Origin of the sequence: Ruegeria sp. HKCCD7296 (assembly GCF_013110775.1) — a bacterium.
GTDB lineage: Bacteria > Pseudomonadota > Alphaproteobacteria > Rhodobacterales > Rhodobacteraceae > Ruegeria.
In genome coordinates this window covers 1-57,671 of sequence record NZ_WVRF01000018.1, presented here as the reverse complement: position 1 = coordinate 57,671, position 57,671 = coordinate 1, and the positions used below count along the sequence as shown (strand labels likewise).

Sequence of the window (57,671 nt, the reverse complement as noted above, 5' to 3'; positions counted from 1 at the left end):
CTGCCAATCCGCCGGCTTGTGGATGGTATTTCCGGCAGAGACATGAGCGCGCGAAAGTGCTTGGCACAAGAAGTGCAGCGCTATCGGCATGAACTGAGAAATTCAGGATTTCGGGAAGTCTCAGCTGGAGATGTCGAGCACCAAGAATTGCTCGATCAACTTACAAGTTTTTTAGAAATAGAGTTTCAAACGAAACCTTCACCGTCGGAGAAGACTTTCTGGGTTGAAAAGACCATCACACGAGACGCAGTTATGCGGGCTTTTCAGGAATACGATGATCACGGGATCCCTGCGGGATTCAGAGAGGCCCAAAAGTGGTTCGTTTCAAATCCTAAGACCCAAGCTCCTTATCCCGCAAAGATAATCTGGGGGATCGCAACCAACGCTAAAGGTTCAGACTTCAAATCGTTTGAAGCCCGCGTGGGTCTCAAGAAAGCTGGCTTTGAATGTGCTGATCTCAGCAAATCCCCACCAAACCACAATGGGCGACGGTATCTGGAAGAGGGAGCCGTGCGCTCATCTATCCGGTCAAGCCGAGAACGCAATCCTGTGGCTCGGGCTCTTTGCATTGAGCACTATCGAAAGATGAACAACGGCAATTTAGTTTGCACCATCTGCCACTTCGATTTCGCCGTTGCGTACGGACCTCTTGGAGAAGGGTTCATGCACGTTCATCATTTAAACCCCATTTCTGAGGCCAAAGACACTCGGCGAGTCTCGCCAGAAATCGATTTAGTTCCGGTCTGCCCCAACTGTCATGCCATGATCCACCGCGGGGGTGAAACAAGATCAATAGTAGAAATACTAAGGATACTGACACAGAGCTGACAATTCTCAACTCACTTCAGTTTTCTCCATACTTTTCAGCAAGACGCTTCATTGAGGGAGGAACCGATCCAAAACTCACAAAAATGACCTCTAACCCGCTTTTTCGAAACGGTTTTAGGCTTTTGTCAATCGCTTCATCGATCCAGTGATCACGGTTTCCAAAAGCACCCCCACCAAGTCGAGTAAGCAGCACGATGTTTGATACACCACGCGCACTGTTGACCAAACCAGCCCAAAGTGTTGCTTCATATGCAGCCTCAAGAACCAACCGTGCAAATGGTTCCCACACTTGGGCACCGATGCCCGAGTAAGCAACTGGAAGAGCTGAACAAAATGCCTGAGAAACCAGAAATGGTTTCGGAGGCTGTATGTCCGTGACTTCAACGTCTTTGTGAACGCCTATTCTCAGTCTCCCTTTCAGTTCGTCTAGCTCACCTTGTGTCATTGTGCTGAGCAGAGAATTGATACGCTCCAGGCTAGCGGTGCTTGGTAGCACGTATCCATTCCTCACAGGTAACAGGTCATCAGGATCGACCTGAATCAAGCTTCCAAGAGCACCTGCCACATCGTTCAAACCGTTGATTTGCTTAGTTCCTGTTTGCCCTATCCCGCTGCCAACCGGGAGAAGATAGTTGCGGTAGATGGTTGCTGCACCAGCAGCGATTGCACATGCGGGGCCTTGAGTATGGTCGAACTGGTATATTGAAACGCCGTCTTCGGGCGACACATTTGGGCTCACCATTTCGAGGAGATTGAATTGCGAAGCCACTTGAAACAATGCCCCTTCGAAACGCGGTTCTGATGTATCTGCCTGACATCTCCCACGATGTTTTCTACTGACATTCTCTTGTTTGCAATCTGCGGCGGGCCCGACGCTCTAAGCTCAGCAAGAGACGGTAGTTTCAGATCCCCCACGGCCGGTCTGCGCTCGGAAAACTCTGAGCAGAGCAAACCATCTTGAACCGACAAACGCGATTGCGTGCTATGATAATCAGTTTCCTGAAAGCCAGTGATCGCTTCAAACCAGTCCATGGACGACGATCATCCTTTAGTTGTTATGCTGCGTAAGCAGCCAAGCCTTAAATACACTACAAAGTAGCTGCGCAGAGGAATATCTTTTGAGATTGTCGCGTCGCACCCCTGCAAGAAAGACTAGCGATCCTTTTGAAAAGAAAGCGAGTGAGCCCGCCCTATGCTCTACACTACAAGATATTGGACAATCTTGGCTTTTTGCAATGCGGACTCCGCACCATTTCTTAAGCGAACCAGGTGTATCACGAGACAAGGACAGTCGCGTATTCGAAGCCTAAAATGAACATAGTTTCTTCTCTCCTGCGCCCATTTCTTCCACAATTCATTTTGTATTGCTAAGGTGACAAAACCTGTCACAGAGGTGAAAAATGTCGTATTTTAAGGCGATTGACCTGCTGAGATTGGCGGAACTCGCCACCGCGCGCCGTCTAGGAGTGGGCCTTGCCGAAATCGAAGAAGTCTTCGGGGTAGACCGACGCACGGCACAGCGCATGACAAAGGCGCTGGAGGCGGTTTACCCACATGTCGAAACACGGACAGACGAAGAGCGCCGCAAATTCTGGAGGCTTGCAGGCGACGATTTACGACTAGTTGCATCCCAAGGAATTCGCGACGCAGAACTTACAGCTCTGGAAATGTCGATAAGACGTGCGCAGCGTGATGGGGCGGCGAACGAGGTAGAAAGCCTTCGCCGATTGCGCGATCGTCTTTTGGCTCTCATGCCAGGTCCAAATAAGCGACGCGCAGAAACCGATGCTGAAGCCTTGCTGGAGGCGCAGGGCTTTGCGTCGCGACCAGGGCCACGCGTGGTTTCGGACATGAAGCTCTTGGGAGCATTGACCGAAGCGTTGCGGGCACCTTGGGAACTGAAGATCACCTACCGCGGTGCACAGGACAATGGTTCAAGAGAACGGTTGATTGAGCCACACGGCCTTCTTCTCGGCACACGCAGATATCTCGTCGGTCGCCCATCTCATGGCGATGGTCTCATGCGCCGCTTTCGACTTGATAGAATTGAGCAGGCATCGATCACCTCGCGCAGTTTCGCACGGGATCCGGACTTCAACCTGAACACATTCGCCGCTCAGGCTTTCGGGTCATTTCACTCAGATGCGGAATTTGGACCCGTAGAATGGCGCTTCACTGCTGAGGCTGCACAAACTGCACAGCAGTTCATTTTTCACCCGCAACAGGAAATGGTCGAGCACGCAGATGGGTCTTTGACGGTACGTTTCGCTGCCTCAGGTCTCATGGAAATGGCCTGGCATTTGTATCAATGGGGAGACCAAGTTGAGGTCATGGCTCCGGAAAGGCTGCGCGAAATGGTTGCCGGCCACAGAAGAAACGATTTTCCAGCGCTTCCGTAGATTAAGAGGGAAAGGTCGAACTGGAGTCGGAAAGTCAGTTTAAAGTGGATGAAGCTTTAGAAATCCCAAATGGTTCATTCAAGAGATGCAAAAAGTCGCAAACTGATAGTCCAATTGCCTAGTCGCATGCCGAACGCACACGCTTGGCAGACAGCAACAACCGTTAACCATGACACCTTCTGACACCCCCAAGGCCCATACTTGAAGCAAGCCACGCAACGCTATCAAAACATGATCTTCTAGGAGCCGCGATGACATTTCGCTTCATACATTCCTCCGACCTGCATATCGGTCGAAAGTTTTCGAATATCCCGCAACCAGCCGACGGCAATATTCGCGGACGTCTTATGGAAGCTCGGCACAGTGCGATTGGTCGATTGGCAACGGCCGCGCGGAACAACGGAGCTGCGCATGTTCTGCTAGCGGGAGACACGTTCGACACAGCCACTCCATCCCCGCCCGTCATCAGACAGGCGCTTGCAGCAATGGTGGAAGCTTCCGATGTGACTTGGTGGCTTTTACCAGGCAACCACGACAATCTCAGAGATGCAGAACCCCTTTGGGAGACAATTTGCCGCGAGATACCAAAGAACGTCGTGGCATTAACGGATGCGGTGCCGCACGATTTTGGGGACGTCGCCACGCTGCTGCCCTGCCCCATCGCCTTCCGCTCCAGTGCGACCGATCCCTCCGAGCCGTTGGTCACCATGGCAAGCGACGAAGGACGGATACGGATTGGTTTGGCGCATGGCGGCGTCACCGACTTTACGGATGCTGGAGATACGATCGCCCCCGACCGTGATCAAAGCGCTCGGTTGGATTACCTCGCCCTTGGTGACTGGCACGGGCGATTAGTCGTGTCCGACAGGGTACACTACTCTGGTTCACCCGAGCAGGATCGCTTCAAGCATGGCCGCCGAGGCGTTTGCCTTTCCATCGAGCTCGAGGGATCAGGCGCGTTACCAAGGGTGAAGGAAATTGAGACGGGGGAGTTTCTTTGGACTGAGGTGCCCCTTTCATTGCATCCCCGGCAAGATGCGGATGCCGCGTTGATAGATGTTCTGCCGAAATCGGGCCGACGTGATATCATGATGAAGGTTCAAGCCACCGGTTGGGCCCGGCTTCCCGATCGAACCGATCTGGAACTTGCCGCCGAAAGCGTCGCTCCGGAGTTCGCTCATTTCGAACTGATGACAGATGCACTCGGCACGCAATACGACGCTGCCGATCTGGACGAAATCGACAGAGCCGGTGCCCTACGACTAGCGGCAAACATGCTCAAGGATGATGCCGAGGCAGACAATCTAACGCATGAGGACCGAGAGGTCGCAGCTGACGCCCTCGCCCGTCTCTACGCCTATGTCCGGGAGGGATCAAAATGAAGATCCGCTCCATCACGCTTGATAATGTTCGTCGCTTCACTGAGGCGGTTCGCGTCGGAGAGATCGGAGACGGGTTGAATGTGTTGAGCGAACCCAATGAGCAAGGTAAATCCACGCTTTTCGACGCAATCCAAGCGCTATTTTTCAAATCGCACACGTCCCGCGACAAGGACGTTACAGCTCTTCGTCCCTATGCTGGCGGAGGGCCAGAGGTGTCTGTCGAACTCGACGTGGACGAAGATCGATTTGTCGTTAAGAAACGATGGCTACAGAAACCTGTTGCCACAGTGCACAGCAACGGAAGTCTAATTGCACAGGCCGACGAGGCGGAAGCGTGGATTGCTAATTTACTAGGCGATGATACCGGCGGCCCTTCGGGATTAATTTGGGTTCGGCAAGGCATGACCGACCTGACAGGTGGCTCGACCAAGGAACAGAAAGCCGCACTCGAGGCGCGACGGGACTTGATGTCATCGGTCGGCGAAGAAGTTGAAGCAATGACGGGCGGTCGGCGTATGGACGCGGCGCTCGCGCGGTGTCGAGAGGAACTCGCCGAATATGCTACAAAAACCGGGCGACCTTACGCAAATGGCCCTTGGAAAGCTGCACAGGACCTCGTAGTAAAGCTAGCTGCTCGGCGAGAAGACTTGGCGGCGACGGCGCATGACCTGCAGAAGGCATTGGCTGAACGTAAGCGGGCGCGACAAGACCTGCGCGAGTTAGAAGACCCTGTGGCCGCCGTTGAGCGGCGACAGAAGCTTGAGGCGGCCCAAGCCGCCTATACCACGGCCGAACGTCATGCACAGGAGCTAGAAGCTGAGGCGCGCAAAGTGGACATGGCCCGCCTGACCGCCGACAACGCGCGAAACCAGCTAGAGAGCTTCCAAGTGGCCACTTCCGAAAGGACTGTGACAGCGCAAAATAGCGCCCGGGCAGAGGCAGAAGCGCGAGAGACGAAGGTCACTTTGGAGAAAGAGCGCGCAGCACGCGATGAAGCTGAACGTAGTCTCGAAATTACTCAAGAGGCGCATAAAAAGGCCCAAGTCTCTTACAACCTCGCCATTCGGGCCAAAGCCGCTCGCGACGGTGCTGAACGTCGAGACGAACTGACAGCACGCATAGTAGAGGCCGAGAAGGCACGTAGTAAAATGGAAGCCGCTGCGGCAGAAGCAAAGTCTGGCCCCGATGCAAAAACTATTAGCGAGATCGAAGGCCTAGCAGCGGCTCATGCTACAGCTGTTGCAGCCAGGGATGCCACAGCAACCCAAGTGATAGCCCATTATGCGGAAGGGTGTCATGGGGCCATACGGTCCGAAAAGAGCGACCTTCTCGACGGCCAAGTAGTGCCCATCATGCGGACCACAAGGCTTACTATCGATGGTGTTGGAGAGTTGGAAATTCATCCCAGCGAGTTCAGCCACGATGACAGTTCGGTGGACACAGCGGCGGCGCTGCGTAAGGCACTCGAGGGGATCGGCGCCAATGACATTGACGGAGCGCGTGCAAGCGCCGCCGCTAGAGCCGACGCAGAGCGCCGGCAAGGCGAAGCAAAAGCCGTACTGAAAAGTCTTGCGCCTGATGGACTTGATCCACTACGTGAAGCGATGGCGAAGATCCCGGAGTTGGATGCAGACTTACATGCACCCACGCCGGAGGAGGCTGAGATCGCGCTGGAAAAGACGCGGACCGCCACGGTAGAAGCCAGCGCAGCCCGCGATGCAGCGTCAGACCGAGTATCAGACGCCCGAGACGAGGCAACGCGTGCTGAAACCAAGCTTAATGCGCTGGTAGAACGCCTGAAGCGGGCCGATGATGCTCTGACCAAATACGGAGATAGCACGGAAGCTGACCTATTAGCGGAGGCTAGTCGGACCGCTGAAGCGCTTCAGGCCGCCGAAGATGTTCACAAAACAAAGGTACAAAACGCACCTGATCTTGCTACTACAGAAGCCGCGCTGAACCGTGCCGTTTCGGTTGATCAAAGCGCGCGCGACGAGATAATCCGCCTGAAACCACTGCTCGCTACGCTTGACGAACGCGTTAGCCGATCTTCTGGCGACGCAGTTGAAGAGCGACTGGCGGAAACCGAACAACAGCTCGAGGCCGCGCAAATCACTCTTGCTCGGATCGAGCGTGAGGTGGCTGTTCTGCTCCGCTTAGAAAAAGCACTGGAGACCGCTCGCAGTGAAGCGCGGGAACGGTACTTTGCTCCAATAGCCAAGGAACTCAAACCTCTCCTACATCTGCTTTGGCCCGAGGCAAAACTTACTTGGGGCGAGGAATCTCTTTTGCCCGACACTCTGATCCGCAACGGGCAACAGGAACCAATTGACATCTTGTCCGGCGGGACACAGGAGCAAGTGGCACTTTTAGTGCGCCTAGCCTTCGCCCGAATGCTCGCTGCCGCCGGGCGTGTTGCTCCCATTATTCTAGATGATGCGCTCGTCTTCACTGACGACGATCGGATCGAGCGGATGTTTGACGCATTGCACCGTCAAGCAGGAGACTTACAGATCATCGTGTTGACTTGCAGGCAGCGTGCCTTTCGCGCTCTTGGGGGCAAGGCACTGCACTTGGCACACCTAACCGATACGGAGACCACTCCATGATGCGGGTTGACGGTCAGATCCGCCTCTCAGCCTCCGATCTTATGCGGTTCATGTCCTGTTCTCATGCCAGTTTTCTAGATCTCGAGCGGCTGCACGGTCGGGGGCCAGAGCCTGCCGAGGACAGTGAAGATGCAGCGCTTCTGCAGAGCTACGGCGACGCACACGAAGCTGCGCATCTTGCTAGTCTTCGCGCACAAGCCGACGTGGCGGAGATCGATAACGGCCAACCATTCGAAATCGCTGTCGAGGCTACAATCGCAGCGCTTCACCGAGGACCTGCGACTATATTTCAAGGAGCGCTCGAAGGCGGAGCGTGGGGTGGTTGGTCAGACTTTCTGGAGCGGGTAGAAGTGCCGTCTGAGCTTGGCTCATTCTCCTACGAGGTAGCCGATACCAAGCTGAAGAGAAAACCCGACCCAAAACACCTGCTGCAGTTGGTTCTCTATTCCGATCTACTAACGCCGCTCCAAGGTCGAGCCCCAGAGAACGCGCACGTCCTCCTCGGTGACGGCACGCGAGCAAGTTTTCGGCTGTCCGAATATGCCGACTATGCCCGGCAAGCGCGGGACAGGTTGGAAGCATTTGTCACAGAGCCGTGGCCCACCCGCCCGATCCCCTGTTCAACCTGCGAACTCTGTAGGTGGCGTGTGCATTGCGCAAGTGAGTGGGAAAGCGAGGACAGTTTGTTCCGCATTGCTGGGATCAGCCGGACTCAGGTGGCGAAGCTGGAAGCTGCCGGCGTCTCGACAATGGCTGGGCTTTCCACTTGGCAAGACCGAGTTCCTCGACTTGCCGGTCCAACTCTTGAACGTCTACGCCTCCAGGCCCGGCTTCAAACGGCGCGTTCGGAAAAAGGCCCACATCACGAGCTCCGCCCTGCTGTTGAAGGCAAAGGCTTCGATCTGCTGCCCAAACCAGCGAATGGCGACCTGTTTTATGACATCGAAGGCGACCCATACTATAGGGAAGACAACAGTGACGGTTTAGAGTATCTCCACGGCGTCTGGGACGGCAAAGAATTCACGGCTCTCTGGGCGCACAACCGCGCAGCCGAGCGACAATCACTCCTCGACCTCTTTGATCTTTTTGACGCTCGCCTGTCCGCCAACCCCAACGCGCACATTTACCACTACGCCGCTTACGAGATCACTGCTCTACGCCGCCTGTGCACCCAATATGGCGTTGGGGAAGCACAACTCGACAAATGGCTCCGCGAACGGCGTTTTTGCGACCTTTATGCAGTGGTGCGCGGCGGTGTGGCGGCTTCAGAGAAATCCTATTCCATCAAAGATATGGAGTATCTCTATGGCTTTGAACGTACTGGTGAAGTGAAGACCGCCGGCGGATCAGTAGTTGCCTACGAGAAATGGCGGGAAAACGCAGACCCGGAAATCTTGCAGGAAATCGAGGATTATAATCGCCTGGATTGTGTCTCTACGGAAGAATTACGGGACTGGCTTGTTTCGGTACGCCCTGAAGGACCTTGGCCAGAGCAAGCCCCGCCGCAGGAAGAGCGTCACGATGAAGCGGATCAAGAGGCCGAAGAGCTACGTACTCGACTCGACGATGCCGACTTACCTGAAGGGCGAGCTGAGCTGCTGTTTGATCTTGCACAATTCCACAGACGCGAGGCGAAACCAGCCGCGTGGGCTGTATTCGATGCAGCAGCAAAAACATCCGAGGAGTTGTGTGAGGATATGGACTGTCTTGGCGGATTGACTTCTATCAGCGCAGTTGAGCCGGACAAATCCGCTCAGATCCGTCGCTACCGTTATCCCGCTCAGGAAACTAAAATACGCGCTGGAAAGTCAGCGCAGATATTGCTTGGCGATGATCACGCAACCGTCACAATTCTCGAAATGAACCGGAGATCGCGCACTCTCACGATCAGGATCACGGCCGGAGCACTCGGTGTGAACAGCCTGCCCGACCGTCTAGATCTCTTGCCGACCTTCGCCATTCGCGCCGATCCGATCCCGGCCGCAATAATGGCAGTGGTGGAAGACCAGATCGGTCCTCAGGCCAATCACGTTGCGGACGAGATACTCTCCCGCGCCGCGCCACGCATGTCGGTTCCCTCCTTATTACCCGTTCCAGATGGCGAAGATCCTGTTGTCGCGCTGCAGACCACAACACAGGCGATGCACAACACAGTCCTGCCCGTTCAGGGACCGCCCGGCACGGGAAAGACCTATGTAACCGCACGAGCCATTTTGGCTTTGGTCAGCAAAGGCAATCGCGTCGGGGTATCTTCGAACTCACATGAAGCCATCCGCAACGTACTGAAGGGCTGCATCGACGCGCTGTATAAAGACGACTGGCCTCCGACGATTGAGAATGTGAGCATTGCGAGAAAAGGGAGTCGAGGCGAAGACCCACTCGCTTCGCCTTATGACCGCATCGGCTTGGTTACCAAAAACGACGATCCGCTCCTTTCCACAGCGGACGTTATTGGTGGGACCGCGTGGCTGTTTGCACGATCAGAGCTGGCTAACACGTTTGATTATTTGTTTATCGATGAGGCGGGACAGGTGTCTCTGGCGAACCTCATCGCAATGACTAATGCTGCTCGCAACATCGTGCTCGTCGGTGACCCAAACCAGCTGCCACAGGTCATCCAGGGCGCCCATCCGCACCCCGCAGATCTATCCTGCCTCGACTGGATGTTGGGCGATGCGACCACGGTCCAAGGGGATCGCGGACTGTTCTTGGCAGAGACACGACGGATGCACCCCGATCTCTGCCGATATATCTCCGACCAATATTACGAAGGCCGCCTGACCGCACATGACAGCACGATACAACAGGCGGTCAAGGCCGACGGCCTGCCCAAAGCCGGCGCCTTTCTTGTTCCGGTCAAGCACGACGGACGTGCGCAGGAATGTCCCGAGGAGATCGAAGCGATCCGACGCTCCGTCGAAACGCTGATCTCGGGGACATGGACCGACCGCAATGGCCTGACGCGACCTCTCGTTCCTTCCGACATTATCGTCGTCGCACCTTACAATGTGCAGGTAAACGAACTCTCAGACGCCCTGCCCGGCATTCGTGTGGGAACCGTAGATAAGTTCCAGGGACAGGAGGCTCCTGTCGCTCTGATCTCCATGACAGCCTCAACCGCCGAGGAAACCTCTCGCGGCCTCGATTTTCTTCTGTCGCGCCAACGGCTCAACGTTGCAATCAGTCGCGGAAAAGCCCTGAGTCTCGTCTTTGCCTCGCCGCGTCTGTGCGAGACGCCTTGTGCAACTGTAGAACAAATGCGCCTCGTAAACGCTCTCTGCGCATTGCCTAAATGGACTATGGAGACTGGCCAATGACCCCACAGCCCCCCGATTTCTCAACTCTAAAGTCCCGCCAACGCGCCCAGCGCGAAGACTGGCTGCAAGACTTCTCCTTGCGGATCCATAGAGCCATTAGCTGGATCGGCCGAGCTGAAAAGGAAACTGAAGACCCAGGCGCCGCTTTCCTTTTCTATTGGATCGCATTTAACGCCGCTTATGGCGGAGAACCGTCGGTCTTTGGCGCCCGTGACGAATTCGAAACCTTCTTCCGGCGGCTTCAGCAGCTCGACAACGATGGGAGACTATACGGTATTGTATGGTCGAGCTTCCCGGGTCCAATTCGACTCTTTCTCGAGAACCAGTACGTTTTTGCACCATTCTGGAGACACCATCATGGCGAACGTGATGCGGAGGATTGGGAACAGCGCTTCGATGTGGCCCGTAAACGGTTTCATGACGCCCTAACAGATCGGGATACAGTTAAGATTCTCTCCATGCTTTTTGATAGATTGTATGTCCTGCGCAACCAACTCATGCACGGTGGGTCAACATGGAACTCGGCAACCAACCGAGATCAACTTCGCGACGGCGCTGCCATTCTTAGAGACGTGGTTCCAGTTATGGCCGACCTCATGATGGACGCGCCGGATGGTGAATGGGGCGTGCCGATGTACCCGGTGGTGGAAGGATAGCAGCCAAGATTTATCAACTATTCAATAAATACGCTCTCATTGAGGCAGTTCGACCCGGGCAGCGGCTGGCAACCGGGATTAAATGCTATTTCGGTGAGCCGCTGCTTGTGCAGCGCATTCATGCCCGTGGTCTTGCGAACATCTTCTGACCCTGCTGGGTCAAAACGAAGACGAGTTCCTCACTTACCATCAGACCTGAGACCAGATTCTGATCTATTAAAGATTTGATGAGGCCTTTGTCGGGGTAGCGTCGTTGCCCGTCAGCGAGATCAAAGACAGCGGGGAAGCTCATTGATGGCAATTGCTCCGGGCTGTACCTCGCAAGCTCGAGATAAAACGGGACCGCAGCGAACTTGCGTGCTGTGTCTGCTCGCCGTTCCTCTCTTGGATTGCTTTGCCATGACTGGACGTCATGCGGATTGCGAACGCTCGTCGTTTTCGTGAGCGGTTTGCTGGCGCCAGCATAGCTTTCGGTGATGATACGTTCTGCGTGCTCGGTGCGAACGGCAAATCTCATCGGTTTAATCCCTTCATTGAAATGTTCATCATGATCACAAAATTGTATTCCTTCAGTAACTTCATCGATCTCATCTCTGTATTGTCTTTGATACTTATCGTTGAGGGCGCTCCGAATTCGCAGGGTCTACTAGATGCAACCCTTGCTTGCTAGATGACGAAGGGCACGCTCACGAAAGGTCCTTGCTAAGAGTATTCTTGATAGGGGTGTCAAAAGCTGTCACCGATAGAAAGCCAAGGCGACATTTTTAAGGCATAAACCTTTTCGGCAACTAGCAATCAACAGGATGAATGAAGGTGTGATTTCTTTTGCTTACACAGATCTATGACTAATTCTGTCACCCTCCTTTGATAGTTTGACGCCCTTAGTCATCATCAAGGAGCGCCCTTAAGCAATGCCAAGACGAAGCGTGAAGTCGGATGCAAACCGATTGGAGAAGCTGAAAGCCATAGAGGCGCTGCAATCGGCACAGATTACAAATGACTATCAGAAGCTTGTGGCGAAACTTGCCGGCCCACTACATGACAATGTCGCATTGGTTTTTCCCGGACATATGCAGATGCTGTACTTGCTTACAAATGCTCGCCGTCGGCAAGTCTGGAACGCCGTTCTCGCTGCGGAACGCACAATAAGTAAACTTGCTGAAAGCCAGAACAACGTAACGGCCATGCGCCATGCACTATTGTCCCAAAAATCGGCAGACCTGCTCGCCGAGGCATATGGTGACATGCCCCCTAGTTTCGAAGCGCTTCTCTTTCGCTTTGGCTTTGTTGCGCAAGAACAAGAAACCTATTCTAAACTGTATGCTTTAGCCCACGATGGTCCAAGACTGCGTAAGCAAATCCTGAATGAGAAGCGGCTCTCGTCCGGAACAATCGATCGTTTGTCCTATCTTCCTCAAGAATTGCGGTGCCTTCACTTCGCCAAAAGCTTTCAAAAGGACAGACACGTGCAAACATTTGTAGATATCTACGACGAGCTAAGAGCGGAAAACTTCCCGGATTGGAAGGAACTCAAAGACAAGTTGCATTTAATAGTTCGCCAACGGCGTGACGTTTCTTCGTTCATGCGGTCCATGTATGTCCGCCTACCATTCCCGGCGCAACACGTCCCCGATTGTCATCGCGTTCGCTTTCTCTCAAATGGCTTGGCCATGGAAGCGGCTTCCAAACGGTACAGGAACTGTCTTTCGGAGAAAGTGCCGCAAGCCTTGCGAGGAGACCGGCAGTACTACGAATGGACCGGGAAAAAACAGGCGATTGTTGAAATCTTTTGGCATCGAGCGCGGTGGGAAGTCGATGAAATTAGATTGAAAAGGAACCACTGGCCGTGTGAAGAGCTCTTTAAGACCATTCTTGCACATTTTGCTCGTCATGGTGTCAACGTTAAGCCTGATCTTCCCCAAAAGTTGGAACAGTTTATTATGGAAGACACGTTCGACTTCGGGGACCGTCGCACGACGTTTGAGGATAGAAATTTTGACCTCACCTACGTAGTAGATGCGGAACAAAGATTGGGCCAGGCCATATAACGTCAACGACGGTTTCGCTTTCTATGGAGAAGCGTTGTTGGGCATAGCAGCCACTATGTCGCCCTGGTTTCCGAGGCCAGAAATTCATGCGACGCGCTATCTACTCAAGCTTGTCCCGATAGCGCTTCCTGCAGCAGCCATTTCCGTACGGCGCGGACCGCTCTGCGTCTTCCCGCGCGTTGGTTCGTTGCCAGATAATAGCCCCCAAATCCAAGCTCTATGTCGTTGAGGCGGACCAACGCTCCTGTTTCTACCTCAGTTTGACATAGGTGCCGATCCATCAATACAGCACCCAATCCTGCGACCGCGGATTGAATTGACAGGAGAGCCCCCAAAGGCTTTGGCAGATCAAGAGCCGGAACTTCTTTCAAACCAGATTGGCGAAACCATTCCGGCCACAGGCGGAACGTTGCCTCTTCTATCAGTGGCCCTAACGCAAGAGCTGCAAGATCCAAGTCAGCGCCAGTGTCCGGGGCAAAACCCGGCGCAGCAAAGGCGCTGACGAGAGAAGGGAACAACAGATCGTATCCTTCCGGTGGATCGACGCGCAGATATCTCAAGCCCAGGTCAAAATCATGCGCTTCAATGTCCATAACATCGGTTGTTATCGAGAGGTCCAACTCTATGTCGGGATGCTCCGCTTTTAATCTGGGCAGCCTTGGCACCAGCCATTTTTGCGCCACGGAACTCTCCGTTGTCATTGTGACAACCCCTTTGGGTTCGGCGGTCAATGCGTCCGTCGCCTCAGCAATCCGATCAAGCGCAGGCGTGATCTGAGCCAGATAGATTTGCCCCTGCTCCGTGAGTGCGACACCAGATTTTTGTGTACGGAACAGATGTACATTCAGTCGTTTTTCCAACCCACGTATGTGGCGGGAAATCGCCGAGTGCGACACGTTTAGTTCGTCGGCTGCGCGGGTAAAGCTACCCAACCTTCCTGCTGCTTCAAAGGCACGAAGTGGATTTAAAGGCGGCAGGTTTCTTGGCATGGCGCATTGTGACTTTTTGGAACAATCCATGTCAAGAAACGGCGTTTGTTTGATAAGCAGTCTCCTGAGATTTTGCGGGAGTGTCTAACAACGGAGCACGCCATGAAATACGCAGATACACATGAGTTCACATCACAATTTGAACCCGTGATCTCCAGCTCAAAGAAGCCGAATTCGGTCCGCGAGAAGATCAAATCAAGTTTCAGATCATTGTTTGTTTCGCGTATCGATCCCACGCGTTTGACCCGCGTTGAAAGGCGCGAGATGGGCGTGACGGAGCGCGATATCGACTGGCACAACGCCTCACATGGTCCTTTGATCAAATGAACACGTCGGCTTTGGTCAACCTCGCCAGGACGATTCGCTTATGAGACCTTAAGCCTGCCGCAACACCCAAATCAGCAAAGAGATTGATAAAATCAAAATTACAAAAATCGATAGGTCCAGAGCGACTTCGATCAATTTTCGAACCGGTTCCCACATGAAGAAAACCAGAAAAACAGAGACGAAAATCAAAACCAGTGAGAACTTAAGCATTTCACAAAGATTCCCACACAGCAGCGGCAAAACCTAACAATCTGTAGATAAAAGTAACGACCTGCACGGGATCTCACTTGGCTGTCGCCGAGGTTCTGATGAGTGCTCACCTATTGTTACTCTCGCGAATCCCTCGGTGGCTCTTGTTTCACTAGCGACAGTAGCCGGCGCGCTTAATCCTCGATCGAGCCGCAGGTGTTTCGAGATCAGCGTACTTGCCTCCCGAGTAACGACCACAATCGAGCGCATGACCCGCGGAAATCGCTGAAGCCCCGATATCCACCCAGCGCTCTGTGATGCCGTCTTGGACATAGCATGTGCCTACATGACGGTCGTAGGATTTGGCCCCAGTCAAAAAACACGCGACGGATCTGCCTCGCAAATGGTTGACCATCCACCGCCGGGCGTCGCGCCCCGAAGAGGTACCCAATTCTGGTCCATCAACGCCGTTCAAGCGGATCGGCACACCAGATACAACAATAGTATCGACGTCGCGAATTTGCGCCGAACCCACTACATCGGGTTGCTCGACGGAAAAAGCAGATGTTGCGCTCCCCGCCAGCAGAACTATTGATGTCAGAACGGTCTTCACAGTGGTCCTCCTCATAGGTACGGGCACAGACTGCGCATATGGCGCAGCTCGGCTTCACCCACCCCCATCTTTGCAGCCCCCAGATCAACTTCATCGGTAACAATACCTACGTTCGACTTGGTCGACAGATTTACACGGATAGATACACCATCTGCAAAAGAGGTCGCGTAGCAGTAAGCATTATCGTAGTTCCGCTGCTGACTGGTTTCGTAGTTGTGTCCGGCGGTGACAAACCAGTCGTCGTTATGCTTGCCAGCGACGACTGGCACTTCGACATTCTGAAAAATGGTGTAGTTACGCACGATCTTCGCATTCGATTGAGGAGGGACCTGCGGTAGAGACGGCGCCGGCATAGGCACTTCAACGATTTTTTCGATCTCGACAATTTTCTCAACCGGGACTTCGACAGTCTTTTCGACCTCCACGATCTTTTCTTCTTTTGCCCAAAAGATGCCCTTGCCAATACCAAGCGACGACAGTGTTACGGCCATGCCGGTCGCAAGAATGACCAGCCCCGCCATGCCACCTTTGCCGATCCGCTCACGCATGCGCATTGGTGCTTCGTTTTGGGCAAGCGCTTGCTCGATGGCGCTGAAATCATGCTCTACCTTATCCATCATTAACACTCCTTAGTTTCAGTTCCTCCCGGATCGATCGATCCTTAAGGTTGGTCAGACCCTCCGTGATCGGCAAGTATTTGTGGACGATCCGGTCTTTGTAGACGACCTTCTCCACCGTCTGTTTCCGCCGCCAGCGGCGACGCAACACGTACCGCCGTAAGGCCTGTCCAAAGGGCAGAGCGGGAGGAGACGATGCGATATGCGCCGCGACGAAAGCGGCCATACCGGTGGACAGTGCAGCGGCAGCAGCGACACCGCCGACAATCCATTTTGTTACCTCGTTGGCTTGTTGCTCGGTGACATCACCAATTGGCGTGGTGTACCATTTTGCGGCAATGTCATAGATGATCGAAGCACTTGCTTTTTCAGCCACGTGCAAACGGGCTTTCTCGATTTCAATCCCCAGACTAATCTTGTCAATTACCGCCTGAGCGGCCGCTTTTTGAGCAGTCAGCAATGCCGTGTTGGCTTCCATTAGTTGCTGCTGAACTAAAGCGATTTCCGGACCAAAGCTTTCCGATTTGACGAGAACAGCCCGTTCCGCTTCGGCATCTGCAATCATCGCAGTGATCCGCTGTAATTCTGTCTCGATCAGACCGCCTTCCCGCGCTTGCCAACGAGACATTTCCGCAGCAATATAGTTCACGCGCGTTGGCAAAGACCTCTGAGAGGCTTCTCCCTGGCTGCGTATGACCGGGTTGTCACTGTCGGCCCGGCGCTCGTTGTCAGCCGTTTGAGCATCCCATTCTGCACCAAATTTGTCGCGCATTTCTGATGCTCTGTTCAGAAGCGCGACACGATCTGATTTGGCTTGCGTCAGTTTGGCGCTCAAATCCTTGCTTTCGGCGGATGTGTTTAGGTTATCGAGCTGCGCTTGCAGGGCCGCGATGACAGATTTTTGCGCCTCAAAGGACACATCTGTTTCAAGCCCATCTCTACGTTGCCGCAAGGCCTCTAGCTCGGTTTGTGCGAGTTGCACATCATATTGAACTGAACGGAACCAAGTTGATCCCGCCATCGTTACCGTCTCAAATGTGGCTACTATTCCGCCGGCGAGCAAAAGAAGTGCAAAGGGTTTCATAATCCAGCGCGCTCTGTAGAGTGCATACCCTGCTGGTATCTTAAAGAGTTCCAGGCAAGCCAGGATCAGTGGGAAAGCGGCCGCTGATGTCGCAAGCGCGATATCATGATGCTCGCTGAAGGACTGCCAGCCGATGGCACCGGCCAGAGACAGACCAGCGCCGATGATCAGGACTTCTGCGCCGATCGCCACTCCAATGATTTTTCTACTTTCACTATTCAACTTACCCGTTCCTACTGACAGTTTGCGCACTCAGAGACACCGTCGGTTTGATTGCTAAAACTGCCGGCGTTGTCTGCTAACGAATCCTTAATATGCGCAGTGGGCGACAAATCCTGTCACCCTTCGCCTGCGCGGAAACGACAACAGGCGTAGTCTTAATCATGGCGTTATGGATTTAGATACTGGGGTAGCGGCTGCTTATGATTGGTTCTGACGGTGATCAGAAGACAATACGGAAACCATTGAATGCAAGCATACCTGCACCAGTGATCCTATGACCTCGCTTTAACCCAGAACGCTGCGTTTGCCGCACGACATCTTTGAGCTATTCTATCGTCCGGTTGGCGATTTTAGTGTTAACCAGTCAACGGTGATCGAGTTATTTACCTCTTCACGTCGCCGTTGACGCAACTCAACTTCACCTGCTCGCAACATAGCATGCCCCACAGCGCTCTCGGCTGTCGGCCACCGGCTCCTAAAACCATCGTTCAGATGGACTCGAGGCCAGTCATGCATTAACAATCAAGCCGGACCAGTCAGATCTTGTACCGGCTGATTTTGCGCAACTGCCAGGGCTTCTTGTCGAGCGTCCGCAGCATCTGCGAAACACTATCCAGCTGGTCGTCGTAACGGCCGTCCGGCGCTTCCGCAATTTCCGTCAGGAACTGTTCGAGCCATGGCGCAGATTCGGGGAGGCGCACTTGCCCCGCTTCTATCTTGGCGGCTTGTAGCGACAAGCGTTGCATCTTATCGCCTTTCGGATCGAGTCCTTGCACATCCCTCAAACCGTCGTTTAACAAGTCATTACCGAGCGCAAAACCAACGCCCGCTTTCTCGACCACGATCAGCTTGGGCTGCCACTTCGCCCTCAGAGTACGTGCGGCCCTGAGCAGATCCGCGTAGTGGTACTGGGCCCTATGTACATCCAAAAGGTCGATCGTGTCGTTGATGAGACCCCATGTGGTGCATACTGAGTAGTCGTTGTCCACACCGGGAACGGATGCTGTGTCCCAGCTCTGGACGATGGCTTCGTATTGGTTAGGCTTTGGGGCTCCTTTATAGGTGCCAAACCACTCTAGCCTGATAAGGTTGCCCCCGGGTAGCGCAGGCGACTGCTGGTATTGCGCTTCAAAGGCTCTTGAGCCCAGCTCACGTCGTCGTTCCTCAAGCAAGTCGTGTGTCATGCGTTCCGGGTGCAAAAAATCGCCGGGATAAAGGGTCCACGTCGCTCTATTGCACAGTGACAGCTCCTGCGTTTCGGTTGCGATGGCCGGCAGGTTCAGATGCGTCCAGTCTCCACTCGGCAGCAGCCGCCCGACCAGATCATCAACGTGCAATCGCTGTGCAACGATGACAATGGCACCTGTCTTTGGATTGTTAAGGCGGCTGGCAGCCGTATTACGGAACCAGTCGTGGCAGTTGTCCCGCTTCACAAGCGACTCCGCGTCTTCGGCTTTCATCAGATCGTCGAAAAAGAGATAACCCCCACCAACACCTGTGAGGGTGCCTCCAACCGACGTTGCAAACCGTCGACCTTTCGCCAGCGTGTAGAACTCATCGGCGGCGCTCTTATTGGGATCAATCACCGTTTTGGGAAATGTGGTTCGATAAAACTGTGATTGCATCAGGACTCGTGTCTGCCGTCCAAAATCATTTGCAAGGCTGCTGTTGTAGCTGGCACATACTATCTTTTCCGTAGGGTTTCTGCCGAGGAGCCAAGCTGGCAGGGCCACGCTGACAATCTGAGACTTCAAGTGCCTCGGAGGCAAGGTGATGATGAGCCGTTTGATTTTACCTTCTGCGACTTGTGTGAGGATCTGACAGAGCACGCGGAGGTAGTAGCCGTCCACAAACTCATCGCCTGGATTCAGAACACCGAAGGCACGGACGACAAAAAGGTACAGGCTTTTGACGTAAGACGCGCGAACAAGATCATGATGAGGTGTCATATTATTCGTTCGCTTTCGCCATTTCCACAAGCTGGGCCTGCCAGTCAGCCTCCCCAAGGATCACGGCCAGATCCTCGTCAGTATAGCCCACGTCATACTCTTCACCCTGCAACTGCGACGAGGCCAAAACTAGGTTGGTCAAGAGACGCGCCGCACTCACATCACCCTTTGAAGCCTTGTTGAACATCGCCGAGATCACGACATCCATCCGTTCCATCTTTTTCTCGACGCCACCTTCAATGACCGCCACTTTTTTCGCCGCATGTTTCGAGATCAGCTTCAGCAGATTACGCGATCCTTTAGGCCGACCTTTCGGATTACCGGATTGACCAGGTTTAAACTGATGCGCTTTGGGCGGCTTGCCGTATCCAACCTCATCATCTTTGTCCTTCGACATCAGAAATCCTCGTCGATGCTCGAGCCTGGCAAGCTGGCGACGCTTTCTATCGACTTGGCGCTCTCGCCGCCCTTTACCCGGCTCTGCCACAGCTCATGGAAGGGGAGACCCGTTTCTTCATGCATGGCATGAAGCCCGGTCAACTTCTCCCAACGGCTAATTGCGACATCCACGTAGGCCGGAGAGATCTCAATGCCTGCGCAGACCCGTTTCGACATTTCCGCCGCCAGCAGAGTGGTACCAGAGCCCAGGAAAGGATCCAGAACGACATCCCCCATTGCTGTGACGTCAAGGATCGCGTCCCGCACCATGAGAACGGGCTTCACTGTAGGATGCACAGAGAAGTCGTCTTGCTCAGACTTACGACCACCCGTCGCTCCGGCGTAACGCCAGACGTTTGACCGGTTGCGACCGTGGATGCCGAGCTTGACGTTGTTCAGATGCGGTGCGCCGGGACGCTTTGCCACGAGCACAAGCTCGTGCTGGCTGCGATAAAGCGACCCCATCCCGGGCTTGTCCTTGGCCCAGACACAGGTGTTGATCAGCTCCAGCCCCAATGCCCTGACCACCCGCATGAGCACCTCGGCTTGCCGCCAGTCGATGCAGAGAAAAGCGACGCCCCCTTTCTTAAGGGCCTCGGCCATATTGCTGGTCACGACAGTCAGAAATTCTTCGTAGTCGGTCTCAGACATCTCACCCGAGCCTTCGGCAAACTCCGCAAATTTGCCTCCACCCACCGAAAGGTCTTTCGAAATTGACAGGTTATAGGGTGGATCCGTGAAGACAGCCGTAAGGTCACGCCCTGCCAGAGCCCGGTCGACGTCCATCATGTCACGTGCGTTGCCGCAAAGGACACGATGCTCGCCAAGATGATAAGCGTCACCGGGCCGGGTCACCGCTTGTGCGTCCAGTTTAGGAAGTGGCGCGATTTTGTCGAGCGGATCTGGCTCGCCGGCTTCAACGTCATCGAGAATGACGAGACGATCGATCTCAGGAGCTTCGAAACCGGTAACCGTCAGATCCGGCTCAAATTCCAAGAGATAGACCATTTCCAGTTTGAGCGCGGCCTCATTCCATTCACCGCGCTCTTGGATGCGGTTCAGCGCAATCCGAAGAAGCCGGATTTTCTGCTCAGACAAGTCACCCACAACAATGCACGGGATCTCCTTGAGCCCCACTGCCCTCGCCGCCTCAACACGAGTTTCACCGTCGATGATTTCACCATCAACGCCGACCAATGGCGGATCGCGAAACCCCAAAGATCGGATCGATCGTGCGACCTGCGCAACCTGGCTTTTGCTGGGCTTTCGAACTTGGTGGTTCGGTGCGGCTAGCTTCGCCAGATCTGTTATTTCCACAATGAAATTCGGCAACAAGTCATTGCGCGGCTTCTTAGGCGCAGCCGTTTCAGCTTGGTTGCCGTCGACTTCGCCAGTTGCCAGTTTATCGGTGCCTGAGCATAATTCCTCTTCTGCCGATTTATAGGTGAATGTGATACCCATACCCAAACCTCCTTGTCGTCCTCGATGGCGCGGGAGGTGGGGTAATCAAGAGCCACAACACCCGCCGGTTTCGTCTTTTGCAAAGCCCCAGATCTCCATGGGCTTTGCGCGGTGGTTGTGGTGTACCCTTTGAGAAACACAAGATGTCGCGTCCGTCAACAAAAAAATTCCACAGGCTGACGAGTGTGGTAGGAAACGATTAAATCTCGCTCGAACCAGAACCAGCGAAGAATTCAGGTTTTCGCAGAACGATAGAAGGTGGATCGAGGGAGCGCCTAGGGCTGATAGATGGAGAAGCCATGCCTGAGGTCGTTTGGATGGGCCTTTTGCCTGCGATATGGGGTATACTGTCTTCTGAAACCCGCGCTTAGAAGCCCTGAACGCAGAAGAAATCGTGTCGACCAATTTCCTCGAACTCAACCCTGAAGCAGCACGCGCAACCATCATGGCCGCTCATGGTGCCGGTGCTCCGATGGACTCCCCCGCAATGACGGCAATAGCAGAAGCGCTGGCCGAGGAGGGTCTGAGAGTTGTTCGGTTTGAGTTCTCTTACATAGCTGCCCGCCGAAATGAGGGCACCAGGAAGCCTCCGCCACGCGCTGAGAAACTGAATTCAGAGTACCTGGCTGCGATCGAAGAGCTGCAAGCCGATGGCCCGCTGATCATAGGCGGCAAGTCTATGGGCGGGCGTGTGGCCAGTATGATTGCCGATGAGCAGTTTGAAGCGGATCGCATCGCTGGACTGCTCTGCGTAGGCTATCCATTCCACCCGATTGGTAAACCAGAAAAGCTTCGAACTGAGCACCTAAAGCACCTGCGGACCCCGACACTGATCTGCCAGGGAACGCGCGACCAGTTCGGCTCGATGGATGAAGTCAGCCAGTATGAGCTTTCCTCGGCAATCCAGATGAGTTGGTTTGAAGACGGAGATCATGACCTCAAACCACGCAAACGCGTTTCAGGTTTCACGCTTGCTGATCACATCAAGTCCATGGGCGCAGCTGTTTCAGCATGGGTCGACGATCTTGCTATCTAGAAAACAGCGCGCGCATCGGCTCTGCAGGGCCTGATTGGACCTACTGCAGCACACACAACCAGAATTTAACATAACGGCCCTTACCGGTTTTCTGGAGGCGGCCCCACGGTAAGGATTCTTCCATTGCTCCAAACAAGGGCTTCATAGCAGACCTCAGCGCCGGCACCGCCACACCAGCCACCATCCCGACCGATAAGCAACATGCGGTCAGGACCCCATTCGATCAGCCGCCACCCGGTCGCTTGCCATGCGTGAACGGTACCTTCCACGATCAGATAAAGCATGCAGCCACCGGTGCCGCAGTAGAGTGAAGCTGCCGACGAACACGCGTAATCAGATTCGTCGACAAGCTCGGCCTGGACGGTGTCGAACTGCGAACGGAGCTCTATTTTAGTTACAGCATCGCCCGCGTCAAATTCTCCATTTTCGAGTGACTGGCAGTCGGCAGCCGCCCGATCGATAAGTCTCTGAGCGTCTGGAGACACTGCGTATGCTGGGAATACACCCAGAAGGATCGGGAATAGAGTGACAACCAGTGCCCGCATAAATCCGCCTTTCCGAAGAACTGATAAACTCGGTCCTACTATGGCGGTAAGCGACAACTAGTCCAAGCGCGTCGTAGGAGTCGAATAAGATGCACTGTGCCCAAGCCTTGTTGCACCTCGCTGCCAAGCGAATAATCAGGCTAGTAAAACCTTGGGGTCCGTCAATCCATTTGCCTTAGCCGGGCTGCCATTTCCGAGAAGCCCCGCCTCTCCGCGTGTTGCAGCGGTGTCACGCCATCGCGATCGGCAAGTGTCCGATCGGCCCCGGCCTGGAGTAGTGCATCGAGCACATCTTGATGGTTTGCTTCTCCATCGCCCAGAACCACGCTTTCCATTACAGCCGTCCAGTGCAGATTATTTATGTGATCGAGCGGTGCCCCTGCCGCTATCAGTCGGCGAACAATTTCCACATGACCGAGGTGCGCTGCCGCAATAAGCGCTGTACCGTCATAAGGGCTGGTTACCAGTCCTGGATCATTTCCCAATTTAATCGCGAGCAACAAAAGCTCAGGATCATTAGCGACTGCCGCGATGGTAACCACGTCATAGGCGCGTCCCTCCAGTGCATTCATGTCTGCGCCTGCTTCAGCCAAGGCGATCAGAGCTTCATCTTCAGACGCAAAAGCTGCCACGTGCACCGGTGTTCGCCCCTTTGGATCGCGAGCGTTGACGTCAGCCCCGCTCGACGCCAGCCGCCGGATCTCAGCGACATCGCCGTCATGCGCTGCTCTGAAGAGCCCATCGTATCCGGAGACTTCACGAGCGTCCGGGGGCGTTTGTGCTATTGCCGACTGGACGAGTCCAATCAGACAAGCGATGGCGACGAGGTGGTGCATACTTTGGATCTTCATCTCGCCTCCTCCTGGATCAAAGCAACGTCTGGTCTTGGCTCGAGCGACCGATAAAACGGCCAGCCGAATGTTGCTCGGTACGTCAGGAAGATACCGAAAAAGCGATGCGGAGGCGATTCAGCTTCACCTTTGCAGATCAGAAGTGCCGGCTTAAGCGCTGCGCAACAACTCCACAAACCAAACTACGAACAGCAATGCGGAGACGTCTGCTTTTTGTTTTCGATAGTAAAGATAACCAAAGAATATGAGCGGACACTCTTTAGCCAGAGGTCAGATCTTTGGATTGCTCCAGCTCCACACTACGGATCCCGATTTTCCCCATATGACGCGCAATTTTCTGAGCCAGTATCTGTTTGCTCAGTTCCGCAACGGCCGCTGGCAGGCCCCGCAACTCCTCTTTCCTAGCAACAACCGTCAATGTTCGTGACAACCCTGAAACTGGCAGTTCTTGCAGTTGCAGGCTCATGTTTTCCACGAGACCATCGATCAATAGTGTCGGTGTCAAAAGGCTAAATCCCTGTCCTGTCGAAACACAGGAGGTCACCATACTGGAGCGATCTGCTTGTATGACTGTGTCGGGCTCAAACCGCAGTCGACGCAGATGCTGGGCAATCTGCCGTCCCGCATTTGTCGTATCCCCAAAACGGACCAACGGAAGCCTTGTCTGGATAGCTTCCAGGCTTTCGGTCGGGCCGTCGTATTTTTCAGGGAGGACCAAAAGGTAACTCTCAGTCAGAAGATGATGACGCTCCAATCCGTCCATGTCTAAAAATGGGTTCGACGTAATCGCCAAATCCGCCTGTTTGGTGCGCAGCAGATGCTCATGATTACCGCTTTGCCCGGCATGCAGAGTGATGTCTTCGACGTTGAACACCCGTTGTGCAAGATCGATCAATGATGGCGTCAGGGTTGTCGCAATGGAGGCTTGGATACCCACCCTCAGCAGCGTCAGTGATTGTTCGCCAACATGCCGCAATTCGGTTTCCATATCGGACAGTGCATCCAGTATCTTCTGCGCTTTGCCATGCAGTCGCGCACCAGCATACGTTAGCTGAGCAGGTCGCGTACTGCGATCGAGCAGAGACGTGCCAAACGCTTGCTCCAACGCGGTGATGTGTTGGGACGCTGCGGGCTGTGAGAGACCGAGCAGTTTCGCACCGGCTCGCATTTGACCTGTTTCTGCCACGGCAACGAAAACCTCTAACGAGCGCATGAGGCTCGGCGAAATCTTGTGGCGATCGAGCATGACTCATCCTTAGTATAAGAATTTCTGATACTATTTGGTTTTTCTTGGGTTCCGTCAATCGCTGCGGCACCATGGATATATGTCACGCCCTCGTACATCTCGTCGCCGCAAAGCTGCTGCCAAACGCACGCAAGATGAGGTTCGTGCGCCTTTCATTCTTCGCAAGCTTTCGACTTTCAATGTACTCAGCGACGCCGGGCTGGAACAGATCGAGTCAAATGCGGATACCATCCTTGCCGAAACCGGGATGGAGTTTCAGGACGACCCCGAAATCCTCCAGATATTCGCGGAAGCAGGTTGCGATGTAGACGGCACACGAGTTCGATTTCCTTTGAGTTTCTGCCGCAGGACGATTACCGCCACCGCGCCAGGCCAGTTCACGCAGCACGCCCGCAACCCCAAGAACAATGTGCAGCTTGGCGGGGATGCAACGGTTCTGTGCCCGTCCTGGGGTCCGCCTTTCGTACATGATCTGGATCGCGGTCGGCGCTATGCGAATTACAAAGACTTCACCGATTTGGTGAAGTTGCACCACACTCTACCGTGGCTGCATCATTCGGGCGGCGTAGTTTGTGAACCCGTCGATCTGCCCGCGAACAAGCGTCATCTGGATATGCTCTACGCCCACATCAGGAACTCTGACCGCGCGTTCATGGGCGCCTTTATCGGGGCCGAGCGTGCGGGCCACGCCATCGACATGGCGCGGATCGTTTTTGGCGACGAATTCGTGGCCGAGAACCCGGTGCTCTATTGCGTTTCTAACACAAACGCGCCTTTGGTGATGGACAGCCATATGTCCGGCGCCCTGAAAACCTATGCGCGCGCAGGCCAGCCCGTTGCCTGCACACCCTGGGTGCTGACAGGGGCGATGTCGCCCGCGACGGTCGCCGGGACACTCGCGCAAGTGCTGGCCGAAACCATGGCGACGATGACGCTGACCCAATTAGTGAACCCTGGGGCGCCCTGTCTGATGGGCAGCTTTGCATCGACCATGTCGATGAAGTCCGGCGCGCCGACCTTTGGAACGCCAGAGGCAGGGTTGATGGTTTTGGCCGCCGGACAACTTGCACGCAGGTTGGGGGTGCCCCTGCACACGGTGGGCACTCTCAGCTCGTCCAAACTTCCCGACGCACAAAGCCAGCAAGAGGCTGCCTGGGGCCTGATGATGTCGATGTTTGCCGGTGCCAATCTGATCAACCATGCAACTGGCTGGCTCGAAGGGGGATTGGTAACTTCGTTTGAGAAAACCGTGATTGATCATGATCTTTGCGGCAAGATCGGGCGCTTTTTTGATGGGATCGACATGAGCGAGAATGCTCAGGCGATGGAGGCGATAGCAAGCACTGGACCAGGGCAGCACTTCCTTGGGTCGAAACATACGCAAGCCAATTTCATGACCGCGCTTTTTCGGCCGTGGACACCTGATGACAATTCGTTCGAACAATGGCACGCAGCTGGTGAACAGGATGCCGCCGCGCGGGCCAACGTTATCTGGAAAGAACGATTAGCGGGGTATGAAGACCCCGGTCTTGAACCCGATATAGACGCGGCCCTGAAAGACTACATCGCAGCCCGTAAGGCCGAGAAACTAGACCAGGACTATTTCTGATGTGCCTGACTTTCTGCAATATCGCGCATCCGCTCATAGAACGGCACGTGATGCGCAGCTGCGTCGGTATAAGGCTCACCCAGCCGGTCAAGTTCCCCTTGGAAGTCGATGGCTTCAGGCGCTTTGATCGCACCGCTTTGGAGCACTTCGGTGTGCCAGCTTTGAACCGAGCCCCATCCATCAGGCACAACGTCGTTCCAGGTGAACGCGTGGTCCAGGAACGCAAGCCCGGCATACGCCCAGTAGCGGCGCAACGTTGTCTGCGGTTTCGTCCGCAACTGATCTGCAGTGATCACCAACGGGTTTTGTCCCAACTCGGTCAATGCGTTGTAAAGTCGGTATTGCGCCTCATGCCCCAACTCCAATCGCGTAAATTTCGGGTCGCGTTTGGCATAAGACAGCGCTGCTTCGATAGGGTCACGTACCAGAAAAGCATGGGTCATTTCGCCCGCAAACCCTGCGTCGCGCGGCAACCGGTCCGCTACGTAATAAGCCATATCCTTAAAAAAAACCGGGGCGCTCTCTGCCGCCTCGCGGATCATCGCCCGGATATCATCATAGGTAACAGGATGTCCCGGCTCCGGCGAAAAGCCCGGAAAAAGCCTATCTGTTGTGGTCAGGTAATGGTGATACATGAACGGTTCGTGCAGGACCGACAGATCGCCACGCTCGCGCATGATCCGTTCAAACGCCGTCGAAACCGAGCGCGGGTGGCACCGCAAAGCATGTATCATCACCCGTTTAGCCTAATGACGACTGTAAGCTTGCGTCAACGGAGGCTTGTATGAGCCGCATTCTGATCATCGGCGGCGGAGCGATCGGTCTCAGCGTGGCTTATCATCTTGCAAAACGCGGCGCTCAGGACGTGACTCTGCTGGAACGCAACCAGCTTACGTCGGGCACCTCTTGGCATGCGGCCGGGATTGTAGGGCCCCTCCGCGCAACGCCCAATATGACCACGCTCGCCTCGGCGGCGCTGGAGGTCTTTCCCGCGCTGGAAGCTGAAACCGGCATGTCCACCGGATATCGACGCACCGGGGGATATTGGCTGGCGCGCGAAGCGGCGCGCATGGACGAACTTCACCGGATTGCTGACCTCGGCGCGACGCAAGGGCTGACGCCAGCGGTAATTGCTGCAGGCGACATACCCATGCCCCTGCTCGATCTTTCAGAGCATGTCGGAGCTTTGCACGTGCCCGAAGACGCCAATGTGAACCCCGTGGACCTCTGTATGGCCTATGCCCGTGCCGCAAAGGCCTTCGGCGTGACCATCCGCGAAGGCGCAGAGGTGAAAAGTCTGATGACAAAAAACGGGACAGCAAAGGGCGTGGCGCTTGCAGACGGCACCACCCTGAATGCCGAAAAGGTGGTAATCGCCACTGGAGCCTGGTCGCGAGAGCTGGCTGCAACAGCCGGGGTTGCCCTGCCGCTTCAAGCGGTTGAGCACATGTATGTCGTGACAGAACCCATCCCCGATCTACCAGACCCATTCCCCGTAATCCGCGATCTGGATCGTGGCATCTACATCAAGGGCGATGCGGGAAAACTCGTGATTGGCGGTTTCGAACCGCACGCCAAATGCTGGAACCCTTACGGTCCGGAAGGCAACCGGCCTTTCCTTGAAATGGCTGAAGACTGGGATCAGTTTGCCCCTTTCATGGAGGCCGCGTTGGATCTGTGTCCGGCGCTGGAGCACGTGGGCATTCAGCATTTCATGAACGGCCCTGAGAGCTTTACCGCCGATACGAAACCGCTTGTCGGGAAAACAGTTGTCGATGGGCTGTTCGTCGCCGCTGGAATGAACTCAGTGGGGGTCATGTCGTCCGCTGGGATTGGCCGTGCCTTGGCCGATTGGATGGTCGATGGCCACCCACCGATGAACATGTGGGAGGTCGATGTCGCTCGGGTTGATCCACTTACGGCTGCGCCCGACCACATGGAGTTAAGGATGGAGGAGGCGGTTGCGGACCTTTTCGCACTGCACTGGCCCTACAAACAACCAAAGGCGGGGCGCGGGATGCGCCAGTCGGCGCTACACAACCGATGGGCCGCACTTGGAGCTCAGTTTGGGCAAACCGCTGGTTGGGAGCGTGGGTTTTGGTATGGTGAGGCGCAACCCTACTCGGTTGGAACGCAGGGGTGGTGGCCAATTGCCCAGGACGAAGCCGCGGTTATGGCCAATGGCACGGCCCTGATCGACCTCAGCCCCTTTACCGAGATCGACATCAACGGGACCGGTGCTCTTGAGGCTTTGAACCAGCTTTGTACGGCGGATATGGACGTCGAGGCTGGCCGGGCTGTTTACACCCAAATCTTGAACGACCGTGGCGGGATCGAGATGGACGTGACGGTCTCGCGTCTCAGAGACACCCATTTTCACATCACCTCTGGTGCCGCGACCCGCGCGCGCGACCTCGCCTTCCTGCGCCGCAGTTTACCCGATGAGGTGATATTAACGGATGTGACCGAGGATTTTTGCACACTTGGTGTCATGGGCGCGGGCAGTGTCGCGGTGCTTCAGCAGCTGGACGCCGGTTTCCCATGGGCAAACGCGCCGATTGGACAGGTGCGCGAATTGATGATCGAAGGCCAGCGCGCGCGCGCCACACGCGTCAGCTTTGTCGGCGAATATGGCTGGGAATTAACGCTTCCCAACGGCGTGACTTCACCGGTTTTCGACGCGCTCATCGCCGCAGGCGCAGCGCCTCTGGGTCATTATGCGCTCGATGGGTGCCGGATCGAAAAGGGCTTCAAACACTGGGGCCATGACATTGGTCCGACGGTCACACCCTTGGAAGCAGGACTCGGCTTTACCATTGACTGGAGCAAGGACTTCGTGGGCAAAGACGCTTTGCTCGAGCAGAAAGAACAGGGCGTCCGCAAACGTCTGATCCTGATGCAGGTCGAAGGCGACGCGTTGATGCTGCATGACGAGCCCGTCTTTGAAGGTGGTCAGCATGTCGGGTTCACAACCTCCGGCGCGCGTGGACCGCGCACCGGGCTGAACCTGTGCTTTGCATTGGTGTCCACAGACCCGGGTGAGACGAAAGCTCAGAGCTGCGCACGATGCTTTGCGGTGAAGGTCGCAGGCAAAGACTACGCTGCCACGCCGTTGCAGCGTCCGCCCTTTGACCCAAAAAACGAAAGGATGCGTGGAAAATGAGCGCTGTGACCAAGGCCCAGGTTGTCATTATCGGCGGCGGCGCGATGGGCGTCTCGCTGATGTATCATCTGGTCAAGGAGGGTTGGTCAGATGTGCTGCTCTTAGAGAAAAACGACCTGACCCATGGCTCGACTTGGCACGCGGCGGGGCTTTGCACCCATTTCGCCCACAATCCGACAATTCAGGAACTGCGCGCCACGTCCGTGCGGCTCTATCGCGAAATTCTGCCACAAGAAACGGGCCGAGATTGTGGGTTTCATACCTCCGGCGCAATGCGGATCACTCGGAACCCAGATCGGATGGACGAGTTCCGTCACGTCGCGGGCCTGTCGGATTTCACTGGCTACCCTCTTGAGGTTCTGACGCCGGAGCGCATCGCCGAGCTTCACCCGCTTGCGCGGCTCGATGGTTTGATCGGCGGGATCTACGAGCCAGATGATGGCCACGTGGACCCGTCGCTGGCGACCCAGGCCATGGCCGAGGTCGCCCGCAGAGGTGGCGCGCAGATATGGCGCAACTGCCCTGTCCTGTCGATCCGGCACGAAGGCGTATGGTTGATCGACACGCCCAAAGGCACGGTTGAGGCGGTGCATGTCGTTAATGCGGCTGGCACATGGGGCTGGGAGATCGGGGCGATGATGGGGCTTAACATTCCGTCGGTTCCCGTTTTGCATCAATACCTGGTCACCGACACCGTGGGCGCCGTGGCGGAGCGCATGGCAGCAGGCCTTCCCGAATTGCCAATTATCCGCGACCCAGAGGAAAGCTGGTATGTCCGGCAAGAACGCGATGGGCTGATCCTTGGCCCCTACGAGAAAGAGGCGCAGGTCTGGTCCGTGGACGGCGTCCCGCCCGAGTTTGGCGCGGACCTGATGCCGCCTGATATTGACCGGGTAGAGCATATCATCGAGGCCGCTATGGCGCGTATCCCGGCGTTGGAAACGGGCGGCGTCAAATCCGTGATCAACGGACCGATCACTTTTACGCCGGATGCCAATCCTCTGATTGGCCCTGCTCATGGGCTGCAGAATGCCTGGTTGCTGACCGGCTCGTCCATGGGCGTGATGGAGGGCGGTGGCGCAGGCTGGTTCCTGGCCCATTGGATGACACATGGTGCCCCACCCATGGATGCGCTGGCGGTAGACAGCCGTCGCTTCGGGTCCTGGGCAGATCGCGATTACCGCGTTGCCAAAGCCATCGAATGCTTCGGCCTGCAATTTGGGGTGCATTACCCGCACGAGGAGCGCCCTGCGGGGCGCGGCCTGCGCCTGTCGCCTTTGCATAACCTGATGGTAGATCGCGGCGCTGTGATGGGCGCAGCACATGGCTGGGAGCGTCCGAACTGGTTTGCTGATACGCCCGGCGCTGAAGCCGGCGAGACGTTCCGTCGTGCCAATTGGTTCGAACCCGTTGCGCGCGAGGTCGATGCAGCCTCAACGCGGATCGCCTTGGCTGATTTATCGGTCTTTTCGAAGTTCGACGTAACTGGCCAAAACGTAACGGAATTTCTGGAGAAACTCGGTGGCAATCGTACCCCCAAAACTGGTCGCATTGGACTGACTCATGCGCTGACCCCGTCGGGTGGGGTACTTTCGGAATTCACAGTCTCGCGGCTAAGCGAAACCCATGCCTATCTCACTTCCGCCGCCGCTGCAGAAGAGATTGATTTCGACCTGCTCAGGCAGGTGGCGTCCGGCTTTGACGTCACCATTCAGAATTGCACCGAAGAAATTGCCGTTATTGGCCTCATGGGGCCAAGATCGCCGGACGCTTTGCCAGAGCTTGCGGATTTGCCTTGGCTGTCTGTGGCTCAGACCGAGATCCAAGGCACCCCGCTGCGCGCTCTTCGCGTGTCCTATATCGGTGAATGCGGGTGGGAATTGCACGTCCCGCGCGATCAAGCGGTCCGTTTGTTTGCGACCATGGAGGAACGCGCCAAACCTTATGGGCTCGGGTTCTATGGCGCCTATGCCGCAAACGCAATGCGACTGGAAAAGGGCTATCGCAGCTGGGGCAGCGACCTGACGACGGAACGCAGCCCGCTGGAGGTAGGTCTTGCGCCCTTCGTCCGCAAAGATCTGCGCGACGCCCTGCCTGAGGAATGGGACATGGTTCTGCTGGAGATTGAGGCGGGCGAAGTCGATCCGTTCTATGCCCACACTCTTTGGCAGGAAGCGACCCCGGTCGGGATTGTCACATCCGGCGCCCACGGCCACCGCACCGGTAAGGTGCTCGCTCTGGCGTATTTGCGTGACTCAAATGCGCGCGAGAACTTGACCGTTTCTATCCTTGGCCAACGCAGGCAGGCCACCATTCTACCTCGCCCACCGTATGACCCTGACAACACCCGTATGAAAGCCGGAGTCGCCAAATGACCGAACATCCCCTTCACACTGATTGGAACTTTGACAGCACCGCCGCGCGGCGCGACCAGTACTACGCCGCATCGTTGACCCGTTTCACACCTTTCCGCGAACCCATCGTTTTCCAAAAGGGACGTGGTCAATACCTATGGGACACAGAAGGACGGAAATACACCGACCTTCTGGGCATGAACGTCTGCATCTCAGTCGGACATTCGCATCCCCGGGTTGTCGCCGCAGCGATGGAACAGGCGCAGGAGCTCACACATTGTACGACCATGTTCTATCACCCGACACCTGCGCATTTGGCCGAGGAACTAGCCGCGACGATGCCCAAGGGTCACGACTGGGTAGTGCATCTGACCAATTCGGGCTCCGAGGCCATTGATCTTGCCATGACAATGGCGCGAACCTTCACCGGTAATCTTGATCTGCTTGCTTTGCGCACAGCTTATCATGGGCCAACCGCCGCCGCGCAGTCGGTCACGGGCATCTCTGGATGGCGGCACCCCGGCATGCCCGGCAACGTCGCCTTTGTTGCCGATCCGAACCAGTATCGCGGCATCTTTGGCCCAGGCACTGCACCTTATCTGGATGAGATCACCCACACGATCAACGCCGCCACCTCGGGTCAGGTGGCCGGGATCCTTGTCGAAAGCGTTCAAGGATATGGAGGTATACATCAGATGCCGCCGGGCTATATGTCGGGCGCGGCGGAGCGGGTTCGCGCGGCTGGCGGGCTCTACATCGCAGACGAGGTTCAGTCCGGTTTTGGTCGTACTGGTGATCACTTCTGGGGTTTTGAGGCGGACGACGTCGTACCCGACATCATTGTTATGGCTAAAGGTCTGGGGAATGGCTTCCCCATTGGCGCGGTAGTCGCCAAGAAACATGTAGCCGAGCCAATGGCTGAGAAGTTCATGTTCCACACCTATGGTGCAAACCCAACATCAGCCGCGGCCGCGCGCGCTGTTCTAGCTGTCATGCGCGACGAGGGCCTGCAGGAAAACGCCAAGACAGTTGGCGCAAAGCTGTTGGAACGTTTGAGTGATCTAAAAGACAAGTATAAGACCATCGGCGATGTGCGGGGTCACGGTTTGATGCTGGCCTTGGAATTTGTAAGAGACCGCGATAGCAAATCGCCTGACAAGGCCATGACGACAGAGGTATTTGAGGCCTGCCGTGCGCAGGGAATTATCCTGTCGAAATCCGGACCATTCCAGCAATGCCTCCGCATGGTGCCGCCACTTTGCCTGTCGATGGAGGATGTGAACCGAGTCACAACGAGTCTTGATCAAGCGTTAAGTGATACGGCGACGTAGGAAACAGGAATAACCGATGTCATCTACCGGCTCTCGTGCATTCGGCTCAGATATACTCGTCGCCCACGTCTTGGCGGACGGGATGCTATCGTAGAACTGATTGGATATACTCGCCGGCTTCCCTGCAGACGGGTCACTATTCACAATAAAGCCGGATGACGCTACCACTTTTGAAGATTTGGGTTTCGCCAAACTTAAAATTTAACATAATGGCGCTTTTTATATAGGACAGGCCGCCGCCCTGGTTCTCGAACAGGCGTGCTGAGCCCTGCTACCTCTCAGCACGCCTGCAGATTTCGCAACCACATGATCGGTTGCGCAGTCGGCGAAAACTCGGCCGACCTGGTGGGCTCCGAACGGGTTCGCCGCCATCCCCACCCCCGCGCTCGATCCGACCCGCCGTCCGGCGTCTCCTGCGGTCCCCGCGCTTATCGGGTCCGGGTCCCCTTCAGTTCTGATTACTTCGCCTATTGCGCCTCGGGTGGCGGGGTGGAAGCCATCTCGGTGATAGCTTGGAATTCCGCGAGAAATTCCGGTCGGTGCTGCATGAGGTACCGGACGATACGGGCGTTCTGGAGCAGCTTTCCCAAATACCCTTTTACGACAGTCAGCTGCAGATGATCCTTCCCATAAGAGTCCTGAATCGAGGTGATACCTTCCTGCAGTCGGGCCAGTTCCTCTTCCATGCGCTCCATAGCCTCGGGAGTAATTCCCTTCTTCTTAGGCTTTTTCGTGTCCACCAACTGAGCCTGAGGCGTTCCCACAAGGATTGCCGAGATGTATGCCGGAGTGTAGTTGTTCACGTTGATCATCAGCTCGGCCGCCTCGATCTGGCGCACTGCCTTCATCTTGCGCAGTGTCTCGAACACAGCCGTCGCGCAGTGTTTGTCCTTCAGAAGGCCCACTGCCTCTTCGCAGATACCGTCCAGCAACCTTGCCTTGCGCACAATGCTGCGAGGATTGAGATCCAGCGCAAGGGCGATCTTTTCCTCGGAGACCCCGCGCTCGATAGCCTTGCGGATCATCTTATGCTCCTGGATCGGTGCAAGTCGGCTGATCCGCTTATTGTAGGTGAAAGCCTCGTCGTCCGTGGAAATTAGGCATTCGACCCGCTTTATGCCGAGTTCTTTCAGCACCTCGATCCGGATGTGTCCATCGAGCAGCATGTAGGTATCATGCTCACCCATAGATCGCGTGACCACCGGCGGTTCGACCAAGCCAACCTCTTTGATCGACGCGGTGATCTGGCGGTACTTGCGGCTGGATTTGACCGATGCGCTTAACGCCTTAACGGGCAAGACAGCCTCTACCGGTAAAGTAACGCAATCACTCTCAAAACCGAGAGCAACCGCGCCCGGGGTTTTGCGCTTGCCTCGGCTCATTCGGCCGCTCCTGCGTCCAGCGATTGACTGAGATATGTGGGCAGGGTGTCCAACCCTTCCGCGCGCAGAAGCGTCACGAAGTGATCATCATCGCGCAACGCACGAAACGCCTCCACGACGAACATCAGGCGGCCCTGCGTCAGCTCGGCCTTTTTAATAAGTATCTTCTGGCGCTCCGCTTCCTGTTGATAAGCACGAACGAGCGCGTCGCTTGTCAGACGCCGTTTGGCGCCGTCGCTTCGGCCATAGCGGTTTCTATGAAGGTGCGGGCCCCGTACATCACGTTGCTGGATGAGACGGCGCACAGCGGCCAGCTTCTTTCCGCGCAGTTTCTTCTGGGTGTAGGCGTCCATTAGAGCCCGTTGACCGCCCTCGGCATCTGTCTTCGAAATGTCGATGGCGAGATTCAGCGGCAGAAGTCCAGTTTCCACAGCTGAGACCAGTCGTTCTTCTCCACGTTCCAGAAGCCCCGCGATCATGCCGACGTAATCCGAGGTGACACCTATCTTGTTTGCGATCTGGCGGTCGTTGTATCCGCGCTTCCGAAGATTGCCGATCTCGCGCATCAGGTCGATCGGGTTGTGCTGGCGGCGCGCACAGTTCTCCACGAGACTCATGACAAGACAGTCGCTCTCATCGGCTTCGATAATGATAGCAGGGATAACATCCTGTTTAAGCTCCATGAACGCCTCGAGCCGACCCTGTCCACAGACGAGATCATATTCCGCAGGTTCTGCTCCGGCGCGTAGCGCCACGGTAATCGGTCGTTTCAGACCAATCTTTGCTATGTTTTCCACCATTTCTTCAAAGGTGCGTCGGTTGCGTACACGGGGATTGAGAATGCGAATTCGGTCAATGGGGATAAGCGTGACGTGCTTTTGGGCAATAACGTGAGCGTTGTCGGTCATCAGGCGGCCTCCGTGATCTGGACCCGGTCAGCGAGCGCGTAGAAATAATCCAACGTGTCAAAGCGATAGGCATCGAGCGATAGTCCGTTTTGTTCGGCCAACCGAAGTCTGGCCATGGTCATGTCGATGCTCGGCAACAGGTAGTAATCCCGCGGTAATTCGTTCAATTCATCCATCCTCACGGCAATCGTAATGTCGGGAACGAGGCCAGTATCAAGACGAATTCGCCATCGCAGGGACCCGCCCTGAGTTTCAAAGCAGCGGGAAAGCACCACCGATGCAGTGAATTCATCGTTGATGCGGATCAAGCCTGTGTTCGGATCCTGCACGGCCATTCCGCCACCCATTGCGACACCTTCAACGATCTGCGCTACAATCCCCGGATGAGCCTGCCGCAAGGCCCTGTTGACCTCGATGTAGCGATAATCGCGCTCCGGCTCGTAACCGATCATCTGGTAGGCGCGCAGCAGACTGCCAAACCGGCTACGGAATGTGCTGGACGACGGCAGGTTGTCCTGTTCATCGATGATCAGTCCGGACAAAACGCCTTTCTTTTGCAGAACACTGCGCAGAGCTTCGAGCAATTCTTCGTCCGTGAAATGCTGACTGCGCGCGTCAACGATTTCGCGTGCACGCAGGAACAGCACTTCATCCACAATAGCCGGATAGACACCCTCAGCGCGAATCCACATCTCCCGGGGATTCACAACGCGGCGCTGCTTCAACTTGAAGGACACCTTATTGTAAACGTTGTTGCCGATGTATTTTTCGTTGGTCAGGATCTGGTGCACCGATGCCCGGGACCATGGTCGCTCAAGATCTGTCCGATGCCCTTCGGCATTCAGGGTTTCCGCAATCTCACGCTCCGATTGGCCATCCTCGACAAACATCCGGTACATGCGTCGCACGAGGTCCTGTTCGTGACGAGGGCCCAGCACAAGAGTAACACGGTCGGTCTGAAGGCTCTTCTGTTCGCCGCGGGATAATTCACCCTTCGGATTGCCCTGTTCGTCGATGAGCAACCGACGCAGGCCGTATCCGGCCGCACCGCCCTGGCGATAGCCAAGCTCGACCAGCCTGCACTGCCCGGCGAACACTTTCACAGAAAGCTCACGGCTGTACTCGCCCGCCATCACCCGCTTGACAGTTTTCAGCAGGTTTGAACCGATACTGCCGTCGTTTTCAAACTGCTCGCCGCAATAGTGAACACGGATCCCCGCGCGGGAGCAAACATGCTCGTGATAAGCCCCTTCATCAGCATCCTGAAACCGACCCCAGCGACTAACGTCATAGACCAGAATGGCCTTGAAATCCGCGTGACCGGTTCGGACCTCTGCCATCAGGTTCTGCAAAGCCTCGCGACCGTCCAACCGCAACCCGGATCGACCGGAGTCCTCAAAAACGCGCAAGATCTGCAGGCCCCGTGCTGTGGCGTAGTTCCGTATGATGTCCAGCTGGTTTTCGGTAGAATATTTCTGGTGGTCGGTCGACATCCGTATATAGGCGACAGCCGGCACGTCGGATTCGGGCAGCTCGTTACTATTGTTAGAATGCGGCGCCCATCGACCTTTCACAAACCATCTCCTTACTATTCGGTCAAATCTATCGCTACCGTCAGAATCAACGGCTGAATTCTTCGCATTCATTTAAAGCGAAGGAGTGTGGAATGTCGTTTCCGAAAAAGGGCAAGTTCTTTCCAAAGGAAAATAAATATAATGAAGTTGGGAGGCAACAGACGAGTGGCTGCTTTGCCGATGAAGTCGCCTCGGCACTGAAGCGGTCGCTTGGCGACAGCCGGGCTGGTGTGAAGACCGTGGCGGTTTGGACGGGAGCCAATGAGAAGACTGTAAAGAACTGGTTCTCGGGAAACTATGGCCCGAGCGGAACCCATTTAATCTCATTGGCGCGGCACTCTGATGAAGTACTGGGGACTTTTCTGGCGATGGCAGGCCGCGATGATCTGATGGTGGCAGTCAAGCTCGCTGTGGCAGAGGAGGCTATATTGGATCTGCTTGATGCAGTGCGCCAACTTGGCGTCGACGATAAATTTGACCAGGATAACTGATGTGAGGGGCTAATCGGGGCGCAGCTGCCGACAACAGCGTGAAACATTCTCCCTTCTTCAAATCAGACGCCATTTGCTTCATTCGAATTAGTTGTTCGCGTCCCTGTTCCTTGGAAAAATTTCGCTAATAGCTACTTATATTTTCCCTGTTACCAGTCTTAGGGAAATCGTACCCAACCCTTTGTTTTATCCGAAGTAATCTAGGTGCTAAGCCCCAAAAATCGGTGAAGTCGCTAGTTTTCCCTGTATTTTCCCTGTTAACAGGGAAACTTGTGCAGACTAGCTAGCTGCAAACTGCAAGCACAGCCACCTTTTCCAGAAAAGCCAGGAAAATAAGGGGCGACAGAGCCTCAGGAAAATACGATGTGTCACAGCATTCGGAAACTGTGACACATGCTGTGACACAGCCAGCAAGAAATCGGCCCGGCGCGCGGTCGCGCAAACCCCGTTATCATGCCGGCCCCTACCTCATGCTCTCTTCCGGATTCACCGGATTGACAACCCACTTCTCCGTACCTCTGTTTTCGATGTGATTTTCCATATCGGTCAGGATCGTTTTCAACGCGGCCGACAGGCTTTGCTCACCCCGATAGCTGTGTGCCGAAAGGGTCGTAATGATGATCGAGATAGGAGCATCATCGCTTCCCTTGAACATATTGTCCCGGTGGCGCTTGAGCAGCTGAATGGTTTGTTGAAGGGGAGTTTTGACCTTGTAATCCGGCACGTCGTCCACCTTCATATAGGTGCCGTCGTTGACCCGGATTTTCTTCCGCCGCTCCACCTCTTGCCGGTGCTTTGAGGCGAACCAGAGGGCAAAACCTTTAGGGTTGCTGACGGGCCAGGCGTCGGAGTAGCGGTCGTAGTTTTCGTCGAGCTGATCGGTGATGGCGATGGCATGATCTACAACATGCGCCTGCGAAGCCGCTTGCATGTGGCCCCTGTTTTCGAGGTAGGTACGAAATCCACCTTCGTCAGGCAGGGCGGGCAGGATGTCCATGTGGAACTTGTCATCCTTGCTGTAAACGAGTGTCCAGCAACGCTTCCCTTCTTCGGGATCGTTGTTCATGGAATTGGCTTTTGCATAGGCTTTGATCTCTTCGCCAACGCGCCGTTTTAGCTCTTTCTGAGTGAAGGTGGCCTTGTCTGCTTCAAGTTTGCAAACGAGATCGATGTCGAACTCGTCACTGTCATCGTGAGGGCGGATAGGGAATTCCTTAGAGATAGTGAAGGTTGGAGCGTGGAGATCGAGACATCCAAGACTGGAACTTTCATCAACGGTCGACTTGCAGAATGTCTGATCCCCTACCCAAATCGCTTGTGGCAGGGAGCAGGGGCAAATCTGTTTTTTGCTGCTGGCGGCCCTGAGCATATCTTTGTGACTGCAGCGACCAAATACCACTTTGAACCTTTATTGACCGATACTGCGAACTGACTGAACTGGTAGAGCGCCGACAATCGCGGGAACCCGGCCAAGTTAATCGAATGAGTTCATGGTGCCAGTGGCTGCTTTGATCCCGCACATCGGACCTGGCGGACCTTGGTGCTAACTGCAGCTAATGACCGCTTTCCGCCTGACGTCCCAAAAAAGTAACGGCCCAAGGCCGTCGTTGGCTACTGCCTTTCGCGAACGATCTCAGCAAATTTCTTCGCAAGAAAGTTTCCTTCGAAATCGACTGCGAAGTTATCGACTAACTTCGCGCTGTCGAGAAAAATACCCAAAGTACTTTCACTGGTGAAACACTCAAAATGGGCAATGCCAGTCGAATGATCAAGGCAAGCGGGTAGGAATTCGGTGGTGGCTTTTCTTTCTTTGAATTGTCCAAGACAGACACATGACTCCAATTATTATGTTAAATAACAGAGTACTAAGAGAAATTTGAAAGTTCGAAACCTGCACTATGCTTGCTGACTTCAAGGTCTGATCAGGCACCTAAACAATTCCTTATTCGCTCCAGGGAAAATACCTCTTGACGCCCCGCTGGCGCTTATGGTTTCGTATATGAAACCGTTTTACGGTGAATCGTTTAGATCGGCGAAGGGAGGCGCTGTGATGGCGAAACAAGAATCCGCGCTGCGTGCGCAACAAGGAACCGAAAGCCAGATCACCGTGTCCCTCAGCGGGATCGGAATGTCGTTTTCGGGTGTATCTGTTCTCCGAGATGTCGACCTCGTTTTCGACGGCGGCGAAATCCACACTTTGATGGGCGAGAATGGTGCCGGGAAAAGCACGCTCGTCAAAATCATCTCTGGCGTACAGAGACCCACATTTGGAAAATTCCAGATTGATGGTGAAACCGTAGAATTCGATGCCCCACGCGATGCCGAAAAGCACGGCATCGTCATCATGCATCAGGAACTCAGCCTGATCCCGGAAATGACGGTGGCCGAAAATGTCCTGCTTGGGCATGAGCCCCGGAAGTTCGGCGCATTCATCGACCGCAAAGCGCTGCGGGAATAGGCAAAGAAGGCGTTGGCTCGCTTCGGGTTCACGCTGGACATTGACACACCGGTCAAAGATTTACGCGTGGGCGAGCAGCAACTTGTCGAAATCGCTCGCGCATTGTTGATGAATGCGCGACTGCTGATCATGGACGAACCCACCTCAGCGCTGTCGCAGGCTGAGGCTGACATTCTGATGGAGGTCGTGCGCGATCTGGCCCTACAAGGGGTTGCCGTAGTCTACATCTCGCACCGAATGGATGAAGTGTTTGAAATTTCCGACCGGGTTACGGTTTTAAGGGATGGTGACCTGATCGGTACGCGGTTGGCCTCTGAGACAACGTCAGCCGAACTGATCCGCATGATGGTCGGTCGCACGGTCGAGATCAACGCCGTTGAACGCCAGAACCCGGCGACCGATGAAACCGTATTGCAGGTCGCCAATCTGTCGGCCTGGGACGGCAAACGTAAAGTGCTGGACGACGTTTCATTCGATCTCAAGCGCGGAGAGATTCTGGGTATCGGCGGACTTTTGGGGGCGGGTCGGACTGAGTTGCTGGAGACATTGTTCGGCGCAAGAGGTGCCAGCTATCAGGGTGAAGTAACGCTGGAAGGCAATCAACTGCGGCCCATCAAACCTCAGGACGGGGTGCGCAACGGGTTGGCACTAATCACCGAAGATCGCAAGGGCAACGGCCTGATCCTTGATCGCTCGATCTCATCAAACGTGGCATTGCCGTTGATGCCTTTGCAGTCCCGTTTTGGGCGATTTTCCGAGGCTGAACAGCGCAAACAAGCACTTAAGGCCATCGAAACACTCAAGGTTGCGGCAACCGGCCCCGAGCATCCGGTTGGCAAACTCAGCGGGGGCAATCAGCAAAAGGTGGTTCTGGGCAAATGGCTGGCAACGCAGCCCCGTGTCCTTCTGCTGGATGAGCCCACACGCGGTATCGACATCGGCGCCAAGGACGAAATCTATGACCTGGTCGGACGACTGGCGGATCAGGGTATCTCGGTTTTGTTCGCAAGTTCTGAGCTTTCTGAGTTCATGGCCGTCTGTGACCGCATGATTGTGCTGTGCGAAGGCCAGATGGCCGGAGAGCTTTCCCGAAAAGAAATGTCCGTGGATTCAATCAAGGCCCTGGCGATGCAGTTCCGCTAACTGCCCCGGCCCACAAAAGAGAAAAGACATGACCGTTATGGAACCCAACAGCCCGACAGTGAAACAAGACCGCCCAGGTGCGGCAATGTTCATGCAGCTATTGAGCAAAACCAAACTGTATTGGGGGCTGTTCGCCCTGATCCTGTTTGGTGCGCTGACCTCACCCCTTTCTTCGAAGGGCAACAATATCTTTCTGTCGCTTGGGAACCTGACGGACATCCTGCGTCAGGTGTCGGTCACCGGGATTGTCGCGGTCGGTATGACGATGGTGATTTTCATCGCAGGCATCGATCTGTCCGTTGGGTCTGTCATGGCTTTGGGCACGGTGATCTGCGCCATGCTGCTCACCCAGGAAGGCTGGACCGCAGCAAGTTACTTTGGCGTTCCTGCGACCGGGATTGTCCTTTTTGTGACCATCGCGGCCCTGATCTATTTCGTCCAAAGCAACCTGAACCGCACCTCTGAAACAGCAGCAACAACAAGCGCGCCGTCGCGGATGCTGAGTCGGCTGATTGCTGCTGCGATCGCAATTGGCGTGATGGTCTGGCTGGCCGGGCAGGTCATGCCAAAGTTCGGTGTTCTTGCAGTTCTGATCGTGGTGCCTTGTATTGGCGCCGTCATGGGCACGGTGAACGGTGCACTGATCGTCTATGGCCGCCTGCAACCCTTTATCGTGACGCTGGCGATGATGGTGGGTGCGCTGGGTCTGGCGCGCGTCATTGCAGGGCAAGATACGGCTGTTTATCCGGTCTACACCGGCAGCAATGCGACTGAAAATTTCGAAGTGTTGCGTGAGTTGCTGTGGGGCGTCCTGCCCGTACCCGGGCTTTTCTTCCTTGGCGTCCTGTTGGTCTTTTTCCTGATCACACGGTTCACCACTTTTGGCAGCTACCTCATGGCCATCGGCGGCAATGAAGAGGCCGCACGTCTGGCCGGCATCAATGTGGGGCGCAACAAGATCATCACCTACGCATTGGCTGGAGGCCTCTCGGCGCTGGCTGGTGTGCTATACGTCGCACAATTCCGTCAGGGTAAACCAGATGCCGGATTGGGACTGGAACTGGATGCGATTGCAGCCGTTGTGATCGGTGGCACCAGCCTCATGGGCGGTCGTGGGGCGATCATGGGGACATTTGTTGGAGTGCTGATCTTTGGCTTCCTCAGCAACATCCTGCAACTCAACAACATCGACAGCAACACGCAGCTGGTGCTCAAGGGCATCATCATCGTGGTCGCCGTCCTGCTTCAGGAAGGGCGATTTGAAGAGATCTTTGTCATGGCGAAAGAGCGCCTCGGCAGAGGGAGGAGGCTCTAACCTCAGATCTTGGCGGACCAAGGTTAGAGCAATCAGAACGCGGGAATTTGGAGAAACCCGCATCATGACTAAGGAGTAGACTATGAAAAGAAGAGTATTTGGCAAGGGCCTGATGGCCGCCACCGCGCTCGTAACCTCGTTTTCGGCCTCGATGGTACTTGCGGCTGACAACTATGTGATCGGTTTTTCGCAGGTAACCACAGTTGAGCCCTGGCGTGTCCAATTCAACAAGGATCTGCGTGCCGAAGCGGACCAGCACGACAATGTCGAGCTGATCATTGCGGACGCCAACGACCGCACCGAAAAGCAGGTGGCCGATGTTGAGAACTTTATCCGTCAGGAAGTTGACGCGATCCTGATCTCGCCCAAGGAATCCGCTGGTCTGACCGGTGTGGTCGAGCAGGCAACAGACGCTGGCATCCCTGTCTTTGTTCTGGACCGCAACGTGGACACCGAAAAGTTCGTTCAATGGGTCGGCGGCGACAACGAACTGATCGGCCGCGAAGCCGGTAAGTTTGCGCTGGACCAGCTGGGCGGTGCGGGTGCAGCAAAAGGCACCATCATTGAGATCTGGGGAGGCCTGGGAACACAAGCTGCCCATGACCGCGCAAATGGTTTCCATGAGGCGTTTGAAGGCGAAAAAGGCGTGACCTTCCTGCTTGATCAGCAGTCGGGCGATTGGAAACAGGATCAGGCGTACGACATCATGTCGACCGCCCTCCGCAACTACGAAGACATCACAATGGTTTACGGCCACAACGATCCGATGGCTTATGGTGCATATCTGGCCGCCAAGGACGCTGGCCGCGCGGATGACATCATCTTCATCGGTGTTGACGCTTTGCCAGGTGAAGGCGTGACCTGGGTCGCCAATGGCGAACTGTCGGCCACATTCCTGTATCCAACTCCCGGTGCCGAAGGTCTTCGTCAGGCACTGAAACACCTGAAAGGCGAAGAGGTGCCAAAGTCGGTCGTCATGGGCACCGAGGCAATCACTGCCGATAACGCAGGAGAAATCCTGAAGAAAAACGGCCTGTAAGGACCAATCAGGCCGGTTTCCTTTCTCCTCCCTGTCGGGGTGGCCGGTCGGACACGCAGGGGCTTGCGCCCCTGCTGTCTTTTTTGAGAAAGCTTCGAAAAAAGGTGCCGCGAATGTCCGAGCAAAAAACGAAACTCCAAAAGTACTCGGCTCCCGCTTTGGAGAAGGGATTGGATATTCTTGAGTTTCTTTCTTTGTCGGACACTGCCCCTACCCTTTCTCAGCTTGCGCAGGGTATTGGCCGATCGAAGAACGAAATCTTTCGCATGATGATCGTGCTGGAGGAACGCGGATACATCGACCGCCAGGAAGGTGACCTGTTCAAACTAACTGGAAAGCTTGCTTTGCTGGGTGGAGACCGCACAGACAACAGCAAACTCGCGGAATTGGCTGAGCCCTATATGAACCGTTTGGCCGAAGAGATCGAACTGTCAAACCACCTTTGGGTGCCCAATGGAAAAGACGAGCTGATTGTGATCAACAGTGTCTCATCGTCCCAGAACTACGGTGTCACGGTGCAAGTCGGTTACACAACGCCCGTGTTTCAGACATCGGCCGGGGCGTGTTTTCTTTCGGAAATTTCCTCACGCGAAGATCGCTTAGCCTATCTTCGCAAAATTTCATCGGAGGAAAACCCAGACTCTCTGCAAGAGTTTTCTGATCAAGCGGCAGTCTGCGCCGATCAGAACTACATTTCGCTCGGCAGCCCCGAGAGCAACGCCATAAGCGAGATTTCGACACCTATCCGTCATGGTATGGGACAATCCGTGATCGCTTCACTGACGATTCCGCATTTCGCTTCCGCCCTGATCGACAACCGCCGCGAATTTGTCATTGATGCGCTAAAAACGACGGCGGCTCAATTGCAAGCCAGCGTAGCGACCCGAATGCCCCTGCCCCGCACGCCTTGGTATCAATTCACCTGAAAATCTGCAGATGAAACCATCCGGCCCGCCCAAAAGACAGGCCGGACAGCGTGAGTGGTGGTACTTAGTCGTACAGAACGGCCGAGATCTTCGGGTCGTCAATGTTCGAGGCATCGTAGTAGTAGAAGCCTGTGTCGATCAGACCTGGAACCTCTTCCCCGTTCAGAGCCGCCACCGCTGCCTTCACCGTCTCGTAGCCGATGCCGACCGGGTTTTGCGTGATCGCGCCGGCCATCAGACCGCTCTTGATTGCGTCTTTCTGGGCTTTACCGCTGTCATAGCCGATGATGATCAAACCCTCGGTGCCCAGTTCCTGAACGCCGTTCACAACACCGATGGCCGAACCTTCGTTGGTGCCGAAGATGCCATTCAGATCAGGGTTCGCCGTCAGGATCGCCTTGGTGACTTCGGTCGATTTCAGGTGGTCGCCCTGGCCGTACTGAACCGTGACAACTTCGATATCCGGGTATTTCTCGGCCATTCGGTTCACGAAGCCGTCGCGACGATCGATGCCGGTGCGGCTGGTCTGGTCATGCGCGACAACTGCGACTTTGCCCTTGCCACCAATTTTCTCTGCCATCTTGTCGGCTGCGAGTCCGGCTGCTGCCAGGTTGTCCGTTGTCGCGGTTGAAAGCGGAATGTCACTGTCAACGCCGCTGTCGAAAGCAATGATCGGAATGCCCTTTTCGTTGGCCTGCTTCAAAAGCGGGATTGCAGCTTGGCTATCCAGAGCGGCAAAACCAATGGCTTTGGGGTTGTTGGCCAGAGCGGCAGCCAGCATGTCGATCTGACGGTCCACCATGGTCTCATTGTCCGGGCCTTCGAACGTGATGGTGACATCAAATTCGTCAGCCGCCTGCTCCGCACCCGACTTCACGGCCTGCCAGAACTGATGCTGGAAGCCTTTGGATACCAGCGGGATGTAGATCTCTTCGGCCGCCGCCATCGAGGCGGGTCCTGCCAGGGTGGCTGCACTCAGCGCACCCAGAATGAAACGACGTGATAACATGTTTTCTCCTCCAGTTGGTCGTTTTGGTCTTTGAATTAGCTGCTTGGTCATCCCGATTTCTTGCGCCGTGCCATATCGGCATAGACGGCCAGGATGATGATTGCGCCGGTCACAACGGTCTGCCATTCCTGCGCGACGGACAGCACACGCAATCCGTTGGTCAGCACCGCCATGATCAGGGCGCCAATCAGCGTGCCCAGAATGGTGCCGCGCCCGCCGGACAGGGACGTGCCGCCGATCACCACGGCGGCGATCGCTTCCAGCTCGTAACCCAGCCCCAATGCCGGTTGCGCCGAGTTCAGGCGCGAGGCGATCAAGATTCCGGCGATGCCGCAGATCGCTCCGGCCAGCGCATAAATGCGCATCTTCCACATGTCGGTGTTCACGCCGGACAGACGCACCGCTTCCTCATTTGAGCCAAGCGCAAATGTATAACGGCCCAGAACCGTGCGCCCCAGAATGTACGATGCCGCGATGGCCACAAGGAACAGGATCAGCACACCGTTGGGGATGGGCAGCGAAGGGAAAACCTCTCCGATCAGTGACCCGCGCGAAATCAGGTCGAAGCCCGGCGTGTCGTTGAAATATATTGGCCGCGTCCCCGAGATCACCAGCGACAGGCCTTTAAGGATCAGCATCATCCCAAGCGTGGCGATGAAAGGCGGAATTTTCATTTTCGCGACGAAAGTGCCTGAGCAAAGTCCGCAAAATGCGCCCGCCGCAATGGCTGCGGCAACGCCCAACAGCAAGGGCATGCCGAGATACGTTAACACCACGCCCGCGATCACGGCGCAGAAGGTCATCAGCGTACCAACGGACAGATCAATCCCACCCGTGATAATGACCAGCGTTGCTGCGACGGCCAGAACGCCGTTGACCGACGTTGCCTGCAGAATGGCGATCATGTTCGAGGTCTGCATGAAGTTGGGTGATGCAATGGAAAAGCCGATCAGCAGAACGATCAAACTGGCAAAGGCCAACAGCTTTTGATACGCGCCACTGTCCGCAAGGCCCGAGAGTGGCTTTTTCTTTTCGATGTCGGTTGCTGTGGTCATTGGACTGTCCCTGTTACCTGCATCGCCGCCGCACGTTGCGTGGCCAGATGCATGATGTCTTCTTGTGTGGTGTCTTTTCCGCCGGGCAGAATGCCGGTCAGTCGCCCTTCACACATCACGGCGATGCGATGGCTGAGGCGCATGATTTCGGGCAGTTCGGATGAGATCACGATGATCGTCTTGCCCTGTCCCGCCAGTTCTTCCAGCAGCTTGTAAATCTCGGATTTTGCGCCGACGTCGATGCCGCGGGTGGGTTCGTCAAAGATCAGAATATCGCAGTCACGCAGCAGCCATTTGGCGATGACAACTTTCTGCTGGTTGCCGCCTGACAGCAGGCGAACCTCCTGCACATCCGATGGTGTTCGAATGCCCAATTGCTGGATGTAGCTTTTTGCGGTGTCGCTGATGTCTCCATCATGCAGAACTCCGCCTGCGCCGGTGAACAGGTCCATCGAGGCAAGCGCGATGTTGTCGCGCACGTTCATACCAGTGGCGAGGCCGAAGTGCTTTCGGTCTTCGGAAAGGTATCCGATCCCCGCTTTGACGGCGTCGGTGGGTGATTTGATCGACACCACCTGACCATGTACCCGGATTTCTCCGCTATCCTTGGGGTCGGCCCCGAAGATAGCCCGTGCAACCTCGGTACGACCTGCGCCCATCAGACCGGCAAAGCCCAGAATTTCACCCTTTTGGACCGAGAAACTGACGTCCTGAATTTCGTTGCTCCGGCTCAGCCCGGTGACCTGCAGAGACATCTCAGCATCACCCAGATCGGGCACGTCCAGCGGTTCTTCTTTGACCTCACGGCCGACCATCATGGCAATGATCTGGCTGATGGGGGTTTCGGCAGCACCAACTGTTCCGACATATTCCCCATCACGCATGACCGTCACGCGATCCGAGATCTGCTTGAGCTCGTCCATCTTGTGGCTGATGTAAACGATACCAACGCCCTCGGCCTTGAGGCGGCGAATGATGACGAACAGCTCGGCAATTTCGGCGTCATTCAGGGCCGCCGTAGGCTCGTCCATGATGAGCACTTTGGACCGAAAGGACAGTGCCTTGGCGATCTCGACCATCTGCTGTTTTGCGATGGTCAGGTTGCCCACCGGCGCCCTGGGATCGAGGCTGAGATTCATCGAAGCAAAGATTTCGGCTGTCTGCGCATTCAGCGCAGCCTCATCCAAACGACCAAAACTCTTGCGCGGTTCTCGCCCGATGAAAATGTTCTGAGCGACAGTCAGGTCATTCATCAGGCTCAGTTCCTGATGGATGATCCCGACGCCCAGATCCTGTGCTTCACGCGGGGTTGTCGGACTAACTTCGCGCCCTTCGATCTTCAGCGTCCCACCATCGCGCTGATAGATACCCGACAGGATCTTCATCAGCGTACTTTTCCCGGCCCCGTTCTCCCCCATCAGCGCGTGAACTTCGCCCGGTTCAAGATCGAACTGCACGGATTTCAGCGCGTGCACGCCGGGGAAGAACTTATCAATCCCCGTCATTTCGACCAATTTATTCATTTTCCCTCCCATGTGCCCCTCTCCCTTGGGCCCAACGCGGTTTACATCACCGCGCCGATTTGCCAGGGGACGAATTCAACGCCCCCAAAGCCAAGTTCCTCGCTTTTGGTCTTTTCTCCCGAGGCGACGCGGATGAGCATTTCAAACAGCTCTTCGCCTTTTGCCTCGATGCTGATCCCGTTGGTCACGATGTCACCGCAGTTCAGGTCCATATCGTCGGCCATTCGGGCATACATCTCGGAATTGGTGGCCAGTTTGATACAAGGCGTCGGCTGATATCCGGACACCGACCCGCGCCCAGTGGTGAACACGATCAGGTTCGCGCCCGAGGCCACTTGTCCGGTCACCGAACACGGATCAAAACCGGGGCTGTCCATGAAGACAAACCCGTGCTTGTCTACCATCTCACCGAATTTGTAGACGTCGCGCAGAGGAGCTGTGCCGCCTTTGGCAACGGCTCCCAGCGATTTTTCAAGAATGGTTGTCAGGCCACCGCGCTTGTTGCCGGGGCTCGGGTTGTTGTCCATCTCACCGCAGTTGCGGGCGGTGTAGTCCTCCCACCAGTGGATACGTTCGATCAGCTTTTCACCAACTTCGACCGTTTCGGCCCGCCGCGTCAGCAGATGCTCTGCCCCGTAGATTTCCGAGGTTTCCGACAGGATCGTCGTGCCCCCGTGGCGCACCAGCAGATCCGAGGCATACCCCAGCGCGGGATTCGCAGTGATCCCCGAATATCCGTCCGAGCCGCCACATTGCATGCCGACCGTAATGGCACTGATCGGAGCGGGGGCGCGTTCGGCTTGATTGGCCAGTTCGGCGATGCCTCGCAGTTCTTCGAGCCCCCGCTCGATTGTGCGCCGCGTTCCGCCCTCATTCTGAATAGTCATGTAGCGCAGGGCACCGTTAGCGCGGATTGGACGACCGCCAACCAGGTCTGCGACCTGCATGACCTCACACCCCAGACCAATCAGCAGGATACCCCCGAAATTCGGATGCTGGGCGTACCCGGACAGGGTTCGGAACAGGGTGGCATAACCCTCATCCTTGCCGGACATTCCGCAGCCGGTCCCATGCACAATAGGCACCACGCCATCCACATTTGGGAAGCTGTCCAGCAGCCCGGATTTTTCCGCCGCCTCAGCGATGAAGCGCGCCACGGACCCCGAACAATTCACGGTGGTCAGAATACCGATGTAGTTTCGGGTTCCCACCTTACCGTCGGTGCGATGGTATCCGTCGAATGTCCGCTCTTCAGTCAGAGCAGGCAGTGGCGCGTTCGCGCTGGCATGTGCGTAGTCTTGCTGATGCGCCCCCATGCCAAGGTTGTGCACGTGGATATGTTCACCCGGTGCGATATCACATTTAGCCTGCCCGATAATCTGGCCATAGCGAACAACGTTTTCGCCAGCCTGGATTGATGACACCGCAATCTTGTGACCGCGGGTGACAGACGCGGTCAAGGGCACTGGAACATGCGCTGGTTGTTCACCCGCCTGCAGGTCGCGCAAAGCAATGACGATATTGTCCTGCGGATTAAGCTTCACGACGTCGCGCGTCGCCTCTTCCAAAACATCTATGCCGCCGTGTGCTTGCATCTCTTCCCCGCTTGCTTGGCCAATGTTGCTAAATCCAAAATCACTACTTGTCAACTAACATGTTAGAATGCTAAATTGCTCAGCATGAACAAACACCAAGATATTGATGCTGCGCTGCTGCCCGAGATCACGACTATCGAAGGGCCACTGACTCAACGGGTTCACCACTCTTTGAAACAGGCGATTCTCTCGCTTGATTTCCCTCCCGGGGCGAATCTCCGGAAGGCGCCAGTGTGCGAGAGATTGGGCGTATCTCGAGCACCTGTTGCCGACGCGATCGCGCGTCTGGCCTCCGAAGGGCTGGTGGATGTGGTGCCGCAATCCGGCACCCGCGTGTCCTATTTCTCGATGGATGAAATTCGCGAAGGCGCTTTCCTGCGCGAGGCGCTTGAGCTTGCAACCGTCGCGAAGGTCGCACGCGATCTGACCGACGATCAGCGCAAACGGTTGAGCCGCAACATGCGTCTGCAGGAACTGCTGATCGAGGATGAGGACATCCCTGGCTTTTATCAGGCAGACGAAGAGTTCCACGGCTTACTGATGGAGTTCACCGGATTCCGCCGTCTTGCGGACGTTGCGCAAACCGTATCGTTGCAGGTCAGCCGCGCCCGTATGTTGCTGCTGCCGACACCCGGCCGAATAGCTGAGACATTGGCAGAACACCGGGCGATTTTCGAAGCAATAAGCAATCGCGACGAACAGGCTGCGCAGGACGCTATGCGTACCCATCTTGGGCAGTTGATGCCGCGCATCGAACAACTGGAAAAGCAAAATCCCGATTTGTTCAACCTTACTCCACAGTCGAATAGCGAGGCAGGATGATCGTTTCCCAGACAGAATTACTGAACAACCGTACCACACGGCCTGTTCCCCTGACCCGCATGGGTTTTGGCGGGGCGCCGTTGGGGAACCTGTATCGCAAAGTCTCGGATGAGGACGCGCAGGCGGCGTTGCAGGCCGCCTATGATGCAGGCATCCGATTTTTTGACACCGCGCCGCAATATGGGCTTGGCCGGTCAGAACATCGGTTTGGGCAGGCGATCGACCGGTTCGGTCGCGAGAACATTCAACTCTCAACCAAGATTGGTCGCTTGTTACTGGATTGCGAACCGCATGAGGTGACACCCGAAGCCTTCGTCGATGTGCCACAGAAACGGATCGTGTTCGACTATACCTATGACGGAGTCATGCGGTCTTACGAGGCCAGCCGCGACAGGATCGGTGTAGCCAACTCTGACATTCTTTTGGTGCATGATGTCTGTGTCTTCAGCCAGGGCAGCCAGGAAATGTCGGACGCCAAGGTGCGCGAGCTTTTTGATGGCGGGGGTTATAAAGCGCTAACCGAACTGCGCGACGCAGGCGAGATCGCTGCAATCGGCGCGGGCGTAAACGAATGGCAGGTCTGCGAAAGGCTGCTTGGACTGGGGGATTTTGACGGGTTCCTGCTGGCCGGGCGCTATACCCTGCTGGAGCAGGAAGCGCTCGACAGTTTCCTGCCATTATGTGAGCAGCGCGATGTCGGGATCATCCTCGGGGGACCTTACAATTCAGGCGTTCTCGCCACTGGAGCTGTGCCCGGCGCTAAATACAATTATGCAGACGCGCCCGAAGACATTCTAAACCGGGTCCGTAAGATCGAAGCAGTTTGCGCGGCCCACAACACACCGTTGATCGCTGCGGCGTTGCAATTTGTTCTGGGTCATCCGTGCGTCAAAACAGTGGTGCCTGGAGCCGTCAACGCATCCGAAGTCCAGTCCAATGTGGCCTTGATGGAGCGCGACATTCCTCCTGGTCTTTGGTCGGATCTACGATCCGAAGGTCTGATCCGACCGGACGCGCCTCTGCCAAGCGAGGCCGCCGATGCTGCGTAACATCGACCCGATCCTGTCGCCGGAGCTCCTGTACACCCTCAGGGCCATGGGTCACGGGGATGAAATCGTCATAGCAGACGCGAACTTCCCGGGTTCCAGTAGCGGCCCGAACTGCATCCGGGCGGATGGATCTTCGGCCAGTGAAGTGTTGCAAGCTGTTTTGTCCGTGATGCCGCTGGACACCTTCGTTCCTGATCCGGCGTTGACCATGCAGGTTGTCGGCGACCCGGAGGCGGTTCCCGACGCAGTCGCGGACTTTCAAAGTATCATCGACAAGACTGCCGACAACCCGGCCAAAGTTCAGGGCTTGGAACGGTTTGCATTCTACGACCGTGCAGCCAACGCTTTTGCCATCGTTCAGACAGGCGAGCGCAGGCTTTATGGCAACATCATCCTAAAAAAGGGTGTGATCGGATGAGAATCGACGCGCATCAGCATTTCTGGGCTTTGGCGCGCGGCGACTATGGCTGGCTGACGCCTGCTCTGGACACGATCTACCGAGATTTCACGCCAGACGACCTAATGCCCCTGCTCAAAGCTGCCGGGATCAATAGCACGGTCCTTGTCCAGGCGGCACCCACAGTGGCAGAGACCAAATTCATGCTCTCGCTGGCTGACCAAAATGCGTTTATCAAAGGTGTTGTCGGCTGGGTTGATTTTGAAGCCGTTGATGTTGGCGTGCAAATTGCTGCTTTGGCCGCCCACCCAGCACTGGTTGGCCTTCGCCCGATGATACAGGACATTGCTGATCCTTTGTGGATGCTCGGCGACACACTGCCTCCAGCTTTCGAGGCTGTCCAACGGTATGACCTGACATTCGATGCATTGACCTTGCCCCAACATCTGGGCCCGCTCAGACAACTTCTTCAGCGCTACCCCGACTTGCGTGTGGTCATCGACCATGGGTCGAAACCGTTGATCAAAGACGCAATCTTGCATGATTGGTCCGACAACATGTCGGCCTTGGCCCGGGATACAAACGCATGGTGCAAGCTGTCCGGCCTCGTGACCGAGGCTGCCGCAGATTGGACGATCGAAGACCTGCGCCCCTACGTGGATCACCTGCTGAACACTTTCGGCCCGTCGCGTCTAATCTGGGGCAGCGATTGGCCGGTTTGCACCTTGGCCAGCAGCTACGAGCGCTGGTGTGAAACCACCGATACGCTCCTGAACCAGCTGAGCAACGACGAACGCCAGGCGATCATGGGTGGCAATGCCACCCGCGCCTATAACCTCAGGGATTAAAATGACCATACCTACATTGGAACCAAACGGGCTGTGGCTCGGCCGTGTTGAGCGTGCAGGGGTTGGGCCCAGCGTGGTAACCCTGCGCAATGGGCAGGTTGTCGATATAACGTCAAAAACGGCACCAACCGTCCGGGACATTCTGGAACGCGAAGACGCGACAGACTATGTGCGCAATGCACAAGGTGAAGAAATCGGCCCTTTTGACGCCGACCACCAATGGCTCGCGCCGTGCGACCTGCAGGCGGTTAAAGCCTGCGGTGTCACATTTGCGGGCTCCATGGTCGAACGTGTGATCGAAGAACAGGCCGCAGGCGATCCTGCCAAAGCCGATGCCATCCGCGCGCGCATCGGAGACCGGATCGGGGACAGCCTTTCCAACATCGTACCGGGATCGGACGCCGCCGCAGATGTAAAAGAAGCACTGATAGCTGAAGGCCTCTGGAGCCAGTATCTGGAAGTCGGGATCGGCCCCGATGCCGAGGTGTTTTCAAAGGCGCAGGTACTTTCGTCAGTCGGCTTCGGTGCAGATATTGGACTGCACCCCGTTTCAACCTGGAACAATCCCGAACCCGAAGTTGTACTGGCCGTTACCTCAAAAGGCGAGATCAAAGGCGCAACGCTGGGCAATGATGTGAACCTGCGCGATGTCGAAGGACGTTCAGCTCTGTTGTTGAGCAAAGCCAAGGACAACAACGCCTCCTGCGCGATCGGACAGATGATCCGGTTGTTCGATATTGGGTTCACACTGGACGATGTACGTCAAGCTGAGCTGACGCTGACCGTCACCGGGCCGGATGGGTTTGTCCTGAACGGCAGCTCATCGATGTCCCAGATCAGCCGCGATCCTGCCGATCTTGTGAAGCAGACAATCGGACGCCACCACCAATATCCTGACGGGCTGATGCTGTTTCTTGGCACACTCTTCGCCCCAACCCAGGACCGGGATACCCCAGGCGGTGGATTCACACACAAACTTGGCGACGTCGTCACCATCGCCAATGCACAACTTGGGGCACTGACCAACACCGTGCGCCTGTCGACGGAATGCCCGGAATGGACGTTTGGGGCGTCACACCTGATGCGAAACCTCGCCCATCGCGGCCTGCTGTAAGTGAGAACGAATATGTTATCTGGAAAACACCTGATCGCCGGCGAATGGGTCGGCGCAGATGCGACTTTTGCATCCGAACCTGCGCATGGACCAAGCCATGACTTTTCTGTGGGGACAGCGACATTGGTCGATAACGCAGTAGAAGCGGCCGAGGCAGCGTTTGCCACTTTCGGCTGGTCCTCGCGCGCCGAGCGCGCCGCATTTCTGCGCAAAATCGCGGAGGAGATTGACGCGCGTGGAGATGCCATTACCGAGATTGGCACTCAGGAAACCGGCTTGCCCGAGGCGCGTCTGCAGGGGGAACGTGGCCGTACCGTCGGCCAGCTGCGCCTCTTCGCCGATCACATCGAAGCGGGTGATTATCTGGACATGCGCCATGACCCGGCGATGCCGGATCGCGCACCCTTGCCCCGCCCCGACTTGCGCATGATCCAGCGCCCGCTGGGGCCTGTTGCGGTATTCGGCGCGTCGAACTTCCCATTGGCCTTCTCGGTTGCTGGGGGCGATACCGCCGCGGCACTGGCCGCAGGATGTCCGATTGTCGTTAAAGGTCATTCGGCCCATCCCGGCACGGGCGAGATCGTGGCGCAGGCCATCGACGCCGCCATCAAGGCGACCGGGGTTCATCCCGGAGTGTTTTCACTGGTTCAAGGCGGCAAACGGGACGTGGGCACGCGCCTGGTGCAACATCCTCTGATCCGGGCCGTAGGTTTCACTGGCAGCCTTGGAGGTGGACGCGCATTGTTTGATTTGTGCGCGCAGCGGGATGAACCCATTCCGTTCTTTGGCGAGCTGGGCTCGGTCAATCCAATGTTTATCTTGCCGCAAGCAGCGGCCGCGCGAGGGGCCGAGATCGGCACAGGTTGGGCCGCTTCGCTGACGATGGGCGCCGGTCAGTTCTGCACCAATCCCGGCATTGCCGTTATCATTGATGGGCCTGATGCTGAGGCGTTTCAGTCCGCAGCTGAGACCGGGTTGTCTTCGGTGGCTGACCAGACAATGCTGACCGATGGAATTGCGGCAGCCTATCGCGACGGCGTTTCGCGCATCGCCGCCGGAACAGGTGTTTCCAAGATCATGGGCACCAGTTGCGAGACACGCGATGCCGCGCCTTACTTGTTCGCTGTTTCCGGCGATGACTGGCTGGCCGACCACAAGCTGCAGGAAGAGGTTTTCGGACCATTGGGCATTATCGTGCACGTGAATGACACCTCTCAAATGCAACAGATCGCGCGCACCATCGAGGGGCAACTGACCTGCACACTGCATCTGGACGCAGGCGACAGACCCGACGCTCAGGCGCTGCTTCCGCTGCTGGAACGAAAGGCGGGCCGCCTACTGGCCAACAGCTTCCCGACCGGCGTTGAAGTGTGCGACAGCATGGTTCACGGCGGCCCCTACCCTGCCTCAACCAACTTTGGCGCAACATCCGTTGGCACATTGTCGATCCGGCGCTTTCTGCGGCCGGTCTGTTATCAGGACATCCCAACGGATCTTCTACCCGAGAAACTGCGAGGCAACCAATGACGACATTCGAACCATCGAACCGGCTTGCAGGCAAAACCGCCCTAATCACAGCTGCCGGGCAAGGCATTGGCCGCGCAACCGCCGAATTGTTTGCGGCCGAAGGCGCACGCGTGATCGCCAGCGACATCAACGATGCTTCTCTAACCGAATTGGGCGGCATCGCGGGTATCGAACAGCTCAACCTGGACGTAACAGACAATGAAGCTGTGACAGCCGCTGCGGCCGACCTGCCGAATCTGGACATTCTGTTTAACTGCGCAGGCTATGTTGCGGGAGGCTCTATCCTTGAGTGTGAAGAACAGGATTGGGACTTCAGCTTTGACCTCAACGTCAAAGCCATGTTCAGACTGATCCGCCTGACCCTTCCGGGAATGCTTGAAGTCGGCGGTGGGTCAATCATCAATATGTCTTCAGTCGCATCATCCATAAAGGGCGTACCTAACCGATTTGCCTATTGTGCATCAAAGGCAGCGGTAATTGGCCTGACCAAATCCGTGGCCGCCGATTTCGTAACTCAAGGCATCCGATGCAATGCGATTTGCCCCGGCACCGTTGACAGCCCAAGCCTGCATGACAGGCTGCGCGACACGGGAGACTACGAAAAGGCAATGACTGATTTCATTGCCCGTCAGCCGATGGGCCGAATTGGCACCGCGGAAGAGATCGCAGAACTGGCTCTGTATTTAGCCAGTGATGCAAGCAAATACACGTCGGGTCAGCCTTTTGCCATTGATGGCGGCTGGACGATCTGAGCAGGAAGGAACCTCACAATGAAACTGCTACGTTATGGTGCCAAGGGCGCTGAAAAACCCGGTATTTTGGGGTCGGACGGCTCAGTGCGTGACCTTTCCGGCGTTATCGATGACATCTCGGGCGACACACTTGGCGACACAGTTCTTGAGAAATTGCGGGCAACAGATGCGGACAGCCTACCGGTGGTAGATGGAGATCCACGCATTGGTCCTTGCGTTGGCAATGTCGGCAAATTCATCTGCATAGGTCTGAACTATGCCGATCACGCGGCAGAAAGCGGCATGGAACTCCCTGCTGAACCAGTGATTTTCTTCAAGGCCACCTCGGCCATCATCGGCCCCAACGATACGGTCGAAATCCCGCGCGGCTCGGTCAAAACCGACTGGGAAGTGGAGCTGGGCGTGGTCATCGGCAAAGAGGCCAAATACGTATCCGAGGCCGAAGCCGTGGATCACATAGCCGGGTATTGCGTGGTCAACGACTTGTCAGAACGAGATTTTCAGCTCCATCGCTCGGGTCAATGGGTCAAGGGAAAGTCCGCCGATACGTTTGGCCCAATCGGCCCCTGGCTGGTGACAAGAGACGAGGTGCCAGACCCGCAAAACCTGCCGATGTATCTTGAGGTGAACGGGCACCGGTATCAGGATGGTTCAACCAAAACGATGCATTTTGGTGTGGCAACCGTCATTGCGCATCTATCGCAGTTTATGTCGCTGCAACCCGGGGACGTGATTTCGACAGGAACACCGCCTGGCGTGGGTATGGGGCAAGAACCTCAGACTTATCTGAAGCCAGGCGATAAAATGGAACTGGGGATTGAGGGGCTGGGCGTCCAGCGACAGGATGTCATCGCGGGATAGTGGAAACTCAGCCATTGCCCGCTGTATCTCGACGCCACTGGTTACGGCAGCGACAACCGAAGAAAATTCGACAAGAGCACCATCCCGCATCAACTTGACGAGTCGCCCTTAATGTCTTGCAATTTCGGGATCAAAATCTCTGAACGCAGAGTTTAGAGAGCGGACAATACCCTTGCTTCGTCGCTGCCCATCAACGACGAACACCCAACGACGTCGGCAGCCATAATAGCGGCGCGTCGACGATGCACAGGACCCGCCTGCTTACAGTCTAACGGATGTCACGAAATCTCGACCATGCATGTCCTTCTGTTAGTCCAACTAATTTGGCTGCCATGGCACAGACTGAATTTCTGCTTCGCCTCGATGGCTCCTACTGTTTGCAGACGCAGCGAAAGTCAGCTTTTCGCCCAATCCCGCGCAAGTCGTATCACCGGCGAGCTCGCTAACGTCCAAATAGTCAAAAGCGAAAAAGTGAAGCACAATACTGAACACAAAACGATTTTTGAACACTGCCCATTGACCCCATTTCCTTTATTTTGTTAATTTTCAATATGTTGACAAAAAATCCTACCACCCCAGCCAGCTCATCAGAACATGGAACAACGACAGGCACTTGGGTC

General features: G+C 55.8%; 47 protein-coding genes and 1 pseudogene (1 of these 48 running past the window's edge). 27 read left to right on the top strand and 21 right to left on the bottom strand.

Annotation, left to right across the window (positions count from 1 at the left end):
• Positions 1-828, top strand: partial view of an HNH endonuclease gene (locus GS632_RS22045; protein ID WP_216601868.1) — the 3' portion only. Its footprint begins 126 nt before the window's first position; the window shows 828 of its 954 coding nt (coding positions 127-954); its start codon lies off the left edge, out of view; its stop codon occupies positions 826-828.
• 16 nt (positions 829-844) lie between these two features.
• On the opposite strand, the gene GS632_RS19230 is transcribed toward GS632_RS22045, so the two are convergent.
• Entirely contained in the window at positions 845-1,597 is a 753-nt protein-coding gene (locus GS632_RS19230; protein ID WP_216601867.1) for a hypothetical protein, read from the bottom strand.
• Positions 1,598-2,228: 631 nt separating this feature from the next.
• Here GS632_RS19230 and GS632_RS19225 point away from each other — a divergent pair.
• The 5 genes from GS632_RS19225 (at position 2,229) to GS632_RS19205 (ending at position 11,191) form a co-directional block, all read left to right on the top strand.
• Positions 2,229-3,227 (top strand): YafY family protein, encoded by a 999-nt coding sequence (locus GS632_RS19225; RefSeq protein ID WP_171722341.1) that lies wholly within the window; start codon positions 2,229-2,231, stop codon positions 3,225-3,227.
• A 251-nt stretch (positions 3,228-3,478) separates the two neighbouring features.
• Positions 3,479-4,609, top strand: a complete 1,131-nt coding sequence (locus tag GS632_RS19220) for a DNA repair exonuclease (protein WP_171722342.1) — start codon at positions 3,479-3,481, stop codon at positions 4,607-4,609.
• Positions 4,606-7,218: an AAA family ATPase gene (locus GS632_RS19215; protein ID WP_171722343.1), complete on the top strand. Its 2,613-nt coding sequence runs from the start codon at positions 4,606-4,608 to the stop codon at positions 7,216-7,218. The genes GS632_RS19220 and GS632_RS19215 overlap by 4 nt, the downstream gene beginning before the upstream one ends.
• The gene (locus GS632_RS19210) at positions 7,215-10,535 is read left to right on the top strand and encodes a TM0106 family RecB-like putative nuclease (RefSeq protein WP_171722344.1); all 3,321 of its coding nucleotides are present in this window, start codon (positions 7,215-7,217) and stop codon (positions 10,533-10,535) included. Before GS632_RS19215 ends, GS632_RS19210 begins: the two co-directional genes overlap by 4 nt.
• Complete coding sequence (locus tag GS632_RS19205) at positions 10,532-11,191, top strand: hypothetical protein (protein ID WP_171722345.1); 660 nt, start codon at positions 10,532-10,534, stop codon at positions 11,189-11,191. Before GS632_RS19210 ends, GS632_RS19205 begins: the two co-directional genes overlap by 4 nt.
• 118 nt (positions 11,192-11,309) lie before the next feature.
• Here the strand turns inward: GS632_RS19205 and GS632_RS19200 are convergent, their stop codons facing one another.
• Positions 11,310-11,708, bottom strand: a complete 399-nt coding sequence (locus GS632_RS19200; RefSeq protein ID WP_171722346.1) for a hypothetical protein — start codon at positions 11,706-11,708, stop codon at positions 11,310-11,312.
• Positions 11,709-12,138: 430 nt separating this feature from the next.
• On the opposite strand from GS632_RS19200, the gene GS632_RS19195 reads away from it, so the two are divergent.
• On the top strand, positions 12,139-13,239 hold the full coding sequence (locus tag GS632_RS19195; protein WP_171722347.1) for a hypothetical protein: 1,101 nt from the start codon (positions 12,139-12,141) through the stop codon (positions 13,237-13,239).
• A gap of 104 nt (positions 13,240-13,343) precedes the next feature.
• Here GS632_RS19195 and GS632_RS19190 read toward each other — a convergent pair whose 3' ends face one another.
• Positions 13,344-14,228, bottom strand: a complete 885-nt coding sequence (locus GS632_RS19190) for a LysR substrate-binding domain-containing protein (RefSeq protein WP_256368735.1) — start codon at positions 14,226-14,228, stop codon at positions 13,344-13,346.
• A gap of 102 nt (positions 14,229-14,330) precedes the next feature.
• On the opposite strand from GS632_RS19190, the gene GS632_RS19185 reads away from it, so the two are divergent.
• Positions 14,331-14,555, top strand: a complete 225-nt coding sequence (locus GS632_RS19185; RefSeq protein WP_171722349.1) for a hypothetical protein — start codon at positions 14,331-14,333, stop codon at positions 14,553-14,555.
• Positions 14,556-14,916: 361 nt separating this feature from the next.
• Here the strand turns inward: GS632_RS19185 and GS632_RS19180 are convergent, their stop codons facing one another.
• The 6 genes from GS632_RS19180 to GS632_RS19155 all read right to left on the bottom strand — a co-directional run bounded on the left by GS632_RS19180 (position 14,917) and on the right by GS632_RS19155 (position 21,128).
• The gene (locus tag GS632_RS19180) at positions 14,917-15,357 is read right to left on the bottom strand and encodes a thermonuclease family protein (RefSeq protein WP_371810129.1); all 441 of its coding nucleotides are present in this window, start codon (positions 15,355-15,357) and stop codon (positions 14,917-14,919) included.
• Positions 15,358-15,368: 11 nt separating this feature from the next.
• Positions 15,369-15,974: a hypothetical protein gene (locus tag GS632_RS22040; protein ID WP_216601864.1), complete on the bottom strand. Its 606-nt coding sequence runs from the start codon at positions 15,972-15,974 to the stop codon at positions 15,369-15,371.
• Entirely contained in the window at positions 15,967-17,280 is a 1,314-nt protein-coding gene (locus GS632_RS19170) for a hypothetical protein (protein WP_171728255.1), read from the bottom strand. The genes GS632_RS22040 and GS632_RS19170 overlap by 8 nt, the downstream gene beginning before the upstream one ends.
• Positions 17,281-17,816: 536 nt before the next feature.
• On the bottom strand, positions 17,817-19,229 hold the full coding sequence (terL, locus tag GS632_RS19165; protein WP_171722351.1) for a phage terminase large subunit: 1,413 nt from the start codon (positions 19,227-19,229) through the stop codon (positions 17,817-17,819).
• Position 19,230: 1 nt separating this feature from the next.
• A complete protein-coding gene (locus tag GS632_RS19160) occupies positions 19,231-19,626 on the bottom strand; it encodes a DUF5681 domain-containing protein (RefSeq protein WP_171722352.1) in 396 nt (131 codons plus the stop codon).
• Positions 19,626-21,128, bottom strand: coding sequence for a DNA methyltransferase (locus tag GS632_RS19155; RefSeq protein WP_171722353.1), 1,503 nt, complete (start codon positions 21,126-21,128; stop codon positions 19,626-19,628). The genes GS632_RS19160 and GS632_RS19155 overlap by 1 nt, the downstream gene beginning before the upstream one ends.
• A 394-nt stretch (positions 21,129-21,522) precedes the next feature.
• Here GS632_RS19155 and GS632_RS19150 point away from each other — a divergent pair, with 394 nt between their 5' ends.
• On the top strand, positions 21,523-22,164 hold the full coding sequence (locus tag GS632_RS19150) for an alpha/beta family hydrolase (RefSeq protein WP_371810130.1): 642 nt from the start codon (positions 21,523-21,525) through the stop codon (positions 22,162-22,164).
• Positions 22,165-22,244: 80 nt separating this feature from the next.
• Here GS632_RS19150 and GS632_RS19145 read toward each other — a convergent pair whose 3' ends face one another.
• The 3 genes from GS632_RS19145 to GS632_RS19135 form a co-directional block, all read right to left on the bottom strand.
• Positions 22,245-22,709, bottom strand: a complete 465-nt coding sequence (locus GS632_RS19145) for a hypothetical protein (RefSeq protein ID WP_171722354.1) — start codon at positions 22,707-22,709, stop codon at positions 22,245-22,247.
• A 161-nt stretch (positions 22,710-22,870) separates the two neighbouring features.
• Entirely contained in the window at positions 22,871-23,560 is a 690-nt protein-coding gene (locus GS632_RS19140) for an ankyrin repeat domain-containing protein (protein ID WP_253284516.1), read from the bottom strand.
• Positions 23,561-23,819: 259 nt separating this feature from the next.
• The gene (locus GS632_RS19135; protein ID WP_171722355.1) at positions 23,820-24,806 is read right to left on the bottom strand and encodes a LysR family transcriptional regulator; all 987 of its coding nucleotides are present in this window, start codon (positions 24,804-24,806) and stop codon (positions 23,820-23,822) included.
• A 79-nt stretch (positions 24,807-24,885) separates the two neighbouring features.
• Here GS632_RS19135 and GS632_RS19130 point away from each other — a divergent pair, with 79 nt between their 5' ends.
• Positions 24,886-26,415 (top strand): trimethylamine methyltransferase family protein, encoded by a 1,530-nt coding sequence (locus tag GS632_RS19130; RefSeq protein ID WP_171722356.1) that lies wholly within the window; start codon positions 24,886-24,888, stop codon positions 26,413-26,415.
• On the opposite strand, the gene GS632_RS19125 is transcribed toward GS632_RS19130, so the two are convergent.
• Complete coding sequence (locus GS632_RS19125) at positions 26,406-27,149, bottom strand: hypothetical protein (RefSeq protein WP_171175718.1); 744 nt, start codon at positions 27,147-27,149, stop codon at positions 26,406-26,408. The two genes, GS632_RS19130 and GS632_RS19125, sit on opposite strands and share 10 nt — an antisense overlap.
• A gap of 50 nt (positions 27,150-27,199) precedes the next feature.
• Here GS632_RS19125 and GS632_RS19120 point away from each other — a divergent pair, with 50 nt between their 5' ends.
• Genes GS632_RS19120 through GS632_RS19110 form a run of 3 tightly spaced genes read left to right on the top strand, consistent with a single transcriptional unit; the run spans position 27,200 to position 33,263 of the window.
• Positions 27,200-29,578: an FAD-dependent oxidoreductase gene (locus GS632_RS19120; RefSeq protein ID WP_171722357.1), complete on the top strand. Its 2,379-nt coding sequence runs from the start codon at positions 27,200-27,202 to the stop codon at positions 29,576-29,578.
• Entirely contained in the window at positions 29,575-31,953 is a 2,379-nt protein-coding gene (locus GS632_RS19115; RefSeq protein ID WP_216601862.1) for an FAD-dependent oxidoreductase, read from the top strand. The genes GS632_RS19120 and GS632_RS19115 overlap by 4 nt, the downstream gene beginning before the upstream one ends.
• Positions 31,950-33,263: an aspartate aminotransferase family protein gene (locus tag GS632_RS19110; RefSeq protein WP_171175722.1), complete on the top strand. Its 1,314-nt coding sequence runs from the start codon at positions 31,950-31,952 to the stop codon at positions 33,261-33,263. The genes GS632_RS19115 and GS632_RS19110 overlap by 4 nt, the downstream gene beginning before the upstream one ends.
• Positions 33,264-33,730: 467 nt before the next feature.
• Here the strand turns inward: GS632_RS19110 and GS632_RS19105 are convergent, their stop codons facing one another.
• The 3 genes from GS632_RS19105 to GS632_RS19095 are packed head-to-tail and all read right to left on the bottom strand — an operon-like array spanning position 33,731 to position 37,127.
• Positions 33,731-34,645, bottom strand: coding sequence for a plasmid partitioning protein RepB C-terminal domain-containing protein (locus GS632_RS19105; protein WP_171175724.1), 915 nt, complete (start codon positions 34,643-34,645; stop codon positions 33,731-33,733).
• Positions 34,642-35,553 carry a plasmid partitioning protein RepB C-terminal domain-containing protein gene (locus tag GS632_RS19100; protein WP_171175727.1) on the bottom strand — a complete coding sequence of 304 codons (912 nt, stop codon included), beginning with the start codon at positions 35,551-35,553 and terminating at the stop codon, positions 34,642-34,644. Before GS632_RS19100 ends, GS632_RS19105 begins: the two co-directional genes overlap by 4 nt.
• Entirely contained in the window at positions 35,553-37,127 is a 1,575-nt protein-coding gene (locus GS632_RS19095) for a recombinase family protein (RefSeq protein ID WP_371810131.1), read from the bottom strand. Before GS632_RS19095 ends, GS632_RS19100 begins: the two co-directional genes overlap by 1 nt.
• A 92-nt stretch (positions 37,128-37,219) precedes the next feature.
• Here GS632_RS19095 and GS632_RS19090 point away from each other — a divergent pair, with 92 nt between their 5' ends.
• Entirely contained in the window at positions 37,220-37,618 is a 399-nt protein-coding gene (locus tag GS632_RS19090) for a hypothetical protein (RefSeq protein WP_171175729.1), read from the top strand.
• 463 nt (positions 37,619-38,081) lie between these two features.
• Here the strand turns inward: GS632_RS19090 and GS632_RS19085 are convergent, their stop codons facing one another.
• Positions 38,082-38,987 (bottom strand): nucleotidyltransferase, encoded by a 906-nt coding sequence (locus GS632_RS19085; protein WP_171722358.1) that lies wholly within the window; start codon positions 38,985-38,987, stop codon positions 38,082-38,084.
• Positions 38,988-39,605: 618 nt separating this feature from the next.
• Here GS632_RS19085 and GS632_RS22220 point away from each other — a divergent pair.
• The 5 genes and pseudogenes from GS632_RS22220 to GS632_RS19065 all read left to right on the top strand — a co-directional run.
• Positions 39,606-40,211, top strand: a pseudogene (locus tag GS632_RS22220) (ATP-binding cassette domain-containing protein); the annotation flags it as partial.
• Positions 40,185-41,219: a sugar ABC transporter ATP-binding protein gene (locus tag GS632_RS19080; protein ID WP_371811106.1), complete on the top strand. Its 1,035-nt coding sequence runs from the start codon at positions 40,185-40,187 to the stop codon at positions 41,217-41,219. The pseudogene GS632_RS22220 and the gene GS632_RS19080, both read left to right, overlap by 27 nt.
• A gap of 28 nt (positions 41,220-41,247) precedes the next feature.
• A complete protein-coding gene (locus GS632_RS19075) occupies positions 41,248-42,534 on the top strand; it encodes an ABC transporter permease (RefSeq protein WP_216601857.1) in 1,287 nt (428 codons plus the stop codon).
• A gap of 82 nt (positions 42,535-42,616) precedes the next feature.
• On the top strand, positions 42,617-43,573 hold the full coding sequence (locus tag GS632_RS19070) for a substrate-binding domain-containing protein (protein ID WP_171722359.1): 957 nt from the start codon (positions 42,617-42,619) through the stop codon (positions 43,571-43,573).
• Positions 43,574-43,686: 113 nt separating this feature from the next.
• Entirely contained in the window at positions 43,687-44,499 is an 813-nt protein-coding gene (locus GS632_RS19065) for an IclR family transcriptional regulator (protein ID WP_171722360.1), read from the top strand.
• Between the two features lie 64 nt (positions 44,500-44,563).
• On the opposite strand, the gene GS632_RS19060 is transcribed toward GS632_RS19065, so the two are convergent.
• From GS632_RS19060 to GS632_RS19045, 4 genes are read right to left on the bottom strand one after another with little or no spacing between them, the layout of a single operon-like run.
• Positions 44,564-45,508 carry an ABC transporter substrate-binding protein gene (locus GS632_RS19060; RefSeq protein WP_171175741.1) on the bottom strand — a complete coding sequence of 315 codons (945 nt, stop codon included), beginning with the start codon at positions 45,506-45,508 and terminating at the stop codon, positions 44,564-44,566.
• Between the two features lie 47 nt (positions 45,509-45,555).
• Positions 45,556-46,563, bottom strand: a complete 1,008-nt coding sequence (locus GS632_RS19055; protein ID WP_170423121.1) for an ABC transporter permease — start codon at positions 46,561-46,563, stop codon at positions 45,556-45,558.
• Positions 46,560-48,086 carry a sugar ABC transporter ATP-binding protein gene (locus GS632_RS19050; protein ID WP_171175743.1) on the bottom strand — a complete coding sequence of 509 codons (1,527 nt, stop codon included), beginning with the start codon at positions 48,084-48,086 and terminating at the stop codon, positions 46,560-46,562. The genes GS632_RS19055 and GS632_RS19050 overlap by 4 nt, the downstream gene beginning before the upstream one ends.
• A 41-nt stretch (positions 48,087-48,127) precedes the next feature.
• Positions 48,128-49,681, bottom strand: coding sequence for a UxaA family hydrolase (locus GS632_RS19045; protein WP_171175745.1), 1,554 nt, complete (start codon positions 49,679-49,681; stop codon positions 48,128-48,130).
• An 84-nt stretch (positions 49,682-49,765) separates the two neighbouring features.
• Here GS632_RS19045 and GS632_RS19040 point away from each other — a divergent pair, with 84 nt between their 5' ends.
• The 8 genes from GS632_RS19040 to GS632_RS19005 are packed head-to-tail and all read left to right on the top strand — an operon-like array spanning position 49,766 to position 57,051.
• Positions 49,766-50,503: a GntR family transcriptional regulator gene (locus GS632_RS19040; protein ID WP_171175747.1), complete on the top strand. Its 738-nt coding sequence runs from the start codon at positions 49,766-49,768 to the stop codon at positions 50,501-50,503.
• The gene (locus GS632_RS19035; RefSeq protein WP_171175749.1) at positions 50,500-51,552 is read left to right on the top strand and encodes an aldo/keto reductase; all 1,053 of its coding nucleotides are present in this window, start codon (positions 50,500-50,502) and stop codon (positions 51,550-51,552) included. Before GS632_RS19040 ends, GS632_RS19035 begins: the two co-directional genes overlap by 4 nt.
• A complete protein-coding gene (locus tag GS632_RS19030) occupies positions 51,542-51,970 on the top strand; it encodes an RbsD/FucU family protein (protein ID WP_171175751.1) in 429 nt (142 codons plus the stop codon). The genes GS632_RS19035 and GS632_RS19030 overlap by 11 nt, the downstream gene beginning before the upstream one ends.
• Complete coding sequence (locus tag GS632_RS19025; protein WP_171175753.1) at positions 51,967-52,797, top strand: amidohydrolase; 831 nt, start codon at positions 51,967-51,969, stop codon at positions 52,795-52,797. Before GS632_RS19030 ends, GS632_RS19025 begins: the two co-directional genes overlap by 4 nt.
• A 1-nt stretch (position 52,798) precedes the next feature.
• Positions 52,799-53,911 (top strand): fumarylacetoacetate hydrolase family protein, encoded by a 1,113-nt coding sequence (locus tag GS632_RS19020; RefSeq protein ID WP_171175755.1) that lies wholly within the window; start codon positions 52,799-52,801, stop codon positions 53,909-53,911.
• Between the two features lie 12 nt (positions 53,912-53,923).
• A complete protein-coding gene (locus GS632_RS19015) occupies positions 53,924-55,438 on the top strand; it encodes an aldehyde dehydrogenase (NADP(+)) (protein WP_171239101.1) in 1,515 nt (504 codons plus the stop codon).
• The gene (locus GS632_RS19010; RefSeq protein ID WP_171175759.1) at positions 55,435-56,190 is read left to right on the top strand and encodes an SDR family oxidoreductase; all 756 of its coding nucleotides are present in this window, start codon (positions 55,435-55,437) and stop codon (positions 56,188-56,190) included. Before GS632_RS19015 ends, GS632_RS19010 begins: the two co-directional genes overlap by 4 nt.
• An 18-nt stretch (positions 56,191-56,208) precedes the next feature.
• Positions 56,209-57,051, top strand: coding sequence for a fumarylacetoacetate hydrolase family protein (locus GS632_RS19005; protein WP_171239102.1), 843 nt, complete (start codon positions 56,209-56,211; stop codon positions 57,049-57,051).
• The last annotated feature ends 620 nt before the right edge of the window (positions 57,052-57,671 follow it).

What these genes read in the sequence shown, in the direction of transcription:
- GS632_RS19210 (WP_171722344.1), top strand. Translation starts at nt 7,215, where the DNA reads ATGATGCGGGTTGACGGTCAGATCCGCCTCTCAGCCTCCGATCTTATG.
- GS632_RS19205 (WP_171722345.1), top strand. Translation starts at nt 10,532, where the DNA reads ATGACCCCACAGCCCCCCGATTTCTCAACTCTAAAGTCCCGCCAACGC.
- GS632_RS19055 (WP_170423121.1), bottom strand. Translation starts at nt 46,563, where the DNA reads ATGACCACAGCAACCGACATCGAAAAGAAAAAGCCACTCTCGGGCCTT.
- GS632_RS19020 (WP_171175755.1), top strand. Translation starts at nt 52,799, where the DNA reads ATGACCATACCTACATTGGAACCAAACGGGCTGTGGCTCGGCCGTGTT.
- GS632_RS19025 (WP_171175753.1), top strand. Translation starts at nt 51,967, where the DNA reads ATGAGAATCGACGCGCATCAGCATTTCTGGGCTTTGGCGCGCGGCGAC.
- GS632_RS19110 (WP_171175722.1), top strand. Translation starts at nt 31,950, where the DNA reads ATGACCGAACATCCCCTTCACACTGATTGGAACTTTGACAGCACCGCC.
- GS632_RS19215 (WP_171722343.1), top strand. Translation starts at nt 4,606, where the DNA reads ATGAAGATCCGCTCCATCACGCTTGATAATGTTCGTCGCTTCACTGAG.
- GS632_RS19135 (WP_171722355.1), bottom strand. Translation starts at nt 24,806, where the DNA reads ATGCTCGATCGCCACAAGATTTCGCCGAGCCTCATGCGCTCGTTAGAG.
- GS632_RS19080 (WP_371811106.1), top strand. Translation starts at nt 40,185, where the DNA reads ATGAATGCGCGACTGCTGATCATGGACGAACCCACCTCAGCGCTGTCG.
- GS632_RS19125 (WP_171175718.1), bottom strand. Translation starts at nt 27,149, where the DNA reads ATGATACATGCTTTGCGGTGCCACCCGCGCTCGGTTTCGACGGCGTTT.
- GS632_RS19085 (WP_171722358.1), bottom strand. Translation starts at nt 38,987, where the DNA reads ATGCTCAGGGCCGCCAGCAGCAAAAAACAGATTTGCCCCTGCTCCCTG.
- GS632_RS19145 (WP_171722354.1), bottom strand. Translation starts at nt 22,709, where the DNA reads ATGCGGGCACTGGTTGTCACTCTATTCCCGATCCTTCTGGGTGTATTC.
- GS632_RS19005 (WP_171239102.1), top strand. Translation starts at nt 56,209, where the DNA reads ATGAAACTGCTACGTTATGGTGCCAAGGGCGCTGAAAAACCCGGTATT.
- GS632_RS19100 (WP_171175727.1), bottom strand. Translation starts at nt 35,553, where the DNA reads ATGACCGACAACGCTCACGTTATTGCCCAAAAGCACGTCACGCTTATC.
- GS632_RS19015 (WP_171239101.1), top strand. Translation starts at nt 53,924, where the DNA reads ATGTTATCTGGAAAACACCTGATCGCCGGCGAATGGGTCGGCGCAGAT.
- GS632_RS19050 (WP_171175743.1), bottom strand. Translation starts at nt 48,086, where the DNA reads ATGAATAAATTGGTCGAAATGACGGGGATTGATAAGTTCTTCCCCGGC.
- GS632_RS19120 (WP_171722357.1), top strand. Translation starts at nt 27,200, where the DNA reads ATGAGCCGCATTCTGATCATCGGCGGCGGAGCGATCGGTCTCAGCGTG.
- GS632_RS19140 (WP_253284516.1), bottom strand. Translation starts at nt 23,560, where the DNA reads ATGAAGATCCAAAGTATGCACCACCTCGTCGCCATCGCTTGTCTGATT.
- GS632_RS19225 (WP_171722341.1), top strand. Translation starts at nt 2,229, where the DNA reads ATGTCGTATTTTAAGGCGATTGACCTGCTGAGATTGGCGGAACTCGCC.
- GS632_RS19060 (WP_171175741.1), bottom strand. Translation starts at nt 45,508, where the DNA reads ATGTTATCACGTCGTTTCATTCTGGGTGCGCTGAGTGCAGCCACCCTG.
- GS632_RS19035 (WP_171175749.1), top strand. Translation starts at nt 50,500, where the DNA reads ATGATCGTTTCCCAGACAGAATTACTGAACAACCGTACCACACGGCCT.
- GS632_RS19160 (WP_171722352.1), bottom strand. Translation starts at nt 19,626, where the DNA reads ATGTCGAAGGACAAAGATGATGAGGTTGGATACGGCAAGCCGCCCAAA.
- GS632_RS19010 (WP_171175759.1), top strand. Translation starts at nt 55,435, where the DNA reads ATGACGACATTCGAACCATCGAACCGGCTTGCAGGCAAAACCGCCCTA.
- GS632_RS19070 (WP_171722359.1), top strand. Translation starts at nt 42,617, where the DNA reads ATGAAAAGAAGAGTATTTGGCAAGGGCCTGATGGCCGCCACCGCGCTC.
- GS632_RS19090 (WP_171175729.1), top strand. Translation starts at nt 37,220, where the DNA reads ATGTCGTTTCCGAAAAAGGGCAAGTTCTTTCCAAAGGAAAATAAATAT.
- GS632_RS19185 (WP_171722349.1), top strand. Translation starts at nt 14,331, where the DNA reads ATGAAATACGCAGATACACATGAGTTCACATCACAATTTGAACCCGTG.
- GS632_RS19190 (WP_256368735.1), bottom strand. Translation starts at nt 14,228, where the DNA reads ATGCCAAGAAACCTGCCGCCTTTAAATCCACTTCGTGCCTTTGAAGCA.
- GS632_RS19155 (WP_171722353.1), bottom strand. Translation starts at nt 21,128, where the DNA reads ATGGGTATCACATTCACCTATAAATCGGCAGAAGAGGAATTATGCTCA.
- GS632_RS19220 (WP_171722342.1), top strand. Translation starts at nt 3,479, where the DNA reads ATGACATTTCGCTTCATACATTCCTCCGACCTGCATATCGGTCGAAAG.
- terL (WP_171722351.1), bottom strand. Translation starts at nt 19,229, where the DNA reads ATGACACCTCATCATGATCTTGTTCGCGCGTCTTACGTCAAAAGCCTG.
- GS632_RS19105 (WP_171175724.1), bottom strand. Translation starts at nt 34,645, where the DNA reads ATGAGCCGAGGCAAGCGCAAAACCCCGGGCGCGGTTGCTCTCGGTTTT.
- GS632_RS19065 (WP_171722360.1), top strand. Translation starts at nt 43,687, where the DNA reads ATGTCCGAGCAAAAAACGAAACTCCAAAAGTACTCGGCTCCCGCTTTG.
- GS632_RS19030 (WP_171175751.1), top strand. Translation starts at nt 51,542, where the DNA reads ATGCTGCGTAACATCGACCCGATCCTGTCGCCGGAGCTCCTGTACACC.
- GS632_RS19040 (WP_171175747.1), top strand. Translation starts at nt 49,766, where the DNA reads ATGAACAAACACCAAGATATTGATGCTGCGCTGCTGCCCGAGATCACG.
- GS632_RS19200 (WP_171722346.1), bottom strand. Translation starts at nt 11,708, where the DNA reads ATGAGATTTGCCGTTCGCACCGAGCACGCAGAACGTATCATCACCGAA.
- GS632_RS22040 (WP_216601864.1), bottom strand. Translation starts at nt 15,974, where the DNA reads ATGGATAAGGTAGAGCATGATTTCAGCGCCATCGAGCAAGCGCTTGCC.
- GS632_RS19045 (WP_171175745.1), bottom strand. Translation starts at nt 49,681, where the DNA reads ATGCAAGCACACGGCGGCATAGATGTTTTGGAAGAGGCGACGCGCGAC.
- GS632_RS19130 (WP_171722356.1), top strand. Translation starts at nt 24,886, where the DNA reads ATGTCACGCCCTCGTACATCTCGTCGCCGCAAAGCTGCTGCCAAACGC.
- GS632_RS19115 (WP_216601862.1), top strand. Translation starts at nt 29,575, where the DNA reads ATGAGCGCTGTGACCAAGGCCCAGGTTGTCATTATCGGCGGCGGCGCG.
- GS632_RS19075 (WP_216601857.1), top strand. Translation starts at nt 41,248, where the DNA reads ATGACCGTTATGGAACCCAACAGCCCGACAGTGAAACAAGACCGCCCA.